51 protein-coding genes (1 of these 51 cut by a window edge) are annotated in these 56395 nt (G+C 69.6%); 27 read left to right on the top strand and 24 right to left on the bottom strand.

Annotated elements, in window-relative coordinates; genetic code table 11:
* Together rnd and H0B54_RS12490 are read left to right on the top strand one after the other, a co-directional pair.
* Positions 1–787: the 3' portion of a ribonuclease D gene (gene rnd / locus H0B54_RS12495; RefSeq protein WP_188260580.1), read on the top strand. 380 nt of this gene lie to the left of the window's left edge; only the last 787 of its 1167 coding nucleotides appear in the window; the start codon falls outside the window, past its left edge; it ends in the stop codon at positions 785–787.
* Between the two features lie 264 nt (positions 788–1051).
* Positions 1052–2341, top strand: a complete 1290-nt coding sequence (locus tag H0B54_RS12490) for a hypothetical protein (protein ID WP_094303310.1) — start codon at positions 1052–1054, stop codon at positions 2339–2341.
* Between the two features lie 169 nt (positions 2342–2510).
* Here the strand turns inward: H0B54_RS12490 and H0B54_RS12485 are convergent, their stop codons facing one another.
* Positions 2511–4052, bottom strand: a complete 1542-nt coding sequence (locus H0B54_RS12485) for a Ppx/GppA family phosphatase (RefSeq protein WP_188260579.1) — start codon at positions 4050–4052, stop codon at positions 2511–2513.
* Between the two features lie 19 nt (positions 4053–4071).
* Entirely contained in the window at positions 4072–6219 is a 2148-nt protein-coding gene (locus H0B54_RS12480) for an RNA degradosome polyphosphate kinase (protein WP_094303308.1), read from the bottom strand.
* Between the two features lie 217 nt (positions 6220–6436).
* On the opposite strand from H0B54_RS12480, the gene H0B54_RS12475 reads away from it, so the two are divergent.
* Both H0B54_RS12475 and H0B54_RS12470 read left to right on the top strand, forming a co-directional pair.
* Positions 6437–6955, top strand: a complete 519-nt coding sequence (locus tag H0B54_RS12475) for a SixA phosphatase family protein (RefSeq protein ID WP_188260578.1) — start codon at positions 6437–6439, stop codon at positions 6953–6955.
* A gap of 69 nt (positions 6956–7024) precedes the next feature.
* The gene (locus H0B54_RS12470) at positions 7025–8635 is read left to right on the top strand and encodes a CYTH and CHAD domain-containing protein (RefSeq protein WP_343068931.1); all 1611 of its coding nucleotides are present in this window, start codon (positions 7025–7027) and stop codon (positions 8633–8635) included.
* A 90-nt stretch (positions 8636–8725) separates the two neighbouring features.
* On the opposite strand, the gene H0B54_RS12465 is transcribed toward H0B54_RS12470, so the two are convergent.
* From H0B54_RS12465 to H0B54_RS12445, 5 genes are all read right to left on the bottom strand, one after another.
* A complete protein-coding gene (locus H0B54_RS12465) occupies positions 8726–9505 on the bottom strand; it encodes an SDR family oxidoreductase (protein ID WP_188260577.1) in 780 nt (259 codons plus the stop codon).
* Positions 9444–10208 carry an HdaA/DnaA family protein gene (locus tag H0B54_RS12460; protein ID WP_246472506.1) on the bottom strand — a complete coding sequence of 255 codons (765 nt, stop codon included), beginning with the start codon at positions 10206–10208 and terminating at the stop codon, positions 9444–9446. The genes H0B54_RS12465 and H0B54_RS12460 overlap by 62 nt, the downstream gene beginning before the upstream one ends.
* 41 nt (positions 10209–10249) lie before the next feature.
* Complete coding sequence (locus H0B54_RS12455; RefSeq protein ID WP_188260576.1) at positions 10250–11311, bottom strand: AI-2E family transporter; 1062 nt, start codon at positions 11309–11311, stop codon at positions 10250–10252.
* Positions 11308–11868, bottom strand: a complete 561-nt coding sequence (locus H0B54_RS12450; RefSeq protein ID WP_188260575.1) for a CDP-alcohol phosphatidyltransferase family protein — start codon at positions 11866–11868, stop codon at positions 11308–11310. Before H0B54_RS12450 ends, H0B54_RS12455 begins: the two co-directional genes overlap by 4 nt.
* Positions 11869–11971: 103 nt before the next feature.
* Complete coding sequence (locus H0B54_RS12445) at positions 11972–13441, bottom strand: DUF2066 domain-containing protein (RefSeq protein WP_188260574.1); 1470 nt, start codon at positions 13439–13441, stop codon at positions 11972–11974.
* A 156-nt stretch (positions 13442–13597) separates the two neighbouring features.
* On the opposite strand from H0B54_RS12445, the gene purM reads away from it, so the two are divergent.
* From purM to H0B54_RS12430, 3 genes are all read left to right on the top strand, one after another.
* Complete coding sequence (gene purM / locus H0B54_RS12440; RefSeq protein ID WP_425490029.1) at positions 13598–14632, top strand: phosphoribosylformylglycinamidine cyclo-ligase; 1035 nt, start codon at positions 13598–13600, stop codon at positions 14630–14632.
* A complete protein-coding gene (gene purN, locus H0B54_RS12435) occupies positions 14620–15288 on the top strand; it encodes a phosphoribosylglycinamide formyltransferase (protein ID WP_188260573.1) in 669 nt (222 codons plus the stop codon). Before purM ends, purN begins: the two co-directional genes overlap by 13 nt.
* Positions 15289–15388: 100 nt before the next feature.
* Positions 15389–15538 (top strand): aa3-type cytochrome c oxidase subunit IV, encoded by a 150-nt coding sequence (locus tag H0B54_RS12430; protein ID WP_094303299.1) that lies wholly within the window; start codon positions 15389–15391, stop codon positions 15536–15538.
* A 42-nt stretch (positions 15539–15580) separates the two neighbouring features.
* Here the strand turns inward: H0B54_RS12430 and H0B54_RS12425 are convergent, their stop codons facing one another.
* The gene (locus tag H0B54_RS12425; RefSeq protein WP_014197472.1) at positions 15581–16060 is read right to left on the bottom strand and encodes a hypothetical protein; all 480 of its coding nucleotides are present in this window, start codon (positions 16058–16060) and stop codon (positions 15581–15583) included.
* Between the two features lie 172 nt (positions 16061–16232).
* The gene (gene ndk / locus H0B54_RS12420) at positions 16233–16655 is read right to left on the bottom strand and encodes a nucleoside-diphosphate kinase (RefSeq protein ID WP_014197473.1); all 423 of its coding nucleotides are present in this window, start codon (positions 16653–16655) and stop codon (positions 16233–16235) included.
* A 215-nt stretch (positions 16656–16870) separates the two neighbouring features.
* Between ndk and H0B54_RS12415 the strand changes: the two genes are divergently transcribed.
* The 3 genes from H0B54_RS12415 to H0B54_RS12405 all read left to right on the top strand — a co-directional run bounded on the left by H0B54_RS12415 (position 16871) and on the right by H0B54_RS12405 (position 20222).
* Positions 16871–18766 carry an ABC-F family ATP-binding cassette domain-containing protein gene (locus H0B54_RS12415; RefSeq protein WP_094303297.1) on the top strand — a complete coding sequence of 632 codons (1896 nt, stop codon included), beginning with the start codon at positions 16871–16873 and terminating at the stop codon, positions 18764–18766.
* Positions 18763–19464, top strand: coding sequence for an exopolysaccharide biosynthesis protein (locus H0B54_RS12410; RefSeq protein ID WP_188260572.1), 702 nt, complete (start codon positions 18763–18765; stop codon positions 19462–19464). The genes H0B54_RS12415 and H0B54_RS12410 overlap by 4 nt, the downstream gene beginning before the upstream one ends.
* 245 nt (positions 19465–19709) lie before the next feature.
* A complete protein-coding gene (locus tag H0B54_RS12405) occupies positions 19710–20222 on the top strand; it encodes a class I SAM-dependent methyltransferase (protein ID WP_236778273.1) in 513 nt (170 codons plus the stop codon).
* Positions 20223–20245: 23 nt separating this feature from the next.
* Here the strand turns inward: H0B54_RS12405 and H0B54_RS12400 are convergent, their stop codons facing one another.
* Positions 20246–21007 carry an SDR family NAD(P)-dependent oxidoreductase gene (locus H0B54_RS12400; protein ID WP_188260571.1) on the bottom strand — a complete coding sequence of 254 codons (762 nt, stop codon included), beginning with the start codon at positions 21005–21007 and terminating at the stop codon, positions 20246–20248.
* 123 nt (positions 21008–21130) lie between these two features.
* Between H0B54_RS12400 and H0B54_RS12395 the strand changes: the two genes are divergently transcribed.
* Together H0B54_RS12395 and gmk are read left to right on the top strand one after the other, a co-directional pair.
* Complete coding sequence (locus tag H0B54_RS12395) at positions 21131–21997, top strand: YicC/YloC family endoribonuclease (protein ID WP_188260570.1); 867 nt, start codon at positions 21131–21133, stop codon at positions 21995–21997.
* Positions 21998–22007: 10 nt separating this feature from the next.
* Positions 22008–22655, top strand: a complete 648-nt coding sequence (gene gmk / locus H0B54_RS12390; protein ID WP_188260569.1) for a guanylate kinase — start codon at positions 22008–22010, stop codon at positions 22653–22655.
* A 95-nt stretch (positions 22656–22750) separates the two neighbouring features.
* Here the strand turns inward: gmk and rsmA are convergent, their stop codons facing one another.
* The 5 genes from rsmA to H0B54_RS12365 all read right to left on the bottom strand — a co-directional run bounded on the left by rsmA (position 22751) and on the right by H0B54_RS12365 (position 26678).
* Entirely contained in the window at positions 22751–23617 is an 867-nt protein-coding gene (gene rsmA, locus H0B54_RS12385; protein WP_246472505.1) for a 16S rRNA (adenine(1518)-N(6)/adenine(1519)-N(6))-dimethyltransferase RsmA, read from the bottom strand.
* 52 nt (positions 23618–23669) lie between these two features.
* Positions 23670–24236, bottom strand: coding sequence for a hypothetical protein (locus H0B54_RS12380; RefSeq protein ID WP_188260568.1), 567 nt, complete (start codon positions 24234–24236; stop codon positions 23670–23672).
* Between the two features lie 118 nt (positions 24237–24354).
* Positions 24355–25206, bottom strand: coding sequence for an alpha/beta fold hydrolase (locus tag H0B54_RS12375; RefSeq protein ID WP_188260567.1), 852 nt, complete (start codon positions 25204–25206; stop codon positions 24355–24357).
* Between the two features lie 28 nt (positions 25207–25234).
* Positions 25235–26044, bottom strand: coding sequence for a transglycosylase SLT domain-containing protein (locus H0B54_RS12370; RefSeq protein ID WP_188260566.1), 810 nt, complete (start codon positions 26042–26044; stop codon positions 25235–25237).
* Positions 26045–26120: 76 nt separating this feature from the next.
* Positions 26121–26678, bottom strand: coding sequence for a hypothetical protein (locus tag H0B54_RS12365; protein ID WP_188260565.1), 558 nt, complete (start codon positions 26676–26678; stop codon positions 26121–26123).
* A gap of 168 nt (positions 26679–26846) precedes the next feature.
* Between H0B54_RS12365 and H0B54_RS12360 the strand changes: the two genes are divergently transcribed.
* Together H0B54_RS12360 and H0B54_RS30210 are read left to right on the top strand one after the other, a co-directional pair.
* Entirely contained in the window at positions 26847–29165 is a 2319-nt protein-coding gene (locus H0B54_RS12360) for an MHYT domain-containing protein (RefSeq protein ID WP_188260564.1), read from the top strand.
* Positions 29166–29311: 146 nt separating this feature from the next.
* Entirely contained in the window at positions 29312–29434 is a 123-nt protein-coding gene (locus tag H0B54_RS30210) for a hypothetical protein (RefSeq protein ID WP_281390035.1), read from the top strand.
* 20 nt (positions 29435–29454) lie between these two features.
* Here the strand turns inward: H0B54_RS30210 and pdxA are convergent, their stop codons facing one another.
* The 3 genes from pdxA to lptG all read right to left on the bottom strand — a co-directional run bounded on the left by pdxA (position 29455) and on the right by lptG (position 33174).
* Positions 29455–30495 (bottom strand): 4-hydroxythreonine-4-phosphate dehydrogenase PdxA, encoded by a 1041-nt coding sequence (pdxA, locus tag H0B54_RS12355; protein WP_188260563.1) that lies wholly within the window; start codon positions 30493–30495, stop codon positions 29455–29457.
* On the bottom strand, positions 30495–31940 hold the full coding sequence (locus H0B54_RS12350; protein ID WP_188260562.1) for a peptidylprolyl isomerase: 1446 nt from the start codon (positions 31938–31940) through the stop codon (positions 30495–30497). Before H0B54_RS12350 ends, pdxA begins: the two co-directional genes overlap by 1 nt.
* A gap of 139 nt (positions 31941–32079) precedes the next feature.
* Positions 32080–33174 carry an LPS export ABC transporter permease LptG gene (gene lptG, locus H0B54_RS12345; protein ID WP_094303284.1) on the bottom strand — a complete coding sequence of 365 codons (1095 nt, stop codon included), beginning with the start codon at positions 33172–33174 and terminating at the stop codon, positions 32080–32082.
* A gap of 225 nt (positions 33175–33399) precedes the next feature.
* On the opposite strand from lptG, the gene H0B54_RS12340 reads away from it, so the two are divergent.
* From H0B54_RS12340 to H0B54_RS12330, 3 genes are all read left to right on the top strand, one after another.
* A complete protein-coding gene (locus tag H0B54_RS12340) occupies positions 33400–34902 on the top strand; it encodes a leucyl aminopeptidase (protein ID WP_188260561.1) in 1503 nt (500 codons plus the stop codon).
* Between the two features lie 141 nt (positions 34903–35043).
* Positions 35044–35493, top strand: coding sequence for a DNA polymerase III subunit chi (locus H0B54_RS12335; RefSeq protein ID WP_188260560.1), 450 nt, complete (start codon positions 35044–35046; stop codon positions 35491–35493).
* Positions 35494–35697: 204 nt separating this feature from the next.
* Positions 35698–36945, top strand: a complete 1248-nt coding sequence (locus tag H0B54_RS12330) for an ATP-binding response regulator (RefSeq protein ID WP_188260559.1) — start codon at positions 35698–35700, stop codon at positions 36943–36945.
* Positions 36946–37290: 345 nt separating this feature from the next.
* Here the strand turns inward: H0B54_RS12330 and spbR are convergent, their stop codons facing one another.
* The 4 genes from spbR to H0B54_RS12310 all read right to left on the bottom strand — a co-directional run bounded on the left by spbR (position 37291) and on the right by H0B54_RS12310 (position 42082).
* Positions 37291–38406, bottom strand: coding sequence for a SpbR family protein (spbR, locus tag H0B54_RS12325; RefSeq protein WP_188260558.1), 1116 nt, complete (start codon positions 38404–38406; stop codon positions 37291–37293).
* A gap of 149 nt (positions 38407–38555) precedes the next feature.
* Complete coding sequence (locus H0B54_RS12320) at positions 38556–38819, bottom strand: neuropeptide-like protein 29 (protein WP_188260557.1); 264 nt, start codon at positions 38817–38819, stop codon at positions 38556–38558.
* Between the two features lie 103 nt (positions 38820–38922).
* Positions 38923–41061, bottom strand: coding sequence for an excinuclease ABC subunit UvrB (uvrB, locus tag H0B54_RS12315; protein ID WP_188260556.1), 2139 nt, complete (start codon positions 41059–41061; stop codon positions 38923–38925).
* 148 nt (positions 41062–41209) lie between these two features.
* Positions 41210–42082, bottom strand: a complete 873-nt coding sequence (locus H0B54_RS12310) for a branched-chain amino acid aminotransferase (protein WP_094303276.1) — start codon at positions 42080–42082, stop codon at positions 41210–41212.
* A 140-nt stretch (positions 42083–42222) separates the two neighbouring features.
* Here H0B54_RS12310 and H0B54_RS12305 point away from each other — a divergent pair, with 140 nt between their 5' ends.
* Positions 42223–42735, top strand: coding sequence for a MarR family winged helix-turn-helix transcriptional regulator (locus tag H0B54_RS12305; RefSeq protein ID WP_094303275.1), 513 nt, complete (start codon positions 42223–42225; stop codon positions 42733–42735).
* Between the two features lie 40 nt (positions 42736–42775).
* Here the strand turns inward: H0B54_RS12305 and H0B54_RS12300 are convergent, their stop codons facing one another.
* Both H0B54_RS12300 and H0B54_RS12295 read right to left on the bottom strand, forming a co-directional pair.
* A complete protein-coding gene (locus H0B54_RS12300) occupies positions 42776–43030 on the bottom strand; it encodes a hypothetical protein (protein ID WP_188260555.1) in 255 nt (84 codons plus the stop codon).
* Between the two features lie 153 nt (positions 43031–43183).
* Positions 43184–43390, bottom strand: coding sequence for a cold-shock protein (locus H0B54_RS12295; protein WP_014197503.1), 207 nt, complete (start codon positions 43388–43390; stop codon positions 43184–43186).
* 323 nt (positions 43391–43713) lie between these two features.
* Here H0B54_RS12295 and H0B54_RS12290 point away from each other — a divergent pair, with 323 nt between their 5' ends.
* From H0B54_RS12290 to treZ, 9 genes are all read left to right on the top strand, one after another.
* Complete coding sequence (locus H0B54_RS12290) at positions 43714–45858, top strand: ATP-binding protein (protein WP_188260554.1); 2145 nt, start codon at positions 43714–43716, stop codon at positions 45856–45858.
* 75 nt (positions 45859–45933) lie between these two features.
* Positions 45934–46632 carry a response regulator gene (locus tag H0B54_RS12285; protein ID WP_035676932.1) on the top strand — a complete coding sequence of 233 codons (699 nt, stop codon included), beginning with the start codon at positions 45934–45936 and terminating at the stop codon, positions 46630–46632.
* A gap of 24 nt (positions 46633–46656) precedes the next feature.
* Complete coding sequence (locus H0B54_RS12280) at positions 46657–48018, top strand: ATP-binding protein (RefSeq protein WP_188260553.1); 1362 nt, start codon at positions 46657–46659, stop codon at positions 48016–48018.
* A gap of 19 nt (positions 48019–48037) precedes the next feature.
* Positions 48038–48370 (top strand): HNH endonuclease, encoded by a 333-nt coding sequence (locus tag H0B54_RS12275; protein ID WP_094303272.1) that lies wholly within the window; start codon positions 48038–48040, stop codon positions 48368–48370.
* An 89-nt stretch (positions 48371–48459) separates the two neighbouring features.
* On the top strand, positions 48460–49638 hold the full coding sequence (locus H0B54_RS12270; RefSeq protein ID WP_188260552.1) for an NAD(P)/FAD-dependent oxidoreductase: 1179 nt from the start codon (positions 48460–48462) through the stop codon (positions 49636–49638).
* Positions 49639–49703: 65 nt separating this feature from the next.
* On the top strand, positions 49704–49859 hold the full coding sequence (locus H0B54_RS12265; protein WP_167555917.1) for a hypothetical protein: 156 nt from the start codon (positions 49704–49706) through the stop codon (positions 49857–49859).
* A gap of 103 nt (positions 49860–49962) precedes the next feature.
* Positions 49963–50214, top strand: coding sequence for a hypothetical protein (locus H0B54_RS12260; RefSeq protein WP_094303270.1), 252 nt, complete (start codon positions 49963–49965; stop codon positions 50212–50214).
* 106 nt (positions 50215–50320) lie between these two features.
* Complete coding sequence (locus H0B54_RS12255) at positions 50321–50635, top strand: hypothetical protein (RefSeq protein ID WP_094303269.1); 315 nt, start codon at positions 50321–50323, stop codon at positions 50633–50635.
* An 80-nt stretch (positions 50636–50715) separates the two neighbouring features.
* A partial coding sequence (gene treZ, locus H0B54_RS12250; RefSeq protein WP_246472504.1) for a malto-oligosyltrehalose trehalohydrolase occupies positions 50716–56395 on the top strand: 5680 nt, incomplete at its 3' end.

Below are 56395 nucleotides of genomic sequence, written 5' to 3'. Positions count from 1 at the left end.
GCGCATCGACAAGTCCAGCCGCTTCACCGACTGGTCGCAGCGTCCGCTGACCGAGCGGCAGCTGACCTACGCCCTGTCCGACGTGATCCACCTGCGCCCGGCCTACGAGAAGCTGAAGCGCCGCCTCGTCCGCTCCGGCCGCGCCCACTGGCTGGAAGAGGAGATGGCCGTCCTGACCGATCCCGCCACCTATCAGGTGGACCCGGACAGCTCCTGGCTGCGGCTGAAGGTGCGGACCAACAAGCCGCGCTTCATGGCCGTGCTGAAGGAGCTGGCGGCATGGCGGGAGCGCGAGGCGCAACGCCGCGATCTGCCGCGCTCCCGCGTGCTCCGCGACGAGGCGCTGCTGGAGATCGCCGCCCACGCCCCGACCAGCGTGGACGACCTCGCCCGCACGCGCGGCATGGGCCGCGGCTTCGCGGAAGGCCGCCAGGGCGCCGAGGTGCTGGCCTGTGTCCAGAAGGGGCTTGACCTGCCGGAGTCCGAACTGCCGCGCGTCGAGCCGCGCGAGGAGCCCCCGCCGGGCCTGCAACCAGTCGTTGAGCTGTTGCGCGTGCTTCTGAAAATGAAGTGCGAAGAGAACAATGTGGCGTCCAAGCTGATCGCCTCCGCCGCCGATCTGGAGGCCATCGCCGCGGACGACGAGGCCCAGGTGCCGGCGATGCAGGGCTGGCGCCGGGAATTGTTCGGCGATGACGCGCTTGCGCTGAAGCATGGCCGCATCGGTCTGGCGGTGCTCGACCGCCGTGTCCGCATCGTTCCGGCGGGCAATGGAGAGGGGTCGTAAACGGCCCCTTCCAGAATCGTTCCAGAATGGCGCAAGAGTCGGCTTGGGCCGTTACAGGTTCGGTCAGCTTCGCGACGTTTAGCCAAAATTATGAAACAATTCATCGCAATTAACAGCGCTTTAAGGCATTGTTAAAAAAGGTCAGGGCTAATAAGTCACGGGCTCCGTATCCATGCCGTGTATCGGCTCGGTGTGGTTCGCGGATGGAATTCTCGCCTATAAGGTGCGCACACGCCCTATGCGCCCACCCGGGGGATTTCGCGTATGAGCAGGTTCGGCGGCAAACCACCCATAGGACGCGACCGCGTCCGCCTCTCCACGACGGAGAAGCAGGCTGCCGTCGCCGCCGCGAAGGACCAGAAGCCTGAATTTGACAACGACAAGCTGCTGAATCTGCTCCGCTCCGCGAAGTCCGAATTGCAGGGCATGCGCCTGATCCACATGCACCTGTCGTTGCTGCGGGACAAGGACCCGTCCAGCCAGATGATCGTCCGCACGATCATCCAGGAACTGGCGAGCAAGGCCTCCTATCTGCAATCCTTCAACATTTCCAACGGCGACGTCATCATCCTCTACAAGGGGCTGAAGCTGACCGGCGTCACCGACGTCTGTCAGAAGGTGGAGCAGATCTTCCTGGCGAAGACGACCCTGACCGGGGCGAACCCCTACAAGGAATTCTCGCTCTACTCGATCATGGAACTGGCGTTGAACTTCATCAACGTCATCCGTTTCATCGAGGAACTGCAGGCGAACGAGACCGGCGACCACTCCAACGAGACGAAGCCGCCGATCACGCTGGAGGAGATGGCGAAGCTCGAACGCTCCATGCAGATGTTCGACCTGTCGCCCTTCCTGTTCAATCAGGCCATTGCCAACATCGGCCGCAACGCCGAAGAGGACATGGCCTATTTCGAACTCTACATCTCCATCAAGCTGCTTCAGGAACGGCTCTGCCCGGATTACGACATCACGGCCAACAAGTGGCTGTTCAACTATTTCACGGCCAACCTCGACCAGTCGGTGCTGCGGGCGCTGAACCACGGGCTCAGCTTCATGCGGGGCCGGCGCATCGGCATCAACATCAACCTGTCCACCGTCATTTCCACCGGCTTCGTGAAGTTCGACGAGCGGCTTCCCCTCGATTTCCGCGGGCAGGTGGTGCTTGAAATCTCCAAGGGCGACCTGATCGAGAATCTGTCGCTGTTCAACGAGGTGGTGGAGTTCGCCCAGGACCGCCGCTACCAGATCGCGGTGGACGGGCTGAACCCCTTCTGGGTGACGAACTTCGACCTGGAATACCTGAACGCCGACTACGCGAAGATCTTCTGGTCCAACGACATGCTGGAGATGGACCCGACCTTCGAGAAGTACTTCATCGAACGCATCCAGGAGCAGGACCGCTGCAAGTTCATCCTGGCGCGCTGCGACAGCGTGTCGAGTCTGGTCTACGCCCACAAGGTCGGCATCACGATGGTGCAGGGCCGCGCCGTGGACAACATCCTGCGCAAGGGCGTGAGCGTCCGCGAAGCCATCGCCCACGCCAAGGTGGCGTGAGGGTTCTTCCAGTTTAGTCCCCTCTCCCGCCCCGGGAGAGGGTGCCTGCGAAGCAGGCGGGTGAGGGTCGTGCGAGAATCAAGGCATTGGTCCTTGAGGGCACCCTCACCCTTCCACCGCTTCGCGGCGGGTCCCTCCCTCTCCCGGGACGGGAGAGGGCTAAAAACCACTACTCCGCCGCTTGCGGCCGGGCCGGCGGCACGATCTCGCCCTTGCGGTTCAGCGCCTTCGCCAGCGCGTCCAGGCGCCGCTGCACCGTCTCTCCGGCGGGCACGCTGAAATCGTCCGGCAGGGTCAGCACCAGCCGCTCCCCCGACACCTTCAGGGACGTGCGCTGCAGCAGCGCGGTGGCCCCGCCGGTCAGCGTGTGGGCCAGCCGCAGGGCCAACCCCAGCACCAGCGCCTTGCGCGCCTGGGCGTCGCTCAGCAGCGCCCGCGGCCCCGAGGTGACCGCATTGGGGATGCCAAGCCCGTCGATGGAACCGGCGTAGCGGGCGTAGACGGCCAACGCCAGGAAGGCCCGCTCGTCATGGTCGATGCCTGGGAAGGGGTAGCGCAGGATGCGCAGGCAGGCGTGCTCCGCCCGGTAATCGGGATGCTCGGCCCAACCCACGTCGCTGAGCAGGCAGGAAGCCTGCCGCAGCCGCAACGCCGCATCGTCCTCCCCGGCGAAAAGATTGCCAGTCCAAGACACCAGCAGGGCCGGATCGCCGATGCGGACGAAGCGCTGCGCCCAATCCTCCGCCGCAGCCAGCAGCGGGTCCTGCCGCTGCGTCTCCGGATCGAGCAGGGCGTGGAGATGCCCTTCACGCAGACCGAAGGCCGAGAACACCACGTTGGACGGCTGGACCATCCGCAACAACCGCTCGAACACCAGCGCCGCGTAGGGCAGCGTGTCGACCCGGCGGCGGGAGCCGGACATCTTCTCCAGCGAGGACCGGCTCTGCTTGGCGATCAGCCCGGCGAAGTCCCGCGCCTCGGCGAAGGGCACCGTGTAGTGGTGGATGATGTGCAGCGGGTGCTTCACATGCTCCATGTGCAGCTTGGCCAGGGCCCGCCAGCCGCCGCCCACCGGGTAGAAGGGCTTGCCGCGGAGTTGCGCCAGCCAGTCCAGCTTTTCCAGATGCTGGTCGATGGCCCGGACCAGCCCGTTCGGCTTGGCGGGGTTCAGTTCCATCAGGCGCAACGGCCCCAGCGGCATCGTCAGATGCTCGCCGATCACGCCGCGCTCCAGACGCACCAGTTCCAGGCTTCCACCGCCGAGGTCGCCGACCAGGCCGTCCGCGGCGGGGGTGCCGGACAGCACGCCCATGGCGGACAGCCGCGCCTCCTCCTCGCCGCTGATGACGCCGACGTCGAGGCCGGTGCGGTCCTTCACCCGCTGGACAAAGGCCGGTCCGTCCGTGGCGTCGCGCACCGCCGCCGTGGCGATGACGTCCAGCCGCCCGACGCGCATGCCCGCGGCCAGCAGGGCGAAGCGTTCCAGGGCCTCCAGGCCCTGGATCACGCCGTCCGGGTTCAGGCAACCGGTCTTCTCAACCCCGCGGCCGAGCCCGCACAGGACCTTTTCGTTGAAGACCGGCAGGGGCGACCGCTTCAGAGCGTCATAGACGACGAGCCGGATCGAGTTGGACCCGATGTCGATGACGGCGATCCGCTCGCCCTTGTCGACGACCTTGGTGGCGACCGTGTGTTCCTGCGCCGGCGTCATAAGCAACCGATGTCCTCAATCAAATGACCGTACGCAGCTTCAACCGCGGCGGCGTCTTTTTGCTGCTGAGCGCGCTGCCGCGACCCGACAGGCTGGGGTTCGTCATGAAATAGTTATGGGCGCTGAACGCGTCCGGACCAGCCTCCACCCGATGATAAACGCCGTCGGGGCCGAGTTTCCAGGTGTTCGCCTCGTCCTTCAGGTTGGCGACCATGATCTGGTCCAGCACCTGCTCGTGCACCGTCGGGTTCTCGATGGGCACCAGCGTCTCGATGCGGCGGTCCAGGTTGCGCGTCATCCAGTCGGCGGAGGAAATGAAGACCTTGGCCTGCGGGCTGGGCAGCGCGTGGCCGTTGGCGAAGCAGATGACGCGCCCGTGCTCCAGGAAGCGCCCGACGATGCTGCGCACCCGGATGTTCTCCGACAGGCCCTTGACGCCGGGGCGCAGGCAGCAGATGCCGCGGATCACCATGTCGATCTGCACGCCCTTCTGCGACGCCTTGTAGAGCCGGTCGATGATCTCCGAATCGACCAGGGAGTTCAGCTTCACCCAGATGTGGGCAGGCTTGCCGGCGGCAGCGTTGGCAACCTCCGCGTCGATCAGCTGGCCCAGCTTCTGGCGCAGCGTGATCGGGGCGATGGCGATCTTCTCCAACAGCTTCGGCGTGGCGTAGCCGGTCATGTAGTTGAACATCACCGCCGCGTCGTGGCAAAGCGCCGGGTCGCAGGTGAAGAAAGACAGGTCGGTGTAGACCTTCGCCGTGATCGGGTGGTAGTTGCCCGTCCCGAAATGGACGTAGCTGCGCAGCGCCTTGTTCTCGCGCCGCACCACCAGCGATACCTTGGCGTGCGTCTTCAGATCGACGAAGCCGTAGACGACCTGGGCGCCCGCGCGTTCCAGGTCGCGCGCCCAGCGGATGTTGGCCTCCTCGTCGAAGCGGGCCTTCAGCTCGACCAGAGCGGTCACCGACTTGCCGGCCTCCGCCGCCTCGATCAGCGCGGCGACGATCGGGCTGTCCTTGCTGGTGCGGTAGAGCGTCTGCTTGATGGCGACCACCTGCGGGTCGCGCGCCGCCTGCCGGATGAACTGCACCACCACGTCGAAGCTCTCGTACGGGTGGTGAACGACGATGTCCTTGTCGCGGATGGCCGCGAAGCAGTCGCCGCCGAAGTCGCGGATGCGCTCCGGGAAGCGGGCGTTGAAGGGGCGGAAGACCAGATCGGGCCGCTCGTCGACGATCAACTGGCGGGTGTCCGACAGGCCGATCAGCCCGTCGAGGATGAACACGTCGTCGTTCGAGACGCGCAGCTCGTGGCGCAGGAACTCACGCAGGTCGGCGGCCATGCCGGCGTCGGTGGCCAGCCGGATGACGCTGCCGCGGCGGCGGCGCTTCAGCGCGCTTTCGAAGGTGCGGACCAGATCCTCCGCCTCCTCCTCGATTTCCATCTCGCTGTCGCGCAGCACGCGGAAGACGCCGTGCGCCTTGACCTGGAACGGCGGGAACAGCCGGTCGATGAACAGCATCACCAGCTTTTCCAGCTGGATGAAGCGGATCTCCGACCCCGGCAGGCGGATGAAGCGGTCGAGCTGCGCCGGCAGCGGGACCAGCGCGTCGAGGTGCCGCCCCTTCACCGGTTCGTGCAGCTGCAGCGCCAGCGAGAAGCCCAGGTTGGGCAGGAAGGGGAACGGGTGCGCCGGGTCCACGGCGATGGGGGTCAGGATGGGGAAGATGTCGTCGAGGAACTTGGCCTCCAGCCAGTCCTTCTCCCCCTCGGTCAGGTCCTCGGCGTCGACCACCATGATGCCGGCCTCGCGCAGATCCTGCTTCAGGCTGCGCCACATGGTCTGCTGCGCGTTCATCAGCTCGACGATGCGCTGGTTCACCGCGGTGAGCTGCTGGGCCGGGGTCAGGTTCTCGGCGCTGGGGGTCTTCACCCCCGCGGCCACCTGCCCCTTCAGGCCGGCGACGCGGACCATGTAGAATTCGTCGAGGTTGCTGGAGGAGATCGACAGGAACCTCAACCGCTCGAGCAGCGGGTGGTTCGGGTTGGACGCCTCATCCAGGACGCGCTGGTTGAAGGCCAGCCACGACAGTTCGCGGTTGATGAAGCGCTCCGGCGCGTCCGCTTCGATGCAGGTCGCTTCCAGGTCCTGAAGTTCGGTCACAGCAGCCTCGGGCTTTTGCGTGATGGGTGGTGCCGCTACAGTCCGATCGGGCCGGACCGCCCCGCCGCGGTCGACGGGCCAAGCAACCTACCCCAACTACGTTACGGTTTTGGGTCAGACAGCATAATACTGCCGTCACGATAATACCGCTGCGAAAACAGTCGCACCCCCGGCGCATCACGCCGAACCGCGATTAGAACAGGAAGGGACACCCTCCATGAAAACCCTGTATCTCATGCGCCACGGCAAGTCCGCGTGGGACGATCCCTCCCTGGACGACCACGACCGCCCCTTGGCGCCGCGGGGCAAGAAGGCGGCTCGGCTGGTCGGCCACGAACTGAAGGACCGCGGCGCGCGCATCGGGCTGGTGCTGTGCTCCACCGCCCGGCGCGCGGCGGACACCGCCGACCGCCTGCTGGAGGTGATGGACGCGCCGGACATCCCGGTGGAGCGCGAGCGCGGTCTCTACCTGTGCGGCGCCGGCGTCCTTCTCGAACGGCTGCGCGACGCCCCCGAATCCGTGTCGTCGCTGATGCTGGTCGCCCACAACCCGGACCTCCACGACCTCGCCCGCGACCTGACCGGAAGCGGCGAGGAGCGGCACCGGGACACGCTGGCGGAGAAATTTCCGACCGGTGCCTGCGCCGTCATTCTGTTCGAAGCGGCCCGCTGGGCCGACCTGGACAGCGGGGCGGGACGACTGGCCGATTTCATCCTGCCGCGGAAACTCTCTTAACGCCCTTTTCCGTATGGGGTATTTCAACCCCGAACAGAGCAGGCCCGGAACCGAGCAGGAGTCGCCCCCGTGTCTTCCGCGCCCCAGAACAACGCGCCCCAGCACGCCACGCCCTCCGGTGCATCCGCCGCGGTGTCCGCCGTGCGCGAGGTGGAGATGAAGCTCCACCTCGACCCGCGCGATCTTTCCCGCGTTGCGGACCTGCCCGCCCTGAAGGCCGCGGCGGAGGGCGCCCCGGCCGTCCGCGATCTGCGCACCGTCTATTACGACACGCCGGACCGGCGTCTGTTCACCGGGGGCATCGCCTTGCGGGTGCGGCAGGACGGCGACCGCTTCGTGCAGACGCTGAAGACCATCAACGCCGCCACACCCGGCGATTCGGCCGCGGTGGCCATCCGCAAGAAATGGGACTGGGCCATCCCCACGGCCGCCCCCGACATGACGCCCTTCGACGCGGAGGGTGTCGCCGCTCTGGTGCCGGAGGACGCGCGCGCGGCGCTGGTTTCGCTGTTCACGACGGAATTCCGGCGCACCACCCTGCTCGTCCGTCCGGACGCCCTGACCTCCATCGAGGTGGCGGTGGACGAGGGCCAGATCACCGCCGGCAACGCCTGCGCCCGAATCAGCGAAGTGGAGCTTGAGCTGAAGTCGGGCCGCGTCGGGCGGTTGTTCGATCTCGCGCTGCTGCTCCAGCGCAGCGTTCCGGTTCGCATCGGAACGGAAAGCAAGGCGGAGATCGGCGAACGTCTCGTCACCGGGCGCCTGCCCGCCCCCGTTCTGCCGGAGCCGCTGGGCCTCACCCCGGTCACCACCGTGGCCGAAGCCTACCGTCACATCGTGCGGCACGGCTTGCGCCTGCTGCTGGCCAACGAAGCCTGCGCGCTGGCCGGTGGCGACGTGGAGGGGCTGCACCAGATGCGGGTCGCGCTGCGCCGCCTGCGCACCGCCATCCGGCTGTTCCGTCCCCTCGCCGGGGTGCCGGACGCCTGCCGCGCCGGGAACGACATCCGCTGGTTCTCCCGCCAACTCGGCCCGGCGCGCGATTGGGACGTGCTGCTGTCCCATGGGATCGCGCCCTTCGCGGCGACGGGAAAGGCCTCCGCCGCCGGGCTCGCCACGCTGACCGCCGCGGTGCGCGAGGCCCGGCGGGCGCCTGCGCTGGCGGCGGTGGAGGCGATCCAGTCGCCGCGCTGCACCGGGCTGATCCTGGCGCTTGGGGCGTGGCTGGAGGACGGGGCGTGGCAGTCCGGCGCCGCGCCGGAGGTCCGCGCCCAGCTGGACCGCCCGATGGCCGAGCTGTCGGGTCCTTGGCTGGCCGCCCAGCACGCCAAGGCGCTGAAGGCGGGCCGCGACCTGGAGGGCGCCGACGCCGCGGCCCGCGACCGGCTGCGCCGCCGCCTGCGCAAGCTGCGGCACACGGCGGAGTTCTTCCGCGGCCTCTACGCCGAAACCGCAACGGTGCCCTTCATCGCCGCGCTCGACGCCCTGCTGGGCGCTCTGGACGCCGATCATGACGCCGCGGTGGCCGGTGTCCTCCTGCGCGACCTGTCGGCGGATCGGCCGGACCATCGCTCCGCCGCCGACGCGACCGCCCGCTGGCTCGCCAAACAGGCCGACAGGCGCCGCAAGGCGCTGCCCGGGCTGTGGAAGGTCTTCCGCGACGGGCCGGTGTTCTGGTGAGGGCATGACGTTGCCCCCACCCTAAACCCTCCCCCGCTATCGCAGGGGAGGGGGGCAGTTCCCTAAGGCGGGCGTCTCAAAAAAAGTGTCCTACAGCGTCCCCGCATAAGCGCCGCCGTCCAGCAGGACGTTCTGCCCGGTCATGAAACCGGCATGGGCCGAGCAAAGGAAGGCACAGGCTGCGCCGAACTCCGCCGGATCGCCGAACCGGCCCGACGGGTTGTCGGCACGGCGGAGGGCCATCTCCTCGTCCAGGCTGCGGTTGTTGGCCCTGGCCCCGCCTTCCATGGTGGTGCGCAGGCGGTCGGTCTCGAAGGGGCCGGGCAGCAGGTTGTTGATCGTCACGTTGTGGCGCACGGTCTGGCGCGACAACCCGGCGACGAAGCCGGTCAGCCCCGCCCGCGCCCCGTTGGACAGGCCGAGGATCGGGATCGGCGCCTTGACCGCCGCCGAGGTGACGTTGACGATCCGCCCGAAGCGGCGGCCGATCATGCCGTCCACCGTCGCCTTGATGAGGAAGATCGGGGCCAGCATGTTGGCCTCGACGGCGCGGACCCAGTCGTCGCGCTCCCAATCGCGGAAGTCGCCCGGCGGCGGGCCGCCCGCGTTGTTGACGAGGATGTCCGGCTCCGGACAGGCGGCCAGCGCGGCGGCGCGCCCCTCCTCCGTCGCAATGTCGCCGACGGCGGTGGTCACGGTGGCGCCGGTCTCCCTGCGGATTTCCTCCGCGGCGGCCTCCAGCAGGTCGCGGCCGCGCGCGGTGATGGTGACCTCCACCCCTTCGCGCGCCAGCGCCAGGGCGCAGGCCTTACCCAGTCCCTTGCTGGCTGCGCACACGATGGCGCGGCGTCCGGCGATTCCCAGATCCATCCTCGTCTCCTCCCTTCCCGGCCTCCAGACCGGCCAGCACCTCGCGGGCCAGCGGCACGGTCAGGGGACGGTGCGCGGCCAGCGAGGCGCGGTCAAGCGCCGCGACCACCCGCCCCGCCGCCTCCAGCGACCGTTCCATCCGGGTCAGCAGGTAGGTGATGAGGTCCATGCCCGGCCGCAACTGACGGTCGGCGAACAGCTTGACCAGCACGGCGGCGAGCAGCGCGTCGTCCGGCGCCTCCACACCGACGGCGGGCGCCGCCTTGATGCGGGAGCGCAGGTCGGCCAGCTTCATACGCCAGCGTGATGGCGGACGGCGCGACAGCAGGAGCAGATGCCCACCCGAGTCGCGGGCGAGGTTGTAGAGGTGGAACAGCGCCTCCTCCCGCGCCGGCGCCCCGGCCACCCGGTCCGCGTCCTCGACCACCACGGCGTTGGCGCGGGCCAGCAGGGCGTGCGGGTCGATCCGGTCCAGCGCCTCGCCCATGGCGATGGGGGCGTGGCTGCGCGCCCGCCAGACATGGCCCAGATGGGTCTTGCCGCAACCGTCCGGCCCGTACAGCGTCAGGGCCGGCGCCGGCCAGGACGGCCAGCGGTCGAGCCACGCCACCGCCTCGGCGTTGCTGGGCGCCACGAGGAAATCCTCGCAGCCCATGGCGGCGCGGTGTCCGAGGTCGAGCGGGATCTGGGCCGCCAGTGTCATGGGTCTGTTGTCATGGGTCGGTTGTCATGAGGCGGGAATCATCAGGAGGGGGTACCGCGGTAGTAGGGGCTCTCAAGATAGCGCCCCAACGCGAAGCGTGTCAGCACCCCGATCACCGCCGCCACCGGAACCGCCAGCAGGACACCGACGAAGCCGAACAGCGAACCGCCGGCCAGCAGGGCGAAGATCACCCAGACCGCGTGCAGCCCGACCTTCTCGCCCACCAGCTTCGGCGTCAGGACGTTGCCCTCCACCGCCTGTCCGAACAGGAAGATCGCGACGACGATGGCGACTCGCCACGGGTCGTCGAACTGCAGCAGGGCCAGCCCGGTGCTCGACACGAATCCGAACAGCGAGCCGACATAGGGGATGAAGGACAGGAGCCCCGCCATCAGCCCGATCACCAGCCCGAAATCCAGCCCCGCCAGCGACAGCGCCACCGCGTAGAACACCCCCAGCACGAGGCAGACCAGCGCCTGCCCGCGGACGAATCCGGCCAGCGTCTCGTCCACCTCGCGCGCCTGCTCGCGGATCGTCGCGGCGTGGTGCAGGGGCAGCCAGCTGTTCACCTTGGCGACCAGGATGTCCCAGTCGCGCATCAGGTAGAAGGCCACGATGGGCGTGATGAACATCACCGACAGCACGTCGAACAGCGCCAGCCCGCCGGACAGGATGTGCTTCAACACCCGCCCGATCCAGCCGACGACGTCGCCGGCGTAGTTGCCGGCGGCACCGCGCAGCCGCTCCACGTCCTCCGGCGACAGCCGGTGGATCAGCCGGTCCAGCATCGGCAGCAGCCGGTCCCGCGCCGCGTTGGCGTAGTTGGGAAGCACCTCGATCAGGTGGGACACCTGCGACTGCACCAGCGGCAGCAGCAGCAGACCCATCAGGACCAGCACCAGAACGAAGGACAGCAGCACCAGCGTCGTCGCGAGCCAACGCGGCAGGCGCCAGCGCTCGACCCGATCGACCACCGGATCCAGCAGATAGGCGACCGCCAGCCCCATCACGAAGGGCAGCAGCATGCCGGACAGCAGCCACAGGGCCAGGACGAACAGGCCAAGGCCGATCAGCCAGAAGCGGATCTGCTTGCCCGCCGTCACGGCACCCCTCCATGCCGGCTGAACAGAAGGCCGCCGCGGTAGACGTAGGCCAGCCCCGACAGCACTGTGGTCGCGGCGCAGACCCAGATCAGCAGGGGCACCAGCTCCTGTCCGAACAGCTGGAAGTCCGGCAGACCCAGCCCCGCCGGGGCCAGCACCGCCGCCGCCAGGGCAAGCTGCACCGCCGTGTTGATCTTGCTGACATAGAGCGGCTGCATCGCCAGCGACTCCTTCAGCGTGTAGAGCAGCATCACCCCGCCGACGATCATCAGGTCGCGGAACACCACCAGGATGACCAGCCACAGCGGCAGGACGCCGATATGGCCCAGCGAGACGTAGACGCTGACCAGCAGCGCCTTGTCGGCGATCGGGTCGAGATAGGCGCCCAGCACCGTGCGGGCGCGGAACATGCGGGCCACGGCGCCGTCGACGGCGTCGGACACCCCCGCCCCGACGAACAGCCAGAAGGCGACCCCCAGCTCCCCGGCCAGGATGAAATAGACGGCGACCGGCACCACCAGGATGCGGCCGAAGGTGATGATGTTCGGGATGCTCACCGCGGTGCCTTCTGCCGTTGTCCCTTGCGCCGGCGCCCCGTCAAGGGCCGGTCCCGGCCCGTCTGTAACGCCGTCACGCCCTCTGCCGTCACGCCCTCTGCCGTCACGGACGCGCCGTGCCGGTGGCCGGTAGCGTGCCCAGAATGCGCGGCGGAGCCCCCGGTGCGGCCTGCGGCGCGCCGACCGGGGCGGGCGTCACGCTGGGATAGGCCGACGGCGCGCCAGTGGCCGGAGAACCGGTGGCCGGAGAAAAGGTGGATGGGGTGGTGGCCGGGACGGACGCCGGCGAAACGGCGGCGGGCTGCGCCGGGGACGCCCCGGCGCCCTTCGCCAGCACCTGGAGCTGCCATTCCGGCGTGGGCGCGACCGGCGGAAGCGGCTGGCCCGGCACGGGAGCCGGCATTGGCGCGGCGACCGCCCCGGTGCGGGCGAGGCCGAGGTCGCGGCGGGCCAGCGCCTGGCGCAGCCGCTCCACGTCGCCGCGGTGGGTGAGTGCGACCAGCGCCTCGTAGCGGCTGATCGACAGCACGTCGGTGCGGGTCACGGCGTTGACCATGCTTAGCCGCTTGCGCGTCTCCACCCAGTCGTTGAGGCTGCCCAGCGGCACGCGCACCAGCGTCGACTGCTCCGGCCCGCTCGCCACGGTGTTGTCGCGGCGGTAGGACTCGTCGATGGCGGCGGATACGAAGGTGGTCGCGCGGGTCAGGAAATCGCCGGCCCGGTCGGACATGTCGGCCTTCACGTTGACCGTCTGCTGGTCCCGCGCGCCGTCGGGGGTGTAGTGGGTCACCTCGACCGCCAGCGGACGGCCGAGATCGAGCCCGCCCGCCGGAACGTCGGTCTTGGCGACGACCACGCCGCCGGCGTTGTAGCGCTGGGCGATGCGGGCCAGAGCTTCCTGATCGCCGGACAGCGCCTCGTTCACGCCGATGGCGGAAATGTCGGCCAATTCGCCGTCCGGAACGACCAGCGGCACCAGCGAGGCGCCGGCCGGACGGCCCTCCCAGGCCTCGCGCCAGTCGGTGCGGTCCTCCCAGAGGACGGGGCGTCCGTCCACGACGGTGACGGGCAGAATCACGTAGGGCCGGGCCGGCGGCTCGACATACTGCTGGCCGCCGCCGGCCAGAGTCTCGCGCACGGAATTGGGACGGAAACGCACGGTGATGCTGCCCACGTAGCGCGTGGCCGACACCTTCTCGTCGTCGATCTCGAAGCCCTGGACCAGCCGGGCAAGCTCGATGTCCGACACCCGCGGCACGCTGGTGGCGGTGGGGACGAGGCGCTTGTACAGCTCCGCCCAGGCCTTCACCTGCGCGTCGCGGATCGCCTGATCGCGGGCGGCGTTGGCGTTGGCGGCGCTGACGTCCACCTTCACGCCCGACACGGTGAAGGGGTCCGCCGCCGGCACCGCAGGCGCCGCTCCGGGGGTTGCCCCTGGAACGGCCGCGGGCGCCGCCACCGCGGGTGGAGCGGCGCCGGTCACCTGCGCTTCCACGGGGCCGGCCTGGACGGCCAGGGCCACGGTGATGGCGGCGAAGCCCGCAAACAGCGGCGCATGGCGGCGGTGGAGCATTGCAAAGCCTTCCGATTCGAGTATGTTCGGCCCGTTCCCTATTGACCCGGCCCAAAATGACCCGGTTCAGGTGGCCCAGGTATATAGCTCAGCCCAAGCGAGGATACCATCAGCACCCAGTCTAATAACACGTCCGACGCCTACAAGCAGGCCGGCGTGGACATTGATGCGGGCAACGCGCTCGTTGACGCGATCAAGCCGCTCGCCCGTTCCACCGCGCGCCCGGGCTCCGACGCCGGGCTGGGCGGGTTCGGCGCTCTGTTCGACCTGCGCGCGGCCGGGTATCACGACCCGCTGCTGGTCGCCACCACGGACGGCGTCGGCACCAAGCTGAAGGTCGCCATCCTGGCGAACCGGCACGACACGGTGGGCATCGACCTCGTGGCGATGTGCGTGAACGACCTCGTCGTTCAGGGCGCGGAGCCGCTGCTGTTCCTCGACTATTACGCCACGGGCAAGCTGGACGTCGCCGCGGGCCGCGCCATCGTCGCCGGCATCGCGGAAGGCTGCCGTCAGGCCGGCTGCGCGCTGGTCGGCGGCGAGACGGCGGAGATGCCGGGCATGTACGCCGAGGGCGACTACGACCTCGCCGGCTTCTCGGTCGGTGCCGTCGAGCGCAAGGACGCGCTGACCGGCGCCACCGTGCAGGACGGCGACGTGGTGCTCGGCCTCGCCTCCTCCGGCGTGCATTCCAACGGCTATTCGCTGGTCCGCAAGCTGGTGGAGAAGTCCGGCCTCGGCTACGACTCGCCCTGCCCCTGGGACGCCGGGAAGACGCTGGGCGAGGCCCTGCTGACCCCCACCCGCATCTATGTGAAGAGCACGCTGGCCGCTGTGCGCGCCGGGACGGTGCGGGCGATGGCCCACATCACCGGCGGCGGCCTGATCGAGAACATCCCGCGCGTCCTGCCGGACGGGCTGGGCGTCACGCTCGACGCGTCCAAGTGGCCGCTGCCGCCGGTCTTCAACTGGCTGATGAAGACGGGCGGGCTGACCCCGCTGGACATGGCGCGCACCTTCAACACCGGCCTCGGCATGGTCGTCGTCGTCCCGGCGGACAAGGCGCAGCAGGCGGCCGAGATCCTGGCCCAGGGCGGCGAGACGGTCTTCACCGTCGGCACCGTCCACGCGGTCAAGGACGGCGACGCCCGCGTCACCGTCACCGGCATGGACACGGCATGGTCGGCCTGACGGCATCCGGACTGAAGGTTGGAGTCCTGATTTCCGGGCGCGGCAGCAATTTGCAGGCGTTGATCGACGCCTGCGCCGCCCCGGACTTCCCGGCGGACATCGCGCTGGTGCTCTCCAACAAGGCCGACGCCTATGGGTTGGAGCGCGCAGCATCCGCCGGGGTTCCCGTCGCGGTGGTCAGCCACCGCGATTTCCCCGGCGACAAGCGCGCGTTCGAAGAGGCCATGGACGCGCGCCTGCGCGACGCGGGCGTCGAGCTGGTCTGTCTGGCCGGCTTCATGCGGCTGCTGTCGCCCTGGTTCGTCGAGCGCTGGCACGACCGGATGATCAACATCCACCCGTCGCTCCTGCCCTCCTTCAAGGGGCTGGACACGCACCAGCGGGCGCTGGACGCCGGGGTGCGCTTCCACGGCTGCACCGTCCATTACGTGCGCACGGAGATGGACGAGGGGCCGATCATCGCCCAGGCCGCCGTCCCGGTCCTGCCCGGCGACGACGCCGACCGGCTGTCCGCCCGCGTGCTGGAGGCCGAACACCGGCTCTATCCTCAGGCGCTGCGCCTGATCGCCGAGGGCCGCGCCCGCGTCGAGGACGGTCGAGTGAGACTGTCCGGCCCCGCGGCGGACCTGCCGACGCTCATCAACCCGCCAGCGTAACGCTTACCAAGCGGGCCCCTCGGCCAAGCGGCACCCTTGCCGCAACCGTCCGCACTCCCCACATTCTCCGCCGGAACCATAACAGGGGAGGCAGAGGGCGATGGCGGCTACGGAACACGGCCACAATCCGGTCAGCGAGGATGTCGTTCGCCGCCACGAGGCGGGTTGGCACGCCTTCACCCGCTTCTTGACGCTGGCGACCGCGGGCGTGATCGCCGTGCTGGTCTTCATGGCGATCTTCCTGGCCTGACGGCTGTTTCCAGCCTCTGGCCAGTTCGCTGTGGCGGGGCGCTTACGCCCCGTCCGGCAGACGGCCGAGCAGCAGGTCGCGCATTTCGCCGACCAGCGCGTCCACCTGCTCCTCCCACGTCTCGGTGCCGCCCTGGATGGCGTGCATGACGTGGGTGGCGAGGTGGATCAGCGCGGCGCGCACGCAATCCTCCGCCGGGAAATCCAGCCCCACCGTGTCCTGAAGGAACTGGCCGAGCTGGTCGGCGGAATTCCAGGGATGGACGACCACCGTGTCGAAGCCGCTGGTCCCCAGGAACACCGCGTTCAGGGCCGTCGCCTGCGCGTTGATCGCGTCGATGGCCGCGTCCTGCTCGACGTTGCCGCGCAGCACCTCCTGGAAGGCCGCCAGGCACTGGTCGACGTAGCCGCGCACCAGCAGTTCCACCACGCCCGGATCGCTCAGGTCGTTCCTGCCCTTCACGAGGGGCGGCAGCGGTTCCAGCAGGGCCGCGACGATCGGCTTGACGTCCGGATTTTCCATGGCGGGGGTACTCCTAGCGGTAGAATCCCCGAATACTCGACTTCGCCACGCCTGTCCACGATGCCGTGACGCGACGCGGGCGACAAGTTGCGGGCGGAAAGCCCTGAATCGAAAAGGGCCGCCCCGGTCGGGACGGCCCTTCGCGCAAGGCTGCGAAGCGGACGAGCCGCGATCAGCCCACCAGCTCGATGCCGGCGAAGAAGAAGGCGATCTCCTGGGCGGCGGTCTCCGGAGCGTCCGAACCGTGCACCGAGTTGGCCTCGATCGACTCGGCGAACTCCTTGCGGATGGTGCCCTCGGCGGCGTTGGCCGGGTTGGTGGCGCCCATGATCTCGCGGTTGCGGGCGATGGCGTTCTCGCCTTCCAGAACCTGGAGCACGACCGGGCCGGAGATCATGAAGGAGACGAGGTCGTTGAAGAACGGACGCTCGCGATGCACGCCGTAGAACTGCTCGGCCTGGGCCTTGGACAGCTGAACGCGCTTCTGCGCGACGATGCGCAGGCCGCCGTCCTCGAACTTGGCGTTGATCTTGCCGGTCAGGTTGCGGCGGGTGGCATCGGGCTTGATGATCGAGAGGGTGCGTTCGACGGCCATGGCGGTGGGCTCCTGCTGGAAATGCGTTATGGGCGCCGCTGGTTTGGCCGGGGCGCCGGTTGCGCGGGGTTATATAGGCGCTTTTCGGCCACGGCAACCGGTTCGTGAGGCTGCCTCGCGAGGCTGCGCCGCCCGCCTCCGCGCGGCTGCCATGAAGGGTTGCCCCGCGGGTCCCGCTTCAAATCGCGGTTTCCCCGTGGTAAACCGGCGCCGATATGCTGCACATCAACGACCTGACGTTCCGCTACGGCGGACGTGTGCTGTTCGACCGCGCCACCGCGGTCGTGTCGAAGGGCCACCGCGTGGCGCTGGTCGGCCGCAACGGCACCGGAAAATCCACCCTCCTCAAGCTCATCGCCGGCCAGCTCCAGACGGACGCCGGAGCCATCGGCGTGCCCACCGGCACCAAGATCGGCATGGTGGCGCAGGAGGCCCCCAGCGGCGCCACCACCCTGATCGACGCCGTCCTGGCTGCCGACACGGAGCGCACCGCCCTGCTGGCCGAGGCCGAGACGGCCACCGACCCCATGCGCATCGGCGAGATCCACGCCCGGCTGGCCGACATCGAGGCGCATTCGGCGCCGTCGCGCGCCGCCCAGGTCCTCTCCGGCCTGGGGTTCGACGCCGACGCGCAGGCGCGGCCCTGCTCCGACTTCTCGGGCGGCTGGCGGATGCGCGTGGCGCTGGCCGGCGTGCTGTTCGCCCGGCCCGACCTGCTGCTGCTCGACGAGCCGACCAACCACCTCGATCTGGAGGCGACCATCTGGCTTGAGGGGTACCTCAAGAACTACCCCCACACGATCCTGCTGGTCAGCCACGACCGCGACCTCTTGAACTCGGTCCCCACGACGACCATCCATGTGGACCAGGGCAAGCTGGTGACCTACGCCGGCAACTACGACCAGTTCCTCAAGCAGCGCCGCGCCAACATGGAGCGGCTGCAGGCCATGGCGACCAAGCAGGAGGCCAAGCGCAAGCACATGATGGCCTTCGTCGAACGCTTCCGCTACAAGGCGACCAAGGCCCGGCAGGCGCAGAGCCGCCTGAAGGCCCTGGAGAAGCTGGAGACCATCACGCTGATGGAGGACGACGCCGAGGTCGTCTTCAACTTCCCCCAGCCGGACGAGATGGCCCCGCCGCTGATCGCGCTGGATGGGGTGACCATCGGCTACGGCGACCGCGCCATCCTGCGCCGCGTCAACCTGCGCATCGACATGGACGACCGCATCGCCCTGCTCGGCGCCAACGGCAACGGCAAATCGACGCTGGTGAAGCTGCTGGCCGGGCGGCTGGAGGCGATGGCCGGCGAGGTGAAGCGCCCGACCAAGCTGCGCGTCGGCTATTTCGCCCAGCATCAGCAGGACGAGTTGGACTTGTCGCTGACCCCCATCCAGCAGACCCAGCGCATCATGCCGCTGGCGCCGGAGGAGAAGGTGCGCGCCCATCTCGGCCGCTTCGGCTTCCAGCAGAGCAAGGCGGAAACCCGCATCTCGGACCTGTCCGGCGGCGAGAAGGCCCGGCTGCTGCTGGCGCTGATGAGCCGCGAGACGCCGCACATCCTGATGCTCGACGAGCCGACCAACCATCTCGACGTGGACAGCCGCGAGGCGCTGATCGAGGCGATCAACGGGTTCGAGGGCGCCGTCATCCTCATCAGCCACGACCCGCACCTGATCGAGCTGACCGCCGACCGGCTGCTGCTGGTGGCCGACGGCACGGTGCAGCCCTACGACGGCGACCTCGACGACTACCGCCGCTTCCTGTTGGACCGCGCGCGGGCCGAGCGCGCCGCCGCCAAGGGCGGTGAGGCGACGGACGCCGGGGCCAGCCGCAAGGACCAGCGCCGCGCCGCGGCGGAGGCCCGCGCCACGCTCGCCCCGCTGAAGAAGAAGGCCACCGACGCGGAGTCGCAGGTCAACAAGCTGACCGAGGAGAAGCGCAAGATCGAGGCGAAGCTGGCCGATCCCGCCCTCTACAGCGGTCCCAGCGACAAGCTGCAGAAGCTCCAGATCGATCTCGGCGTCGTGGACAAGAAGCTGTCCGCCGCCGAGGAGGCGTGGCTGGAGCATCTCGAAGCCTATGAGTCGGCGGCGGCGGAGGCCGGCGTATGAGCGTGCCGCGCAACGTGGCCTTCACAGGAGCGGCCTCGCTCCCCGCGACCGTCGCGCGCCGTGGGCGGCAGGAGCATGAGGAGGAGCGGACCTCCGACGTCCTGGCGGCCTTCCGCGCCAACCTGCCGGAGGGACGGGTGTCGCTGGGCGACCTGATCCAGGCGCTGGGCGACCGCTCGCTGGGCACCATCCTGCTGGCCCTGTCGCTGCCCACCATCGCGCCGGTGCCGCTGGGCGTGTCCTGCCTGTTCGACCTGCCGATCCTCCTTTTCTCCGCCCAGATGGCCTTCGGCAAGCGCGGCGCCGCGCTGCCCGGCTGGATTCTGCGCCGCTCGGTCAGCCGCTCCCTCGCCGCCCGCATGATCGACAAGGCGATGCCGCGGCTGACCGCCATCGAGCGGATGCTGAAGCCGCGCCACAGCCGCTTCGCCAGCATCGACGGGGAACGCTGGTTCGGCGTGCTGCTGCTGCTGCTGTCGCTGACCTGCGTGGTGCCGCTGCCGCTGACCGGCTGGCTGCCGGGCTTCGCCCTCGTCCTGCTGTCCCTGGGGCTGATCGAGCGCGACGGGGCCGCCGTCGCGGTCAGCCTCGCCCTCACCGTGGCCGCCCTGGTCTTCTTCGCGCTGGTCGCCAGCAGCCTCTCCTACGCCGGCCAGACCCTGCTGGCCGTCACGTCATATCCCGCGTTTATGGCATAGCTCCCGCCGCTTCGGCCGGTTGCGGGGGAAACCCGGATGCGACATAAGTGCGCTCTGGGATTGTTAGGTTCGGGACCCCCCGAGGCTCCAGCTTGTTTAGCCCCGGGGTAAAACGCTCAACAGCCAACGGCGAAAGGCCGATCATGACACCAACGGAAATCACCGTCGCGGAGAAGCAAAAAAGCGGCAAGACGCCGCCGGCCGCGTGGCTTTTCTTCCAGCGTTGGTTGGCAAATCCCCTTTCCATGGGTTCCGTTACACCATCCTCGGGCGCGCTCTGCCGGCTGATCGGCGAACAGGTGCTGTGCGGGCCGGATCAGGTCGTCGTGGAGTTCGGCGGCGGGACCGGCGCCATCACCAAGGCCCTGCTTCAGCGCGGCATTCCGGGCAACCGCATCTTCACCTTCGAGATCGACGACCATCTGTCGCGCTTCCTGCGCGGCCATTATCCGGACGTCAACGTCGTCCATGACGACTGCCGCAAGGCCGCCGACATCCTCGGTCCGGAGCTGGTCGGCAAGGTCGGCACGGTCGTGATCGGCATCCCCATGCTGAACCTGCCGATGCGCGCCCAGAAGGAGGTCGTCGAGGCCTGCTTCCGCATCCTGCCCGAAGGCGGGCGCTTCGTTCTCTACACCTACGGCCTCGTGTCGCCGCTGAACCAGCGCGCGCTGGGCGTCAAGGGCAAGCGGCTGGGCTTCACCCCGCTGAACGTCCCGCCGGCCTCCGTCTGGGGCTATTGGAAAGCCAAGCCCTAATCCCCCCGATCACCCCTTGCCCATCACCCTTTACGGGGTGCCTGCCGCAGCAGGACATCCGTCAGACCCACCGGCAGAGCCGCCAGCAGCCACACGGTGGCGGCCATCGGCCAGGGGAAGGCGATGCGCGCCCGGTTGCGGGCCAGCCCGCTCTTGATGACCTGGGCGGCGCGGTCCGTCTCCATCAGGAAGGGCATGGGAAAGCGGTTCACCGCGGTCATCCGGCTTTTCACGAAGCCCGGACAGATCACCGTCACGCCGATCCCCTGCCCCGCCAGATCGCCGCGCAGCGACTCGCCGTAGACCCGCACCGCCGCCTTGCTGGCGCAATAGGCGGGCGCGCCGGGCATGCCGCGGAAGCCGGCCAGCGAGGCCATCAGGGCGATCTGCCCGCGCCGCCGCGCCTGCATGCCGGGCAGCAGCGGGTGGATGCTGTTCAGCACGCCGTCGACATTCACCTGGAAGATGCGCCGCGCCTGTTCGGCGCTCTCCACGCCGCCCCCGGTGCCGGCGGAGATCCCTGCGTTGGCGATGACCAGATCGACCGGCGCGCGGGCGTCCAGCGCCGTCAGCCACCCCGCCATCGCCTCGCGGTCGGCCGCGTCGACGAGCGCGGTTTCCACCGCCGCCCCGGCGGCGCGGCAGCGCTCCGCCACCGCCTCAAGCCTTGCGGAGTCGCGCCCGCTCAGGGCCAGCGCGACTCCGGGGGCGGCGTAGGCGCGGGCCAACTCCTCCCCGATGCCGCTGGACGCCCCGGTGATGACGATCGAGCGCGGATCGCGCATGCCCTTTTCCCCCTGTCCCTGACGCTTGTTGCCTTGGCCGCCCGACGCTATAACGTGAGCCTCCCGATCCCACAAATACTCGTCGAGGCCGCTTTGCCCGCCCAACGCTCCGCCGTTTCCAGCATGACCGGTTTCGCACGCGTGGACGGGCATGCCGACGGCTACAGTTGGACTTTCGAGGTGAAGAGCGTCAACGGGCGCAACCTCGACATCCGCTGCCGCCAGCCCGCCGGCTTCGACACGCTGGAGGCCGCCGCCCGCGCCGAGATCCCCAAGCGGCTGGCACGCGGCAGCGTCAACCTGAACCTGACCGTCACCCGCAGCCAGTCGGTGTCGCAGCTCCGCATCAACCGCGAGCTTCTGGCCCAGGTGCTGGAGCTGGCGCGCGAGATCGAGGGCGCCGGGGCCGCCCCGCCGCGGCTCGATTCGCTGCTCGCCGTCCGCGGCATCATCGAGCCGGTGGAGGAGGACGAAGGCGACGCGCGGGACCGGGTGGAGGCCGCGCTGAAGGCCGACCTCGGCCGGCTGATCGGCGAGCTGGTCACCGCCCGCCTGTCGGAGGGGGCACGTCTGGTCACCGTCCTGAACGGCCATCTTGACGAGATCGAGCGGCTGATCACCGCCGCCGCCGCCTGCGCCAGCACCCAGCCCGAGGCTTTGCGCGAACGGCTGCGCAGCCAGGTCGCCGCCCTGCTCGACGCCGCCCCGGCCCTGCCGGAGGAGCGGCTCGCCCAGGAGGCCGCCATCCTGATCGCCAAGGCCGACGTGCGCGAGGAGATGGACCGCCTGCGCGCCCACATCCAGGCCGCCCGCGACATGCTGGCGGAGGGGGGCGCCATCGGCCGCCGCTTCGACTTCCTGTGCCAGGAGTTCAACCGCGAAGCCAACACCCTGTGCTCCAAGTCCGCGGACGTGGAGCTGACCCGCATCGGCCTGTCGCTGAAAGCCTCCATCGAGCAGCTTCGCGAGCAGGTCCAGAACATCGAGTGACGCCCGACCCATGCCCGAGACCATGAACACGAAGATCGCCCGGCGCGGCCTGATGCTCGTGCTGTCCTCCCCCTCCGGGGCGGGCAAGACCACCATTTCGCGCCGCCTGCTGGACCGCGACCCCGGCATCACCCTGTCGGTGTCCGTCACCACCCGGCCGATGCGCCCCGGCGAGCAGCCGGGCGTCCATTACTATTTCGTCGACATGCCGGAGTTCGAGCGCATGGCCGGCCAGGGCGAGTTGCTGGAGCACGCCCGCGTGTTCGGCAACTGCTACGGCACGCCGCGCCACGCGGTGGAGACGGCGCTGAGCGCCGGGCGCGACGTGCTGTTCGACATCGACTGGCAGGGCATGCAGCAGTTGGCGGCCAACGCCCGCGCCGATCTGGTCAGCATCTTCGTCCTGCCGCCCTCGGGCACCGAACTGGAGCGCCGCCTGCACTCCCGCGGCCAGGATTCGGCGGAGGTGATCGCCCAGCGCATGGCCAAGGCGTCGGACGAGATCAGCCATTGGGGCGAGTATGATTACGTGATCGTCAACAACGACGTGGACGAGAGCGTCACCGCGGTCCAGGCCATCCTGCGCGCCGAGCGGCTGCGCCGGACGCGGCAGGTCGGGATGCCGGCGTTTGTGGAGAGCGTGCAGGCGGCGCTGTAAGCGTCGGCGTATTGCCCCCACCCTTCCCACGGCTTCGCCGCGGGCCCCTTCCCTCCCCCGCTATCGCAGGGGAGGGTCAGGGTGGGGGCAAGGACCTACCTCCCCCGATACGCCCGCGCCAGCGCCGCGAACCCCGCCACATCCACCTCCTCCGCCCGCGCGGTCGGCTCGATGCCAGCGGCGGCCAGCAGCGCTTCCGCATTGCCCAGGCTCTTCAAACTCTGCCGCAGCATCTTGCGGCGCTGGCCGAAGGCGGCGGCGGTCACCTGCTCCAGCGCCTTCCATTCCGCCGGCTCCGGGTTGGCGCGCGGTGTCAGGTGGACGATGGTGGACTCCACCTTGGGTGGAGGGGTGAAGGCCTTGGCCGGCAGGTTGAACAGCACCCGCGCGTCCGACCGCCATTGCGTGATGACCGACAGGCGGCCATAGGCCTTGCTGCCCGGCTTGGCGACCAGACGGTCCGCGACCTCCTTCTGGAACATCAGCGTCAGGCTGACGAACTCCTCGATCCGCCCCAGCCAGCCGATCAGCAGCGGAGTCGCCACGTTGTAGGGCAGGTTCGCCACGATGGCCCGCGGGGCCGGAGCGATCGCGATGGGATCGACGTCCAGCGCGTCGGCCTCGACGATGGACAGCCGCCCATCCGCCGCCTCGATCACGTCCTGAAGCGCCTCGATGAAGCGGTGGTCGCGCTCGATGGCGATCACCTGCGCCGCCTTGGTCGCCAGAAGGGCGCGGGTCAGCCCGCCCGGACCGGGACCGATCTCCACGACCGTCACGCCGGTCATGTCGCCCGCCGAGCGCGCGATGCGCCCCGTCAGGTTGAGGTCGAGCAGGAAGTTCTGCCCCAGCGCCTTGCGGGCGTCCAGCCCGAAGCGGGCGATCACCTCGCGCAGCGGCGGCAGGGCCTGCGGGTCGAAAGCGGTGGGCATCGGTGCGGAATCGGGCGTGGCGTCGGTCATGGCCGCACTTATAGGACGGCGCAGGCCCGCCGTCATCTGCCGCGCGACGTCCTCACCCTTCGCTCTTGAGGGCGATGTTCTCCGGCGTGGCGTCGAGACGGCCCGTGCAGGTGATGCGGCGCCCGTCGTCGAAGGCCTGGGACGGCTTCGGCCCGATGGTCACCTGCAGGACCACCTTGTCGGCCAACTGGTCGCCCAGATCCTGGGGCCGGTCACCGCCCTGGGCATCGTGGCTGAACACGCTCTCCAGGTACCAGACTGCACCGCCGGCCCCCTGCGGCCCGCCGCGGACCAGCGCGCCGGCCAGCCGGGTGTAGACGTCCTTGCACACCTCCTCGGTCCGGTTGCGCGGCAGGTCGACGAAGTTGGCGTAGGCGACGATCCGCCGGTCCTGGAAGCGGTAGAAGACGCCGCTGCGCGACACCTCCGTCCGCAAATCGCGGGACAGCCCGTCCACCGTATCGTACAGGTCGCCGCGCAGCCGGGTCATGCCCCAGTCGAGCAGGGTCACCGGCTCCCGCGACAGCCAGTCCAGCGCATCGCGGGCCTGAACCGGCCCCGACATCAAGGGCAGAAACATGAAGGACGGCAACAGGACGAGCGCGGCGAAACCCCTCATGACATCGGGCCTCCGGACCATCGTTGCGGCGCAACCGTAGCAGCGATGCTAAGCCAGGAGCGCGGCCATATCCAGCCGGATTCCGGGCCGCATGCCACGCCCATGCCGGGGTACCCCGTCAGTCCTCCAGCAGGAAGTCGCGCACGGTGGCGATCTGGTCTCCGGTCATCAGCGCCGGGGCGTGGCCGGTGTGGGCGAACTCCACCAGACGGGCCCTGGGGCCGCGGCGGGTCATCTCCTCCGCCGTGGCCGCCGGAAGGATGTCCGAGGTGGCGCCGCGCAGCACCAGCACCGGGCAGCGGATGCGGTCCCAGACGGCCCACAGGTCCACATCCTCCATCGGCTGCGCCTTGAAGGCCTCGGCGATGGCCGGGTCGTAGGCAAGGCCGTAGCAGCCGTCCGGACGCAGGCGGGCGCTGTGCTCCGCCATGTGGCGCCACGCCTCGTCGGGCAACTGCCCGAAGCCCATCAAGACGAAGCGCAGGTAGGATTCGACCGCCGCCAGATCCTCGAACACCGGGTCCTTGCCGACGTAATCGGCGATGCGCTGCAAACCCGCCTTCGGGATGAAGGGGCCGATGTCGTTGACGACCAGACGGCGGATCGGGCTGTCCGGCTGGGCGGCCAGCAGCATGCCGATCAGCCCGCCCATGGAGGTGCCGACCCAATCCACCGACTCCACCCCCAGCCGGGCGATCAGCGCCGCCATGTCGGCGCAGTACTGCGGGTAGCCGTAGAGCGTCGGGTTGCCCAGCCGGCCGCTCTTGCCGCGCCCCACCACATCCGGGCAGGCGACGCGGTAGCGGTCGGCCAGATCGAGCGCCAGCGCGTCGAAGTCGCGGCCGTTTCGGGTCAGGCCATGCACGCAGACCGCGGTGCGGGCCGCATCCTCGCGTCCCCATTGGGTGTATGCGACGCGGTGAAACCCCGCCGCGCTGAGGCCGAGAAAGCTGCGTTCGGACATCGGCACGGGTGGCCCCTCCCCTCTTGGTTCGTTCTCAGCCCTTGCCGGGCTTTGCCAGCTCCGCCGCCTGTCGGACGACCAGGGGCGACGGATCCGCCGCCGCGGCGTCGAAAGGATGCCGCGGAGCGTCGTACAAACGGCGGATGGCGCGCACGTAGTTCCGCGTCTCCTCGTAGGGCGGAACGCCCCGATAGCGGTCCACCGCCCGCTCCCCCGCGTTGTAGCCGGCAAGGGCCAGCGTAACGTCCCCCTGGAAATAGGCCAAGAGCCAGCGCAGGTAACGCACGCCGCCGCGGATGTTCTGGGCGGGGTCGAAGACGTCGGACACGCCGAACCGCTCCGCCGTGTCGGGGATGAGCTGCATCAGCCCGGCCGCCTCCTTCGGCGACACCGCGTCGGAGCGGAAGGCGCTCTCCACCCGGATCACCGCCATGACCAACGCCGGGTCCAGCCCGTACTGGGGCGCGGTCTTGTGGACCAGCGCGACGATCTCCGGCGGCGGGGGCAGCGCCTCGCGCAGCGGGGCCGCGCCGGGGCGGCACCAGGGACGGACATGGCCCATCCGGCCCGGCACATAGGCGACCAGCCGCCGCGCCTCCTTGTGGCCGCGCGACGCCGCGGCGCGCAGCCACGCCGTGCCGACCCGCTGGTCGCGCTTCACCCCGACGCCGAACAGGAAGCGCCGCGCCATGCGGTAGGACGCCTCCGGATCGCCCTTCTCCGCCGCCTCGCAGTCGGCCATGCGCGACTCGCGCGAGGAGACGGAGCCGGACTTGCCCGCGGCGAGGGCGGCGGGGGCCGCCAAGGCGACGAAAAGGGCGAAGGTCAGGGGAAGGAAACGCACGGGTTGGCCTTGGGGCGGTCTGCAAAACCGCATTGATATGAGGCTTCCCGTAAGATGCGGCAAGCGCAGGACAGCGTTACCCTTTTTTCAACACGGTGCGCAAATGGCTCCGCAACGACCGCGCCCAGCCGCGGATCAGCGCCAGCGCCGGTCGAATCGCCGTGCGCATCCGTCCCACCGCCCGCTTGGCGGCCTGCCAGGGCGGCAGGGCGGTCAGCCAGGCCAGCCAGCGCACCACCCGGACGTAGCACCAAGCGAAGGCCGGGATGGTCAGCAGCTTGTCCTTGCCGATGTGGAACAGCCGCTCCACCAGCGTCACCTTGACCAGTTCCACGGTCCCCAGCAGCAGAGCGCCCTGGACCGGGTGCCCGGTTCCCATCAGGTACAGGCCGACGGGCTTCAGCGGTTCCAGAACCACGAGCGGGATCACGAACAGCGCCAGCGTCGGATAGCGGCCGAGCCGGCGGACGCGCGCGGCCAGCCGTTCGGCGAAACGCTGCCGCCCGATCCAGGCGGCCAGCGGCCGCAACGCCTCCAGCGCCACCGCGTCGATCAGGAAGTAGAGCAGCGCCGCGGCGCTCAGCAGGGGCCGCAGCACGAGGCGGCGCAGCAGCGCCCCCAGCCTCCGAGTCAAGCTCCGACCCAAAGTCCGAGAGGAGGAATCTCCGTTCGAAGTAGCCATTAGGTCTTTCGTCAGGCGTACAGGGGCGTTTCGCCGGCTTGGGTTCGCTGCGGATTTCCACTATCTAACGTTTCTGCCATTGCGCGTCCGTCCCTTCGTCTACTATCGGTGCGCCCCATCGTGCTCGGCCATTACGATCCATATCTCGTTGCGTTGTCCGTTGTCGTCGCCTCTTTCGGCGGCTATGTGGCGCTGGACCTCGCCTCCCACGCCCGGGAAGCCGGGCGGGGACGGAACGGCTGGCTGGGGGCAGCGGCGCTCGCCCTGGGGGCGGGGATCTGGTCGATGCACTTCATCGGCATGATGGCCATGCGCATGCCCGTGCCGGTGTCCTACGACATCCTGCTGACCGCGTTGTCCTTTCTCCTGGCGGTCGGTGTCTCCGGAACCGGGCTGTTCGCCGTGGCGCATGGCGGGGGCCGCTGGACGACGTTGGCGGCGGCGGGGCTGCTGACCGGTTTCGGAATCGTCGCCATGCATTATGTCGGCATGGCCGGCATGCGGCTGCCGGTTCCGCTGATCTACGACACGCCTCTGGTCGTCGCGTCGGTGGTCATCGCCGTCGTCGCCTCCACCGCCGCGCTCTGGCTCGCCTTCCGCACGGCCAGCCCCATGCAGCGCCTGTCCGGCGCGCTGGTGCTCGGCGCCGCGGTGGTCAGCATGCATTACGTCGGCATGGCCGCCGCCAGCGCCACCGGGAACGTCATTGGGAACGCCATTGGGCACACCATTGGGCACGCCGCCGATCAGGACGCCGTCCTGGCCGGGGACGATCTCGCCCTCGTGCTGTCCACGCCGTCTCTCGCCGTGGGGACCGGGATAGGGACGCTGCTGATCCTCTCGCTGGGGCTGCTCTCCGTCCTGATCGACCGTCGCCGCTCGGCGGAGCGGGCGGCGGGGCAGGAGGCGCGCTACCGCGCCGTCGTCGACACCGCCGTGGACCCCATCGTGGTGATCGACGAGACCGGCACCATCCAGTCCTTCAACCGGGCGGCCGAGACGACCTTCGGCTACGGCGCGGACGAGGCCGTCGGCGCGAACGTCCGCATCCTGATGGCGGAGCCGCACCGCTCCGCCCATGACGGCTACATGGCCCATTTCCGCGAGACGGGCGAGCGGCGGATCATCGGCATCGGGCGCGAGGTCGAGGGTCGGCGCAAGGACGGCTCCCTCTTCCCGTTGGAGCTGTCGGTGGCCGAATGGCACGACGGGCAGCAGCGTCTGTTCACCGGCATCATGCGCGACATCACCGCCCGCAAGGCGGCGGAGGATGCCCTGCACCGCGCCAAGGCGGAGGCGGAGCGCGCCCGCGAGGAGGCGCTGGCCGCCCGTGACAACGCCGAGCGCGCGGACATGGCGAAGACCAAGTTCCTCGCCGCGGCCAGCCACGACCTGCGCCAGCCCGTGCAGTCGCTGTTCTTCTTCGCCCACGCCCTGTCCGACCGGCTCGACGGCCACTCCGCCTCGCCCCTGCTGGCGAGCATGAGCGAGTCGCTGAACGGCCTGCGCACGCTGCTGGACAGCCTGCTGGACGTATCGCGGCTGGACGCCGGTGTGGTCACCCCCGCGGTGACGGAATTCGCGCTGGGCCCGCTGCTGCAGCGGCTGGCCGAAGAATACCGGGGCCGCGCGGAGGAGGTGGGGATCGCGTTGCGCCTCGTCCCCACCGCTGCCTGGACACGCAGCGATCCGGCGCTGGTCGAACGCATCCTGCGCAACCTGGTGGAGAACGCCATCCGCTACACCGAGAGCGGACGGGTGCTGATCGGCTGCCGCCGCACCGGAAACGGCCTGCGGATCGAGGTTCTCGACACCGGCATCGGCATTCCCGAGGACAAGCACGACGAAGTGTTCGTGGAGTTCGCCCAGCTCGCCAACCCCGAACGCGACCGGCGCAAGGGGCTGGGGCTGGGCCTCGCCATCGTCCGGCGGTTGGCCGGTCTGCTCGGTCATGGGGTGACCCTGCGCTCCCGGCCGGGACGGGGCAGCGCCTTCGGCCTGACCGTGCCGTCGGTCGCGCCGCGCCAGGTGATGAAGACCTGCCGCCCCGCCGCCCAGCCTGCCGCCAACGGCGGCAAGGGTCTGGTCGTGGTGGTGGAGGACGACGCCATCATCCTGCTCTCCATGCGGACCATGCTGGAGGAATGGGGGTACGAGGTGGTTGCCGCCGTCTCTGCCGACGAAGCGGTGGGTACGCTCACCAGCCTCGGCCAGCGCCCCGACATGATCGTCGCCGATTACCGCCTGCGCGAAGGGCGGACCGGGCTTCAGGCCATCCGCGACATCTACGGGGTGTGTGGGGTGCGGGTGCCCGCGCTGGTGCTGACCGGCGACACCGACCCTGCCCGCATCGCGGAGGTCCAGCAGAGTGGCCACCGCCTTCTGCACAAGCCGGTGGCGCCCGAGGTGCTGCGCAACGCGCTGACCTCCGCGGCCTAGGCGCCCCGCCCCGCTCCGCTCCCGGCCGAATCCCGAGTGTGGTTGAAAGCGCGCTCCGCCCCGCTTATGGTCTTGGAAAAAGGCGCGTTTGCGCCGAATCCACGACCGGTCCCCAAATAAGAATCTGGTTCCAGGAGCGCCCCCACATGAAAGCCATGCTGCTCGGCTTCGCCGCCGCCATCGTCATCGCCATCGGCGCGTCGGTCGCGCTGACCTCCATCGACCACAGCTCGGCCAGCCGCTTCTCCAGCAGCTCGGTCCGTCTCTGAGGGTTTGAGAGCGGGGAGGCCTACGCGCGGCGACGGGCGGCCATGGCCTCCGCCGTCTTCAGGGCGGCGATCAGGCTCGACGCCCCGGCCTTGCCCGTGCCGGCGATGTCCAGCGCCGTCCCATGGTCCGGCGAGGTGCGGACGAAGGGCAGCCCCAGCGTGATGTTGACCCCCGTGTCGAAGTCGATGGTTTTCAGCGGGATCAGCGCCTGATCGTGATACATGCACAGCGCCGCGTCGTAGCCGCGCCGCGCCGCCGCATGGAACAGCGTGTCGGCGGGCTTCGGCCCCACCGCGTCGATGCCCTCCGCCCGCAGGGCGGCGACCGCCGGGGCGATGATGTCGATCTCCTCCCGCCCCATGGCGCCGCCTTCCCCCGCGTGGGGGTTCAGCGCGGCGACGGCCAGACGGGGCCGCGCGATGCCGAAGTCGCGGGCCAGCGCCGCCGCGGTGACCCGCCCGGCGTGCAGGATCGCCTCCCGCGTCACAAGCGGCACGGCGTCGCGGACGGAGACATGGATGGTCACCGGCACGACACGCAGATCCTGCGCGGCCAGCATCATCACCGGCTCGTCCGTCAGTCCGGCCAGATGGGCGAGATATTCCGTGTGTCCGGGATGGCGGAAGCCGGCGGCGTAGAGCGCCGATTTCTGGATCGGGTTGGTGACGACCGCCGACGCCTCCCCCCGGCGGACCAGATCGACCGCGCGGTCGATGCTGGCGATCACCGCCGCCCCGTTGGCCGGATCGGGCTGGCCCGGCGTGACCGGCGCCGCCAGCGGCTGGGGCAGCACCGGCAGCGCCGCGCCGAACAGCGCAGCGCCTTCGGCGGCACTGCCCACCGCCTTCACCGGAACCGGCAGGCCGAGCCGGGCGGCGAGCGCCTCCAGGCGGGCGGGATCGTCCAGAAGGACGAAGGGCGGCACCGCGCCGTCCGCGCGGGCCGCCCCCCCAGTCTTCGCCCAGGCCATCGACCAGGCCTTCAGAGCGATCTCCCCGCCGATCCCCGCCGGCTCGCCCATGGTCAGGGCGAGCGGCGGCCGGACGCCGGATTCGGTCATCAGTTGCGGATCTCCACGAAGGCGGTGCGGCGCAGGTCGCGCAGGTAGCGGCGGGCCAGCAGGTCGGCGCGCTCGTTGATCAGGTCGCGCTCGATCTCCTCGCGCGGCGGCATCTTGATGTCCTTTGGGTCGATCGGCGGCGGGGCCGGGACGGCCACCGGTTGCGGTTCGGCTTCCGGCGGCGGCTCGATCATCGGCACGTCGCGCTTGCAGACGATCAGGATGACGGCGCCGCCCGGGCTCATCAGCACCGGGCTGGGCTGGCCGAGCGGAATGCCGACGGCGAGCTGCTGGAGACCCGGCGCGAGGTCCTTGACCCGCAGCGTGCCCATGTCGCCCGACTCCGGAATGCCCATGGCCCGCGCCTTCTCGTCGAAGTCGGCGCAGCTCTTGATCGACTTGCGCAGCTTCTCCGCCTGGGCCTGGACCGCCTTCAGCTCCTCCTTCGAGGGGGCCGGGATGACGATCTGCTTCATGTTGACCTTGGCCTTGGCCAGATCGGGCTTCGGCTGGGGCCGCGGGCGCGGCGGCGGGGCCGGCGGCGGGGCGGTGGAGGCGGTGCTGCCGAAGGGCCGCTGGTCGCGCACCAGCAGGACGTGATAGCCGGTCGCCGTGCGGACCGGCGACGAGAGCTGGCCGGCGCGCATGGTGGACAGCGTCTTGTCCAGCTCCGCGTTCAGCTCACCCGTGCGCACCCAGCCCATGTCGCCGCCCGAAGCGGCGCCGGCGGACTGCGAGAACTGGCGGGCCAGGGCGGCGAAGTTGCCGCCGCGGCGCACCTCCTCGACCAGACGTTCGGCGTTGCGGCGCACCTCCTCGTCCTGGTCGGGGCTGTCCACCGCCAGGAAGATCTCGGCCACCAGATATTCCGGCTTGCCGATGTTGGCCTTGATGCGCTGCATGACGGCGTCGATCTCCTCGTCGCCGATCACCACCTCCTGCCGGATGCGGCGCTGCATCACCCGCTGCCACGACAGCAGCGCCCGCACCTGCTCGCGCAGGGTGGAGAGCGGGACGTTCTGGGTCTTCAGCAACGTTTCGAGCTGCGGGCGGCCCATGCGGTTCTGTTCGGCGATGCGCCCGATCGCCTCGTCGATCTCCTTCGACGGGACGGAGACACCGAGCCGCTTGGCCTCCTGCAGCTGGAGCCGCTCGTCGATCAGTTGGCGGAGCACCTGCGGGGTCAGGCGCTGGCGCGTCTCCGCGCTGTCCTGGGCGCCGGCGTTCAGCAGAGCGAGGCGGATTCGCGCGTGCACGTCGGACAGCGAGATGACCTCGTCGTTCACGACGGCGGCGATGCGTTCCGCGGGGCCTTGCGTTCCCGCCGCCGGGCTGTTTGGAGCGTTGGGAGCCCGCGTCTGGGCCGCGGCGGGCGCACCGGCGGCAAGAAGGGCGCAGGCGGTCGCCACGGCGAAGGCAGACCGGACGGCTCGCAAACTCTGCATGGTGCTCCAGACTCCAGAGGTGGTTGCCGTTTAATACGGCCCCCCTGGGCGCGTGTAAACGGAATCGTGGGCCGCATCCTGGAACGGAATTGTGTCCAAAGACCGGGCGGCGGGTGTCAGCCGTACTCCAGATCCGGAGTCAGCCGTCCTCCAGATGCAGCAGCACCGCGGTGCCTAGCAGCACGCTGACGCAGGCCGGGCTCCAGGCCGCCATGGCCAGCGGGATGGTTTCGGAGATGCCGAAGGTGCGGACCACGTCGGTCATCACGAACAGCACGAATCCGGTCAGGACGCCGCCGGACACCATCGTCATGGTGCCGCCGCGCCGCGGCAGCCGCAGCGAGAAGGCGGCAGCGAACAGCACCATCGCCACATAGAGCAGGGGCTGCGACAGCAGCGACTGGTAGTGCAGCCGGTGCCGGACCGCGGGGAAGCCGGTTGCCTCCAGCGTGCGGATGAACTGCGGCAGCTCCCAGAAGGAGATCGTCTCCGGCGCGGCGAAGCTCTCCTCGATGGTGGTCCGGTTCAGCTCCGTCGGGATGACGTAGGTCGGAACCGTCTCCGATTCCTTCTTGCCGAGGTTGATCGTGGCGTCCTGCAACTCCCACTTCCGGTCGCGCAGCACGGCGCGCGGCGCGTCCACCCGGCCGATGTAGGTCATGTTGGTGTCGAAGCGCAGAACGATCACCTGCGACATCTCGAAGGACAGCGGGTTCACCCCGTCGGCGTGGATGAAGTACTGCTCGCCCGCCTCCTGCTGGCGCAGCCAGAGGCCGCTGCGAGAAACGTCGAAGCTGCTCGACTTCAGCTTCAGATAGCGGTCCTGGAGCTGATTGTACTTGGCGATGAAGACGGCGCCGACCGGATTGATCATCGTCACCTTCACCGCGCCGATCATCAGCGCGGCGATCAGCACCGGGGTCAGGAACTGCCACGCCGACACGCCGACCGCCCGGGCCACCACCAGCTCCGCGCTGCGCGTCAGGCGCCAGAAGGTGAACATGCCGCTGAACAGGATCACGAAGGGAAAGATCTGCTGACCGATCTCCGGCAGCTTCAGCAGGGCCATGCGCAGGACCAGCCAGAAGGTGATGTCCGGCTTGGTTCCGGCGCGGCGCAGCAACTCCACGACGTCGAGCAGGAGGATGATCGACAAAAGGATGCCGAGCAGCAGCAGAAACCAGGTGACGAACTGGCGCCCGATGTAGCGCGACAGCGTGGCGGATGAATACATGGCTCCGGCCTCCCCGGCCGATCGACGGGCGGTACGCGGCGCGCCGGGGGCTTCCACCACGGCGTGCCGGGGCTATGTACTGCGGACGGGCGCGGGAAACAACCGGTCCGCGCCTTGACAGGGCGCACGGGAAGGTCTTTATCCCAGGGTGGTTGCGGATCGATCCCACCCGCCCCGGCGCCCGCGCGCCGGCCGTCCCAGCCGAGAGGAGCCCGAGAGGAGCCGATGAAGTTCGCCTTTGCGAAGCCCGCGCTGCCCAAGTCCGGCACCGTCGCCGTCACCGTCGCCACCGATCGCGCGCTCGGCGCCGCGGGGCGGGATCTCGACCAGAAGACGGGCGGCACGCTGTCCCGCGCCATGAAGGCCAGCCGTTTCACCGGCAAGAAGGAGGAGACGCTGGCGATCCTCGCTCCGGCCGGGGTCGAGTTCGACCGCATCCTCCTGGTCGGCATCGGCAAGGGGGAGGATCTGTCCGACGACGCCCTCCAGGCCGTCGGCGGCGCCATCGTCGCCGCCCTGGACAAGTCGGGCGAGACGGAGGTCTCCGTCCTGCTCGACCTGCCGGACGGCGGCACCGTGGCCCCCGACGCCGCGGCGGCGGAACTCGCCTTCGGCGCGCAGCTCCGCTCCTACCGCTTCGACAAGTACCGGACGACCGAGAAGAAGGAGGCCAAGCCCTCCCTCAAGAAGATCATCCTCCTGACCGCGGAGCCGGACGCCGCCAAGCGCGCCTACGCCCGTCTGGAGCCGCTGGCCGAGTCCGTCGCCTACACCCGCGACCTGGTGTCGGAGCCGGCCAACGTCCTGAACCCGGAAAGCCTCGCCGACCGCTGCCGGGACCTGGCCGACGTCGGCCTGCAGATCGAGGTGCTGGACCTCAAGAAGCTGAAGAAGCTCGGCATGGGCGCGCTGATCGGTGTCGCCCAGGGCAGCGCCTTCGAACCGCGCGTCGTCGTGATGCGCTGGGACGGCGCCCCCGACGCCGAGGACCGCCGCCCGCTCGCCTTCATCGGCAAGGGCGTCACCTTCGACACCGGCGGCATCTCCATCAAGCCCGCCGCCGGGATGGAGGACATGAAGTGGGACATGGGCGGCGCCGCGGTGGTCATCGGCACCATGCGCGCGCTTGCCGCCCGCAAGGCGAAGGTGAACGCCGTCGGCATCGTCGGCCTGGTCGAGAACATGCCGTCCGGCACCGCGCAGCGGCCCGGCGACGTGGTGACCTCGCTGTCCGGCCAGACCATCGAGGTGATCAACACCGACGCCGAAGGCCGCCTCGTGCTGGCCGACTGCCTGACCTACGCGCAGGAGACCTTCAAGCCGCGGCTGCTGGTGGACCTCGCCACCCTGACCGGTGCGGTCATCATCGCGCTGGGCCATGAGCACGCCGGCCTGTTCGCCAACGACGACTGGCTGGCCGAGAACCTGCTGGCCGCCGGCCGGTCGGTGGGCGAGCCGCTGTGGCGCCTGCCGATGGGCGACGCCTACGACAAGGACATCAACTCCGACATCGCCGACATGAAGAACGTCGGGTCGGGCCGCGGAGCCGGCAGCATCGTCGGCGCGCAGTTCCTCAAGCGCTTCGTCGAGGACCTGCCCTGGGCGCACATCGACATCGCCGGCGTCGCTTGGTCCAAGAAGGATACCGCCACCGTGCCGAAGGGCGGCACCGCCTTCGGCGTCCGCCTGCTCGACCGCTTCGTGGCGAGCTATCACGAAGGCAAGTAAGCTCTAGCCCTCTCCCCTCCGGGGAGAGGGTGGCCCGTAGGGCCGGTGAGGGGGTGCGCGTGGCGATACGTCCGGCACAAGCGCAACCCCCTCACCCTGCCCCTCTCCCCAGAGGGGAGAGGGAAATTTCTACGAGGGGCCATGACCGAGGTCCGTTTTTATCATCTCCAGCGGCGCACGCTCGAACAGGCGTTGCCAAAGATCCTGGAAAAGGTTCTGGAGCGCGGCTGGCGCGCCGTCGTCCTGGCCGGCTCGCCGGAGCGGGTGGACGCGCTCAATCAGCATTTGTGGACCTACGACCCCTCCTCCTTCCTGCCGCACGGTGCCGCCCGCGACGGCTTCGCCGCCGAGCAGCCGGTCTGGCTGACCGCCGAGGAGGAGAACCCCAACGGGGCCACCGTCCTGATTCTGGTGGACGGGGTGACCAGCGAAGCGATGGGCTCCTTCGACCTCGTCTGCGACCTGTTCGACGGCAACGACGGCGATGCGGTGTTGGCGGCGCGCGAGCGCTGGAAAATCTGCAAGTCCGCTGGGCACGCCCTCACCTACTGGCAGCAAAACGACCGCGGCGGATGGGAAAAACACGCCTGAAACCAACGACTGCTGTAGGCTTTAAAGAATTCTTCCAGTGATACCGCTAACGCGGTGACATATTGCATTCATTTGTCACCACCGGCCTTGACGGGCCTCCTGTGCGCAAGGTTAATCTAAAACCCCTAAAATCCCGCGGGGCGGCGGCGCACAGGTGGAGGGCAGCATGCAAAGGCGCGTCGGACGGGCAGCGGCGGCACCGCCATGACCCGCAGCGCTCTTGACCCGACGCTCGCGCGGGACGTCAAGGACGCCGCCATCCTGATCGTCGACGACAACGCGTCGAACGTCGATCTGGTGCGCGACATCCTGACCCATGAGGGCTACACCGCCGTTCGCGGGGAAACCGACCCCCGCCGGGTTCCCGCCCTCTGCGAGGCGCAGCGCTTCGACCTGCTGCTGATCGACATCCGCATGCCGCACATGAGCGGTTTCGATCTGATGGAGCGCGTCAACGTTCTGTACGGCGACGACATCGTGCCCATCCTGGTGCTGACCGCCCACACCGACCAGGAGACGCGCCGGCGCTCGCTGGAACTGGGGGCCAACGACTTCCTCACCAAGCCCTTCATCGCCTGGGAGCTGCTGCACCGCGTGCGCAGCGTGCTGGAAATCCGCAAGCTCTACCAGCGCGCGGCCGAGCAGAACCGCAGCCTGGAACGCCGCGTGTCGGAGCGCACCGCGGAACTCAGCACCGCCCTTGAGGCGGCACGGCAGGCCGACCGGGCCAAGCTCGACTTCCTCTCGGTGACCAGCCACGAACTGCGGACCCCTTTGAACGCCATCATCGGCTTCGCCGAGGTGCTGTCCAGCGAGGCACACGGGCCGCTCGGCCACGACGACTACATGGACTATGTCCGGCTGATCGAGGAGAGCGGCAAGGCTCTGCTCGGCATGGTCAACAACATCCTGGACTTCACGCGGGGGTCCGGCGGCATCGACCTTGCCGAGTCGACCATCGATCTGCCCGGTCTGCTGATCCACTGCATCGATCTGCTCGGTCCCAAGGCGCAGGCCAAGTCGCAAACCATCGCGCTTCAGCCGGGACCGCCCGTCACGCTGCGCGCCGACCACCGCCGCTTGGCGGAGATGATCGTCCATCTGCTGGACAACGCGGTGAAGTTCGGCCATCGGGGCGGGCGGGTCTCGCTGCGGATCGCCCTCCAGGGTGGGATGGTGGCCATCGCCGTCGCCGACGACGGCCCCGGCATCCCGCCGGACATCGTCGATCACGTCTTCCGCCCGTTCATCCAGGGCGAACGCTCGCTCGTGCGCCGGCATGAGGGGATCGGGCTCGGCCTGCCCATCGTCCGCCGTTTCGCCGAACTGCACGGCGGCAGCGTGGAGTTGGACAGCGCACCAAGGCACGGCACGACCGTGACCATCCTGCTGCCCGCCGCCCGCCTGACGGCCGCGCCCATCACGGGCCTGAAGGAAGCGCGAGCCTTCTAGAAGCACCACCCGATGCCGGACGGATCGAGCGCCCGGCTTCGGAGGGGTCATTCGGCGAGGCCGGGTTCCTTCAACGCTCCCACTTCGGCTTCAGCGGGGTTGGCCGGTGCCGCGCGTCAGGTCGGCGATCACCCAGCGGCGTCAGGGCGGTAAGATTCCGGCGCCGCCCCTGTCCGGAAGCTGGACACCGATCAGCCAGGCGCTGTCGTCCGAGAGCGCGCGGCCGCTCATGGTGACCATGGCGGCGCGATCAGATCACCCCATGGCCATGTCAAAAAAATTGCCACAGCCACGTCATGCCACAACCGAAGACTGCGTGATCGGCGCCTTTCGAAGTCTTCGGCGCTATTCCGTTTCCACGCGCATGAAGTCACCCAGCTTGTCGAGCAGGTAATCCAAATCCTCCGCCGCCAAATCCTCGTACTGGGTCAGGATTCGCTCGATCACGCGGCGGCGGTGGCGTTCGATGTCGTGCGCCTCGCCGTCGTAGGGAGTTTCCTTCAGCACATCCAAGGCGATCCGGCAGGCGGGCAGCAAGGCCGGCGGCTGCTTCGCCTTGTCGTAGATGGATTTCAGACCCAGCCGTCCCGCGTCGTGGATCAGCAGGCGGGCGTTGGTGAGCGGCACATTGGCCAGATGGGACAGGGCCGTCTCGAAGAAGGCGGCGTCGCCCATGCACAGCGCCCGCACCAGCAGCGACGGGGTCAGGCGCCCGCTGCGCGACAGCTGCGCGACCAGCCGCTCCAGCGCGCCCTCGTCGCTTTCCCCGGAGAAGAGGGAAACGGTGGCGCGTTCGCGGCTTTGCAGGATCAGGTCGGCGGCGACCTTGGCCGGAAGGTCGTGGTTGGTCACCAGATGCTGCTGGAGCTTTTCCGAAACCACGGCGACCAGCCGTTCGGCGATGGTGATCGGCAGACGGGCGCGCTGGACCAACGGTTCCTGCACGGCTTCGCTGTCGGCGAAACGCTCGATGACCCGGCCGAGCGTCTGCTCGCCGAGGTCCGCGCTCTCGTTGGCGACCAGAGCCGCCACCGCCCCTTCCGACGCGGTGTCGATCAGAGCGTCGGCGACGCTGGCCGACAAGGCCGGGCGCTGCGCGATGGCGGTGTGCTTGGCGTCGGTGCCGGTTCGCACCAGTTCGACGAGGTCGGCGTCGGTCAGCACCGTGGAGACGCTGAGCACCGGGATCGCCACGGCCTCCACATCGCGGGCCAGCATCAGCGCGACGTCGCGCGGCAGCGCCGGGTTGGCCTTCAGGTTCTCGGCCAGCGACTGGCGCACGCGCACCACGGCGTCGCGCGCCATGAAGCGGATGATGTCCTCGGCAAGCCGGCGTTCGCTGTCCGTCAAGCTGGCCGCGGAGAATTGCTTGGCAACCTTGACCGCCAGTTCGGAGCGGCTGTTCGGCGACGGGTCCGACAACAGTCTGGATACGTCGTCCTTGGTGAGTTGGTCGCTCATGGGTCCCTGACCCTTTCCTGCCCTGCTTCGCCCGCGCGCCTCGGATTCGTGCATCAGCGGGAGCGAATGTATTCAGGTCATGATCGGACCAAAGCATTGAGCCTTTGTTAACGACGATTGCCGGCGGACGGGCCGGCCCCGGCCGCTCCTCACCAGCCGCCATGCCGGTGATGATGACGGGGGCCGCCATGGTGACCACCGCGATGCCCCCCATAATAGCCGCCGTAATAGGGGCGGCCATACACGACGGGCGGCGGCCCATAGTGGCGGTACTGCGGGCGCTCGTAATAGCCGTAGCCATAGGACCGGTGTCCGTAGCCATAGACGGGACCGGGAGTCCCGGCGGCGACGTAGCAGCCGGACAGCAGAAGGGCGGCGAAGGTCAGAAGAGACAGCGAGCGGAGCGTCGTCATTGGCGTTCCTGTGCCAGGGATCACGGCCCGGCGGGCGGGCCGTACTGGCAGGATGAACGCCTGGACCGGGGATATTATTCCCGAAGCGGCTCCGCCCTTCCCGTCAGCGCCGTCCCCGGCGGCCCTGCTTCTTCGGAGCGCCTTCGGGAATGCCGCGCCCCTGGCGGGCGGAACTGATGCCGATGCTGCCCGGCTGCTCCAGCCCGAGGTCCATCGCCTCCAGCCGGCGGAGTTCGTCGCGCAGGCGGGCGGCCTCCTCGAACTCCAGGTCGGCGGCGGCGGCCTTCATGCGCTTCTCGATGTCGGCCATGACCGACTTCAGATTGTGGCCGACCAGTTCCGTCGCGTTGAGGCCGGTCTTGACGGTGACGTGGTCGCCGCGCTCGTAGACGCTCTCCAGGATGTCGCCGATGGCCTTCTTCACGGATTCCGGCGTGATGCCATGCTCCAGATTGTAGGCCCGCTGCCGCTCGCGGCGGCGCGCCGTCTCGTCGATGGCGTACTGCATGGAAGCGGTGATCTTGTCGGCGTAGAGGATCGCCCGCCCCTCGACGTTGCGCGCGGCGCGGCCGATGGTCTGGATCAGCGAGGTCTTGGAGCGCAGATAGCCCTCCTTGTCGGCGTCCAGGATGGCGACCAGCGAGCATTCGGGAATGTCCAGCCCCTCGCGCAGCAGGTTGATGCCGACCAGCACGTCGTAGGCGCCGAGCCGCAGATCGCGGATGATCTCGATGCGCTCCAGCGTCTCCACGTCGGAGTGGATGTAGCGCACGCGCAGGCCCGCCTCGTGCATGTACTCGGTCAGCGCCTCGGCCATTTTCTTGGTCAGCGTGGTGACCAGCACGCGGTTGCCCTTCGCCACCACCTCCTTGCACTCGTGGATGAGGTCGTCCACCTGGGTCTCGGTGGGACGGATGATCACCTCCGGGTCGATCAGACCGGTCGGGCGAACCACCTGCTCGGCGAAGACGCCGCCGGTGCGCTCCATCTCCCACGGGCCGGGGGTGGCCGAGACGAAGACCGTCTGCGGGCGCATGCCCTCCCACTCCTCGAACTTCAGCGGGCGGTTGTCCATGGCGCTGGGCAGGCGGAAGCCGTATTCGGACAGCGTTTCCTTGCGCATCCGGTCGCCGCGGTACATGCCGCCGATCTGCGGCACCATGACGTGGCTTTCGTCCACGATCAGCAGAGCGTCGCCGGGCAGATACTCGAACAGCGTCGGCGGCGGCTCGCCCGCCGCGCGGCCGGTCAGGTAGCGGGAGTAGTTCTCGATGCCGGCGCAGGCGCCGGTGGCCGCCATCATCTCGATGTCGAAGGTCGTGCGCTGCTCCAGCCGCTGCGCCTCCAGCAGCTTGCCCTGGGCGTTGAACTCCTCCAGCCGGAGCTTCAACTCGCGCTTGATCTGCTCGATGGCCTGATTGAGCGTCGGCTTGGGCGTCACGTAGTGGCTGTTGGGATAGATGCGCACGGCCTCCAGCGAGGCGATCTTCTCGCCGGTCAGCGGATCGATCTCATGGATGCCCTCGATCTCGTCGCCGAACAGCGAGATGCGCCACGCGCGGTCCTCCATGTGGGCGGGGAACAGCTCCACCGTGTCGCCGCGCACCCGGAACAGGCCGCGCCCGAAGGCCGCGTCGTTTCGCTTGTACTGAAGCTCGGTCAGCTTGCGCAGCAGGTCGGGCTGGGCGACCACCTCGCCCTTGCGCAGGTCGACGGTCATCTCCGAATAGGTCTCGACCGAGCCGATACCGTAGATGCAGGAGACCGACGCCACGATGATGACGTCGTCCCGCTCCAGCAGCGCTCGCGTCGCCGAGTGGCGCATCCGGTCGATCTGCTCGTTGATCGAGGATTCCTTCTCGATGAAGGTGTCGGTGCGCGGGACGTAGGCTTCCGGCTGATAGTAGTCGTAGTAGGAGACGAAGTACTCCACCGCGTTGTTCGGAAAGAAGGACTTCATCTCGCCATAAAGCTGCGCCGCCAGCGTCTTGTTCGGGGCGAGCACCAGGGTGGGGCGCTGGACGTGCTGGATGACGTGCGCCATGGTGAAGGTCTTGCCGGACCCCGTGACGCCGAGCAGCACCTGATCCTTCTCGCCGGCGCGCAGCCCCTCGGTCAGTTCCCCGATGGCGCGCGGCTGGTCGCCGGAGGGCTTGAATTCCGACACCAGTTCGAACTTCTTGCCCGCCTCCAGCTTGGGCAGGGACTTCTGCGGGAGGGCGGTCAGGACGGGATGGGACATGCGGGTGCGCTCGCGCCAGGGGTACGGAACGGGAACCGAGTATATGGCCCACCCCACCCCCGCTGTCGAGCGTGGGCTTGTCCGGAGGCTGCTCCCTCCCCGGCCCCCATTGGTTGAGAAAATGGCCGGGGAGGGGAAGAAGAGCGCCTTACCCGCGCACCAGCGCGTCGTAGTCCTTCACCAGCGTCTCGCAGACGCGGCCCGGCGTGAAGCGGTGATCGCCGATCTGGCCGACCGGGGTCACCTCCGCCGCGGTGCCGGTCAGGAAGACCTCCTGGGTGTTTGCCAGCTCCTCGGGCTGGATGTGGCGCTCGATCACCTCGATGCCGCGGGCCTTGGCGAGGTCGATCACCGTGCGGCGGGTGATGCCGTCCAGGAAGCAGTCGGGCTTCGGCGTGTGGATCTTGCCGTCCATCACCAGGAACAGGTTCGCCCCGGTCGCCTCCGCCAGGTAACCGCGGTAGTCGAGCATCAGCGCGTCCTGGTAGCCCTTGGCCTCCGCCTCGTGCTTCGACAAGGTGCAGATCATGTAGAGACCCGCCGCCTTCGACGCGGTGGGGGCGGTGTCCGGGGCCGGGCGGCGCCACGGCGCCCAGGTCAGCTTGATGCCGGCCATCTTCGCCTCGGGGCTGAAATAGCTCGGCCACTGCCAGACGGCAATGGCGACGTGGATGCGGCTGGCCTGCGCCGCCACGCCCATCATCTCGCTGCCACGCCACGCCACCGGGCGGACATAGGCGTCGGTGAAGCCCATCGCCTTCACCGTCTCGTTGGTCGCGGCGTCGATCTCCGCCACCGAATAGGGAAGCTCGAAACCGAGAATGCGGGCCGAGGCGGCCAGACGCTCGCTGTGCTCGGTCAGCTTGAACACCTTGCCGTTGTAGACGCGCTCGCCTTCGAACACGCAGCTTGCGTAATGCAGGCCGTGCGACAGGACGTGCAGGTTCGCTTCGCGCCACGGCACCAGCGCGCCGTCGTACCAGATCACGCCGTCGCGGTCGTCGAAGGGAAGGATGGACATGGCGGCTCCCACCTTGGTCTTTGGCCCGTTGCTCGGGACTTGGAATGGAATTGTCGAAAGCCGCGCTTGTCTCGCGGCCTTTGTTCGTTTATGTCTGGCTTATTGACCCATTTGTAACGAATCGCACCGATCACGTCAACATGGCTGACATAAAAGCGGGCGTGAACCAGCTTTTCCTGCGCGAAGAGGAACTTCGCACGGGCATGGAGCTGCTGTTCTACGCCTATCGGGAATTCACCGCGGAGCCGGACGAGATCCTGGCGCAGATCGGCTTCGGCCGGGCGCACCACCGCGTCATCTATTTCGTCGGGCGTTACCCGAAGATCACCGTGTCGGAGCTTCTGGCGATCCTGAAGATCACCAAGCAGAGCCTGTCGCGCGTGCTGGGGGAGTTGGTCCGGCAGGAGTTCATCCAGCAGCAGACGGGCGTGCGGGACCGGCGGCAGCGTCTGCTGGAACTGACCGAAAAAGGCGTGGAGCTGGAACGCCAGCTGTCCGAAACGCAGCGGCAGCGGATCGCCCGCGCCTACCGCATGGCCGGGGCGGAGGCCGTGGAGGGCTTCCGCAAGGTGATGCTGGGGATGATGGACGAGGAGGACCGGGTGAAGTTCGCACCCCCGGCGCCGGCCCGGCTCGCCGCCGTGAAGCGGTAGGAACCGGGCCGGGAACCAGTCGGGTCAATCCCCCGTCAACTCACTCCTTGGCCGGGGTCGGGGCCGGTTCCGCGGCAGCGGGAGCCGCATCCGCTGGCGGCGTGCCGGCGGCGCCCTCCGCCCCTTCCTTGCCCGCGGCGTTCGCGGCGCCGCGGCGGCGGAAGGAGGTGCGCTTGTACACCACGCTGTCCGAAGACCCCGGCGGGCACTGAACGATTTTACCCCCCTTCGCAAGAAACTCGCGGGTCATGGAGTCGAGATCATTCCGATCCGCGCTGCGGTTATCGGATGCCATGCATGCCTCCTGTGATCGTCATCGTGCCCCATGGCACCACCCGGACAGTCCCGGCGGTCCATGGAGCATGCGTTTCTTTTGTGAAGCGGCTGTTACAGGATTGGGGGCAACCGGCCCCTGACGAAGCGGCTCCGAAAAAATCGGAGCGGAAAATCACGCCTCCTTCAGGTTGGCCGCGGCGCTCTTGCCCTTCTTGGGGTCGCGCTGGAGTTCGTAGGACAGCTTCTGGCCTTCATGAATGTTGATGCCCGACCGCTCAACGGCGGAGATGTGGACGAACACGTCGGCCGTCCCGTCATCCGGCTGGATGAAGCCGTAGCCCTTGGTGGTGTTGAACCATTTCACGGTTCCAGTAGCCATCTGGTAGTTCCTTGAACGAGGTTGCCCACGGCGCTCATGCCACGGGTTCACATCAAATCACCGAGGGGAAGGACCAGACGCAGCGATCTGCAAGCGGACCGTAGACCCAAAGAAATTCGACTCTTTTCATGTGGGGATCGAAAGGCCGTGATGCAACCCGAACCCTTCGGCCAAAGCCCCGCGCACTTGTTTCGACTCACGACTCTTGCCTCGTTCGCCGGTGTCGGCCCTGCCCTTCGGCGGAGTTGTCCCCGGCTTGTTGCTTAGCCCATAGTTTTGGCAACCTGATTCTTTTGTTTAGCTTTCCTGAAGGAGCCGGCGGCATGCAGCGTGCCCATCTCGTGGCCGCGTTCCTGACCTTTGCCGCCTTGTGCGTCGGCGTGTCCGCCCTGTCGGTGTCGCGCGACCGCCACTTGACGCTGGAACAGGCCCGCCGCGAGTTCGCCGCAACCGCCCACCTTCTCGACGAACACGCCAGCCGTGCCATCGAAGCGGGGGACGCCCAGCTGCGCATGCTGCTGGACGCGCTGGAGCGGTGGGACCGCCGCGACCCCGCCGAAGGGCAGCGCATCCAGGCCGCGATGCGCGCCCGCGCGGAACGCCTGCCGCAGATCGGCGGCGTCTGGGCGCTCGATGCGCAGGGCCGGCTGCTCCTGGACAGCGCGGAACATCCGCCGCCGCCCCGCGACCTGTCGGGGCGCGACTACGCCCAGGCCCATCCGGGCGTCACGCAGGGTCCGCCGCCGGGTCTCCATGTTGGGTCCCACCTCCCGGCGGGCCCCGGCGTGAGCCAGGGGCGCTTCACCATCAGCCGCGCCCTGCGCGACGAGGAGGGAGCCCTGCAGGCCATCGCGGTGGCGGGCATCCAGAACACCTATTTCTCGCAGATGTACGGGGAGGCCGGCTGGGGCGAGGGGGCGCGGCTGGCCTTGTTCACCAGCGGCAAGGAGAAGCTGGCGGAATGGCCGCCGGAGAGCGCCGTCGCCCCTCCCACCTCCGCCTGGCCTCAGCCCTGGGACCCGCCGGACGGTCCGGCGATCATTGAGGGCACGCAGATCACCGCCGCGCGGATGCTGAGCGGGGTCCCGATCGTGGTGGTGGCGAGCCGTCCGCTGACCGAGGTGCTGGCTCCCTGGCGGGAACGCGCCCTGTGGACCACGGCGATCAGCGGCGGCATCCTGGCCGGCGCCTCGGTGCTGTTCGTTTTCGCCCTTGCCGGCGCCCGGCGGGAGGATGCGGTTCGGGCGGAGCTTCTGCGTGCCAACCAAAGCCTGGACGAGCGCGTCCGCCAGCGCACGGCGGAACTGGAGAAGGCCCTGCGCAGCGCGGAGATGGCCAGCCTCGCCAAGATGAAGGTGCTGGCGACCGTCAGCCACGATCTGCGCCAACCTCTGCAAGGTCTGGCCGCCTTCCACGAGCTGCTGTTGATGGAGGCGCCGAACCCGACGCTCCGGCAGTTGGGCGCCATGGCCTCGGCGTCGCTCCAGGCCGGACAGCGGCTGCTCGACGACCTGCTGACCCTGTCGCGGCTGGAGGCCGGCGTGGTGCCGGTGGAGGTCGGCGTCTTCCCGCTCGCCCCGCTTCTGGACCAGCTCGCCGCCGAACTGCGGGCGGAAGCCGAGGGCAAGGGCCTGCGGCTGACCGTGGTGCCCACCGCCGCCTGGGTGCGCAGCGATCCGGCGCGGCTTCAGCCGATCCTGCGCAACCTGCTGTCCAACGCCGTCAAGTACACGGCGCGCGGCGGGGTCGTCGTCGGGGCGCGGCCCCGCGGCGGCGGCTTGCGGGTGGAGATCTGGGACAGCGGCCAGGGCATCGCCGCCGCCGAGCTGGGCACGATCTGGGAGGAGTTCTACCAGATCGGCAATACCGCCCGCGACGGGTCGCGCGGCGCCGGCCTCGGCCTGTCCATCGTCGAGCGCACCGCCCGCTTGCTCGGCCACCCGTTGGACGTCCGGTCACGGGTCGGCCGTGGGTCCGTCTTCGCGGTCACCCTGCCCCGTGTCCCCGCCCCCGCCGTGCCGGCGCCAGCGGCGCCGCCGCCGGCCGCGTCGACGTCGGAGCCCGCATCCCCCAGGCGCCTGTCCGGACGGCGGGTGCTGGTGGTCGAGGACGACCCGCTGCAGCGCAGTTCCCTGACCCTGCTGCTGGAGCAGGCCGGGGCCGGTGTGATAGCGGCGGACAGCTTCGATTCCGCCCTCGCCGCCGCCCAGGCCACGCTTCAGGCCCCCTCGGCGATCCTCAGCGATTACCGGCTGCCCGGTGGCACCGACGGGCTGAGCGGGATCCAGACCCTTCGCGGGGTGCTGGGACGGGATATCCCGGCCATCCTGCTGACCGGGGAACTGTCCGCCGACCTCGTCCGCGCAGCCAAGGACGCGGGTTGCCTCGTGCTGACCAAACCCGCCGCGCCCAACCGCATCCTGTCCACCCTGGCGAAGCTGACCGCGGGCGCCGATGCCGCCGCCTGATGTCGGGCCTGATGCCCTGCCCGTCCGGCGCCGCTTCCCTTGGTGCGCGGCGCCCGGTTGCGCTACAGTCGCGCCATGACCGAAGAAGACCAGCCCCACATCCTGGTCGTCGATGACGACACCCGCCTGCGCGAGCTGCTGCGCAAGTATCTCGCCGGCAACGGCTTCCTGGTGGCGACCGCGAAGGACGCCGCGGAAGCGCGGGCCAAGCTGGCCGGGCTCGCCTTCGACCTGCTGGTGCTCGACATCATGATGCCGGGCGAGACCGGGCTGGAGCTGACCGAATCGCTGCGGCGGGAACGCGACCTGCCCATCCTGCTGCTCACCGCGCGGGGCGAGCCCGACGACCGCATCGCCGGGCTGGAGGCCGGGGCCGACGACTACCTCGCCAAACCCTTCAACCCGCGCGAGCTGCTGCTGCGCATCAACTCGATCCTGCGCCGCCAGGCCAGCCGCCCGGCGGACCCGGTGCCGCCGCAGCCGGTGAAGCTCGGCCCGATGATCTACCTGCCCGACCGCGACGAGCTGCGGGCGGGCGAGGAGGTGGTCCGGCTGACCACGGCGGAGGCCGGGCTGCTGCGCGTGCTCGCCGCCTCCCCCGGCACCATCTTCTCGCGCGAGGAGTTGACGGAGCGCAGCAAGGTCGCCGGCAACGCCCGCACCATCGACGTGCAGGTGACCCGCCTGCGCCGCAAGATCGAACCCGACCCGCGGGAGCCGCGCTACCTCCACACGGTGCGCGGCGAGGGCTATGTGTTGAGGCCGGACCCGTAACGGGGCCGCCAGAGGATCAGGACCATGACCACCGACACCGCCGCCGGACCGATGCCGATGCCGCGCCGCGAGCAGACGGGGCTGCTGAAGCGGTTCCTGCCCCGGACGCTGTTCGGCCGCTCGCTGCTGATCATCGTCACGCCGGTCATCCTCGCCCAGGCGGTGGCCACCTGGATCTTCTACGACCGGCACTGGGACACCATGACGAACCGGCTGGCCTTCGCGGTGGCCGGCGACATCGCCATGGTCATCGGCATGCTGGAGCACGACCCGACCCCGGAGGGGCGCAACTGGACGCTGGCCGCCACCGCGCGCAGCACCGACCTGATCGTGACGCTGGAGCCCGGCAGCACCCTGCCCGACCACCCGCCGAAGCTGCGCGGCATGCTGGAGAACACGCTCAGCAAGGCGCTGCACGAGCGGGTGCGGCGGCCCTTCGCCATCAACACCCGCATCACCCGCGAATGGTACGAGATCCGCGTGCAGATGCCGGACGGCGTGCTGTCGGTGATGTCGCCGGAACGCCGCCTGTTCAGCCCGACCAGCTACATCTTCATCCTGTGGATGGTCGGCTCGGCGCTGGTCCTGTTCACCGTCGCCATCATCTTCATGCGCAACCAGATCCGCCCCATCAAGCGGCTGGCCGCCGCCGCGGACGCGCTCGGCAAGGGCCGCGACGTGCGCAACTTCAAGCCGGAGGGGGCGACCGAGGTGCGGCAGGCCGCCGTCGCCTTCCTGCGCATGCGCGAGCGCATCCACCGCCAGATCACCCAGCGGACGGAGATGCTGGCCGGCGTCAGCCACGACCTGCGCACGCCGCTGACCCGCATGAAGCTGGCGCTGGACATGCTGGGCGACGGGCCGGAGGTCGAGGAGTTGCTGACCGACGTCACCGAGATGGAGATGATGATCGAGGGCTATCTGGCCTTCGCTCGCGGCGAGGGGACGGAGGCCGTTCAGCCGACCGACCTGACCCGCATCCTCAACGAGGTGGTCTCCGGAGTCCGCCGCGAGGGGGCGGAGGTGGCCCTGGTCGCGCCGGACGGGCTGACCCTGCCGCTGCGCCCCAACGCGACGCGGCGCTGCCTCGCTAACCTGCTGTCCAACGCGCGGCGCCACGGCGACCGCATCTGGGTGCGGGCGGAGCGGGAGGACGGCTTCATCGACATCCTGGTGGACGACGACGGGCCGGGCATCCCGCAGGCGTCCCGCGACGACGTGTTCAAGCCCTTCTTCCGGCTGGACAGCTCCCGCAACCAGGCGACCGGCGGGGCCGGGCTGGGGCTGACCATCGCCCGCGACGTCGTCCGCAGCCACGGCGGCGACATCACGCTCAGCGACAGCCCCTACGGCGGCCTGCGCGTGCTGATCCGCCTGCCGGTGTGAATTTCTGAAGGATGCCGTCATGCCCGTCAGTCCCGACGAGTACCGCCTCATGGACGTTTTGCAAGGCGGCCGCTGCTTCTATTGCGGGGAGCCGGTGGGAACCAAGGCGACCTTCGACCATCTGATCCCGTTGGCCTATGGCGGCCTCGACGCGGCGCCGAACGTCGTTCTGGCGCACCGCCGCTGCAACCAGCGCAAGGCCGACCGCCTGCCGACGCCGGAGGAGATCGACCGCTTCGTCACCGAGCGCCGCCGCAGCCAATTGGGCGTCTGGCCGCCGCTGCTGGCCCTGCGCGACGCCGAGCCGGGCGACGAGTGGATGACCGTCGCCCGCGCCATCGCCGGGCTGTGAGCGCCGGCCCTCCTGAGCCCTCTTGACGGCGGCCCCGCCTTCTGGCCCGATCACCGGAACGATAAACAAGGTTAATTCGGGAGCGTTCGATGGCGGATCGGTACGACGTCGTGATCGTCGGCGGTGGTGTGATGGGCTGCGCGGTCGCCTATTTCCTGGCGAACGACCCCGGCTTCGGCGGCACCGTGGCGGTGGTGGAGCGGGACCCGACCTACCAGCGCGCCTCCTCCGCCCTGTCGGCCAGTTCGATCCGGCAGCAATTCTCGACCCCGGCGAACATCGCCCTGTCGCAGTTCGGCCTGTCCTTCATCCGCAACGCGACGCAGCATCTGTCCGTGGACGGCGATCCGGTGGATCTGGGCCTGCGCGAACCGGGCTATCTCTATCTGGCGACCGGGGCCGGGGCGGACATCCTGCGCCGGAACAACGCCATCCAGCTCTCCTGCGGAGCCGACGTCGCCCTGCTGTCGCCGGAGGACCTGACCGCCCGCTTCCCCTGGCTGTCGGTGGAGGGGATCGCGCTCGGCTCGCTCGGCCTGTCCGGGGAGGGCTGGTTCGACGGCTACAGCCTGATGCAGGCCTTCCGCCGCAAGGCCAAGGCGCTGGGCGTCGCCATGATCGCCGGCGATGTCGCGGGCATCGACACCGCCGACGGCAAGGTCACCGCGGTGCGTCTGGCCGACGGGCAGCGGCTGTCCTGCGGGGTGGCGGTCAACGCCGCCGGGCCGCAGGCCCGCCGCGTCGCCACCATGGCCGGGGTGGAGCTGCCGGTGTCGGCGCGCAAGCGTTGCGTCTTCGTGTTCGACTGCCGCGAGGAGCTTTCCGGCTGCCCGCTGGTCATCGACCCGTCCGGCGTGTGGTTCCGGCCGGAGGGCAAGCAGTTCATCTGCGGCGCCCCGCCGCCCGCCGACCGCGATCCGGACACCGACGACCTGACGGTGGAGCACGACCTGTTCGAGGAGATGATGTGGCCGGCGCTGGCAGAGCGCGTCCCCGCCTTCGAGGCGATCAAGGTCACCAACGCCTGGGCCGGCTTCTACGAGTACAACGAGATCGACCAGAACGCCGTCATCGGGCCGCATCCGGAGCTTCGCAACTTCCTGTTCTGCAACGGCTTCAGCGGCCATGGGCTGCAACAGGCGCCGGGTGCCGGGCGCGGGCTGGCGGAGCTGATCGCGACCGGCGCCTACCGCAGCCTGAACCTGTCGGCCTTCGCCTACGACCGTCTGGTGGAGAACCGCCCCCTGCTGGAGACCAACGTGATCTGAGGGAACGGGCGCGAGCCTAGCCGGTTGATGGGGTGACCTTTCCGAACGGAGCATGAGGCCCCGCGATGAAGCAGCCCCACACCGAAGAGACCGTCAAGCACACCGACGACCAGCAGAACACCGGCAACCACAAGAAGCCGGACGCTCCCGACGCCAAGGGCGCCGACCGCTTCGGCGGCACCCGCAAGGGCGCGGAGAATGTGGAGCCGAGCAAGGACTGACGCTGGGGACTGATCCCGGCCCGAAGGGCTTGCACCGACGGGGGCGGACGTGCCACACCCCCTGGCGCGTCCATCTCCATTCAGCAGGTCGGGAGCCTCTCCCATGGCTCACGCCATGTTCAAACGCTACAAGGTCCTGTTCACCCGCCCCCTGCCCGGCCTGCGTCCGGGCCGGCCCGAGCGCGACGCCATGGTGGAGCGGGTCAAGCGCTTCGCCAGCCAGAACGGCATGGCCGGCGACCTGCACGCAATCGCGCCCAACGCCGGCTTCGGCATCCTGGAAATCCAGTGCACGGACAAGCTGGCCCGCCGTCTGAGCGACCTGTCCGAGGTCGAATCCGTTCTGGAAGCCTAGAGGCCCTCTACCTCCCGTTCAGTTGACGGGGCATCGGCTTGCGGCGGCGGCACAACGGGCCATCTTCAGTGTTTTAAAGCACAGATGCCGTCAGGAGCGTGCCTTCATGAATCCCCGGTTGCTCGCCGAGGTGCTGGAACCCGTGCTGAACGCCGCGGAGAAGGACGACGCGGCGATGCTCGACGCCGTGAATCTGTCGGCGGAGGCGCTGGCCGCGCTCGGCGCGGTCATCCTCGACCGCGACGGGCGCCCGGCCGACGGCGTGTCCGACGAACGCGCGGTGGTCGCCGCGCTCAACACCCACGCCCACACGCTGATGCAGTGCGGGCGGCTCGACGACGTGGTCGAGGCGCTGCAACTGGCCGAACGGGTCGGCCGGCTGGGCCGCCTGCCCCACCATCCGCGCATGTCCGACGGCTAGCCACCTACGGTTAGGCGGGAGGAACACCGCACCGCCCCGGTTGTTGTGCGAGCCGTGCCGCCCAACAGGGGAGACGTGTCTTGCCGACAGCGCCCAAATCGAATGTCTTTTCCAGCCCCATCGAGGGCGAGGCCCTGTCCCTGCTTCAGGACAAACTGCTTCCCGGCTTCCTGACCGGACGGCGCTGGTACGCCGGCAAGGACGCCGGCACGCCCACCGTGCGCATCGTCGATGCGCTGCCGCTTCCGCTGGCCTCCGGTTCCGCCCAGCTCTGCCTGCTGCGGGTGGAGGCACCGGGGCGGGACCCGCAGCTCTACCAGCTTCCCTTGGTGCTCAACCGCGACGGCAAGGCCGACACCGCCGATCCCTTCACCATCGCCGGCCCGGATGCGCTCCCCTGGCCGGGCAGCCTGCGTGACGGCTACGGGGATGAGGAGGTGGTTCGCGCCCTGCTCGACGGCATCCGCAAGGGCGGCGAGAACGGCGGCCTGCGCTATGGCCGCAGCCGCGCCTTCGACGCCGCGAAGGGCGCGCTGGACGGCGGCGCCGCGCTGCGCTGGACGGGGGCGGAGCAATCCAACACCTCCGTCCGCGTCGGCGACGCGGCGATCCTGAAGGGGTTGCGCAAGCTGGAATCCGGCACCCATCCGGAATTGGAGGTCGGGCGCTTCCTGACCGAGGTCGCCAACTTCCGCAACACCCCCGCGCTGCTCGGCTGGGTGGAGCGCACGGGCGACGGCGAGGCCGCCACCCTGTGCATCCTGCAGGAGCTGGTACCCGACGCCCGCGACGCCTGGAGCCACGTCACCGCCTGCCTGGCGGAGCGCGTCGAGCGCTTCGACGACACGGCGGACGATGTCGCCCTGATGACTTTCATGCGCCGGCTGGGCCGCCGCACGGCGGAGATGCACCGGGCGCTCGCCACCCCCGGCGGTGGCGACGCCTTCACGCCCGAACCGGTGACTCCGGCCATGCTGAAGGGCTGGGCGGATGGGGTGCGCACCCTCGCCCGCCGCGTCCTGGGCCAGTTGCGCGAGGCCGCCCCCCGGCTGAACGCCGACATCGCGCCCTACGCCGCCTCGCTGGCCGACAGCGAGGCGACGGTGATGCGCCAGATCGAGACGCTGACGCCGCCGCGCGGCACCTTCCACGCCATGCGCCTGCACGGCGATTATCACCTGGGGCAGGTGCTGGCCGGCAAGGACGACCTGTTCATCGTCGATTTCGAGGGCGAGCCGATGCGCCCGCTGGCCGAACGGCGGGCCAAGCACTGCATCCTGCGCGACGTGGCGGGGATGCTGCGCTCCATCACCTACGCCGCCGCCGGGGCGCGGGCCGCCCTGCCCGCCGACCTCGACGAGACGGCGCGCGGCGCACGCACCGCCTGGCTGAACTGGTGGGAGGGGGAGGCGGCCTCCGCCTTCGTCGCCGGCTACCGCGAGGCCATCGGGGATTGCCCGGGCTGGCCCACCGACGCGGCCACCGCCACGCAGCTTTTGAAACTCTTCCTGCTGGAGAAGGCGCTCTACGAGATCGGCTACGAGCTGGCGAACCGGCCCGACTGGCTGGCCATCCCGCTGGCCGGGGCCATCGGCATCCTGGGCGCCGACGCCGGGCCGGAGGTGGCCGACCGCGCGTCCGGCCCGGTCGGGCTGGCCGCCCCCGGCGCCACCCGCCTCGGCGAGGCGCGGGCCCACGCCATGCCCTTCGGCGCGCAGGTGCAGCCCGACGGCTCCGTCCGCTTCACCCTGTGGGCGCCGGGGACCGAGCAGGTCTCGCTGTGGCTGGAGGACACCCAGGCCCTGCTGCCCATGGTGCGGCGGGCCGACGGCTGGTTCGACTGGACCACCGCCCAGGCCCAGGCGGGCACCCGCTACCAGTTCGAGCTTCCCGACGGGCTGCGCGTGCCCGACCCGGCCTCCCGCCACCAGCCGGAGGACGTGCACGGGCCGAGCGAGGTGATCGACCCCACCGTCTTCCGCTGGTCCGACACCGCCTGGACCGGGCGCCCCTGGCACGAGACGGTGCTGTACGAACTGCATGTCGGCACCTTCACCGAGGAAGGAACCTTCCGCGCCGCCATCGACAAGCTCGACCACCTCGTGGAGCTGGGCGTCACCGCCATCGAGCTGCTGCCGGTCGCCGATTTTCCCGGCGCCCGCAACTGGGGCTATGACGGGGTGCTGCCCTACGCCCCGGACGCCGCCTATGGCCGCCCGGAGGACCTGAAGGCGCTGGTGGACGCCGCCCACGCCAAGGGGCTGATGGTCTTCCTCGACGTCGTCTACAACCATTTCGGGCCGGACGGGAATTATCTCCACGCCTACGCCAAGGCCTTCTTCACCGACCGGCACAAGACGCCCTGGGGCGACGCCATCAACGTGGACGGGCCGCGCAACGCCACCGTGCGCGACTATTTCATCCACAACGCGCTCTACTGGATCGAGGAATTCCACATGGACGGGCTGCGTTTCGACGCGGTCCACGCCATCCTCGACGACAGCGACAAGCTGTTCCTTCAGGAGCTGGCGGAGCGCGTGCAGGACGCCGTGCGCTGCCGCCGCCACGTCCATCTCGTTCTGGAGAACGACGAGAACGAGGCCCACCTGCTGGAACGCCACCCGGAGGGCGACCCGCGCTGGCACACCGCGCAGTGGAACGACGACCTGCACCACTGCCTGCACGTCTGGGCGTCCGGCGAGTCCGGCGGCTATTACGCCGATTATGCGGGCGACGCGGTGAAGCTGGCCCGCGCCATGGCCGAGGGCTTCGCCTTCCAGGGACACGCTTCCTCCTACCGCGGCGGCGAGGCCCGCGGCGAGCCATCGGCGCATCTGCCGCCGACCGCCTTCGTCACCTTCATCCAGAACCACGACCAGGTCGGCAACCGCGCCTTCGGAGAGCGGATCACCCGCTTCTCCCGGCCCGAGGCGGTGCGGGCGGCGACCTCGCTCTATCTGCTGGGGCCGGGCATCCCGATGCTGTTCATGGGCGAGGAATGGGCGTCCGACCGCCCCTTCCCCTTCTTCTGCGACTTCGCCGACGAGCTGGCCGAAGCGGTCCGCAACGGCCGGCGGGAGGAGTTCGCCAAGTTCCCCGAATTCCAGGACCCGGCGGTGCGCGACCGCATCCCCGACCCGACCGCGCCCGAGACCTTCCAGTCGGCCAAGCTCGATTGGGACGCCCGGAAGACGGGCGAGCATGGTGCGTGGCTGGACTGGTACCGCCGCATCCTGGCGGTGCGCCACAAGGAGATCACGCCGCGGCTGGAGAACGCGCCCGGCGGTGCGGCCGCCCACGAGGTGATCGACGGGCGGGGCATCCGCGTCTCATGGCAGCTGGGCGACGGCAGCCGCCTGCATCTGCTCGCCAACCTGTCCGACACGCCGGTGGAGGGCATGGGTGAAGCGGTGGGCCGCGTCCTGTGGACCGAAGGCGACGGCCTCGATGCCGGAACCATGGCGCCGCTGTCCGTCCTGTGGACCATCGAGGAGACGACGGCGCTCGACCGGCTCGGCGAGCGGATGGGGATCGAGACGCACTACACCGGCGCGTCGGGCGAGACCGTCCAGGCGTCGGAGGGCACCATCCGCGCCCTGCTCGCGGCCATGGAGGTGGACGCGGACGACCCGGCGAAGGCGCTCGAGGCGCTGGATCGGAGCGAGTTGGCCCGCCCCCTGCCGCCGGTGGCGGTGCTGCGCATCGACCGTCCTCCCTTCTCCGTCACCGTCACCCTGCCGGAAGGCAGCGGGACGCTGCGCTGGACCCTCAGCCTGGAGGACGGGGGCGACCGCAGCGGCGAGGCCGGCTTCGGCGACCTGCCGCTGGTCCGCAAGGCGGGTGCCGAGGGGCAGCGCTTCGAGGTGCGCCGCCTCGACCTCGGGGCGGCCCCGGCGCCCGGCTATCACCGGCTGCGGCTGGACGTCGAGGGCCTGCGGGCGGAGCATCCCGGCCTGGAGACCACGGTCATCGCCGCTCCCGCCACCTGCCACCTGCCCGCCCCGCTCCAGATGGGCGAGCGGATCTGGGGTCTGTCGGTGCAGCTCTACGCCCTGCGCTGCGCCGGGGATTGGGGAATCGGCGACTTCGGCGACCTCGTCAGCGTCGCGGAGATGGCGGCGGCGCGCGGGGCGGGCATCGTCGGGCTGAACCCGCTGCACGCCCTGTTCCTCGACCAGCCCGATCAGGCCAGCCCCTATTCCCCGGCCAGCCGCCTGTTCCTCAACCCGCTCTACATCGACGTGCTGGCGGTGCCCGAACTGATGGGCTGCGCCGAGGCCCGCGACCTGATCGCGGATGAGGGCTTCCTCGGCGCGGTGCAGGCGGCGGAGGCCGCCCCGCTGGTCGATTACGCCGCCGTGGCGGCGCTGAAGCTGCCGGTCCTGGAACGGCTGTTCGCCCATTTCCAGAGCGAGGGCAGCGAGGAGCGGCGTCGGGCACTCGCCGCCTTCCGGGCCGAGTTGGGCGAGGGGTTGGACCGCTTCTGCACCTTCCAGGCCCTGCGCGAGCGTTTCGCCAAGGACGGCACGCCCGACTGGCGCCAGTGGCCGGAGGAATTCCGGGACGCCACCTCCCCCGCCGTCCGCCGCTTCGCCGGGGAGCAGCGGGAGCGCATCGACTTCTTCGTCTGGCTGCAATGGCTGGCCGACAGCCAGCTGCAGGCGGCGGCCGAGCGGGCGCGGGAGCGTGGGATGGCCGTCGGCTTCTTCCGCGACCTCGCGGTCGGGGCGGACAGCGGCGGGGCGGAGACTTGGGCCGACCCGCATGTGGTGGTGGCGCAGGCCCATGTCGGCGCCCCGCCCGACCTGTTCAATCCGGCCGGCCAGGATTGGGGCCTGCCGCCCTTCCACCCCCACGCGCTGCGCGAGGGCGGCTACGCCCGCTTCATCGAGCTTCTGCGCGCCAACATGCGCCACGCCGGGGCGCTGCGCATCGACCACGCGATGGCGCTCCAGCACGTCTACTGGATACCGGAGGGTCATCCGCCCTCCGAAGGGGCCTACGTCGCCTACCCGATGGACGACCTCCTCGGAATCCTGGCCCTGGAGAGCCAGCGCAACCGTTGCCTCGTCGTCGGGGAGGATCTGGGCACCGTGCCCGAGGGATTCCGCGAGCGCATGGCGGAGGCGGGTGTCCTGAGTTACCGGGTGATGTTCTTCGAATGGACCGAGGACGGCGGGTTCCGCGGCCCCGACGACTACCCCTATACGGCGCTCGCCACGGTGGGCAGCCATGACCTCGCGACGCTGCGCGGCTGGTGGGAGGGGCACGATATCACGCTGAAGGAGGAGCGCGGACTCTACCCCGCGGAGGGTGAGGCGGAGCGTCAGCGCGAGCGCCGCAAGGCCGAGCGCACCCGCTTGCTGGTGGCCCTGGCCGACGCCTTCCTGCCGCTGCCCGCCAGCTTCGGCCCCGACAGCCCCTACAGCGAGGCGCTGGGCCACGCGGTGCACGCCTTCCTGGCCCGCACCGGCTCCGCCATCGCCATGGTCCAGATGGACGACCTGACCGCCGAGCTGGAACAGGTGAACCTGCCCGGCACGGTGGACCAGTACCCCAACTGGCGCCGCAAGCTGCGCCTCGCTCTGGAGGACATGGCCGACTGCCCGCAGGCCGGCGCCATCGCCGCCATCATGGCCGCCGCCCGGCCGGCCGCGGTGGCGGCCGCTCGCCCCCCTCCCGCCCCCGGGGGGGGGGGCGCCGGGGGGGCCGGGGGGGGGGACAGCCGGAGATCAGCCCCCTGCCCGGCGCCGGGACCCC

This window comes from Azospirillum tabaci (assembly GCF_014596085.1).
GTDB classification, from domain to species: Bacteria; Pseudomonadota; Alphaproteobacteria; order Azospirillales; family Azospirillaceae; genus Azospirillum; species Azospirillum tabaci.
Note: the sequence above shows the minus strand (reverse complement) of the source record. Positions and strands in the feature narration are given on the sequence as shown.

Excerpts from the sequence above, each read along its gene's own strand:
- H0B54_RS12490 (WP_094303310.1), top strand. The coding sequence starts at position 1,052 with ATGAGCAGGTTCGGCGGCAAACCACCCATAGGACGCGACCGCGTCCGC.
- H0B54_RS12485 (WP_188260579.1), bottom strand. The coding sequence starts at position 4,052 with ATGACGCCGGCGCAGGAACACACGGTCGCCACCAAGGTCGTCGACAAG.
- H0B54_RS12475 (WP_188260578.1), top strand. The coding sequence starts at position 6,437 with ATGAAAACCCTGTATCTCATGCGCCACGGCAAGTCCGCGTGGGACGAT.
- H0B54_RS12465 (WP_188260577.1), bottom strand. The coding sequence starts at position 9,505 with ATGGATCTGGGAATCGCCGGACGCCGCGCCATCGTGTGCGCAGCCAGC.
- H0B54_RS12460 (WP_246472506.1), bottom strand. The coding sequence starts at position 10,208 with ATGACACTGGCGGCCCAGATCCCGCTCGACCTCGGACACCGCGCCGCC.
- H0B54_RS12445 (WP_188260574.1), bottom strand. The coding sequence starts at position 13,441 with ATGCTCCACCGCCGCCATGCGCCGCTGTTTGCGGGCTTCGCCGCCATC.
- purN (WP_188260573.1), top strand. The coding sequence starts at position 14,620 with ATGGTCGGCCTGACGGCATCCGGACTGAAGGTTGGAGTCCTGATTTCC.
- H0B54_RS12430 (WP_094303299.1), top strand. The coding sequence starts at position 15,389 with ATGGCGGCTACGGAACACGGCCACAATCCGGTCAGCGAGGATGTCGTT.
- H0B54_RS12425 (WP_014197472.1), bottom strand. The coding sequence starts at position 16,060 with ATGGAAAATCCGGACGTCAAGCCGATCGTCGCGGCCCTGCTGGAACCG.
- ndk (WP_014197473.1), bottom strand. The coding sequence starts at position 16,655 with ATGGCCGTCGAACGCACCCTCTCGATCATCAAGCCCGATGCCACCCGC.
- H0B54_RS12415 (WP_094303297.1), top strand. The coding sequence starts at position 16,871 with ATGCTGCACATCAACGACCTGACGTTCCGCTACGGCGGACGTGTGCTG.
- H0B54_RS12410 (WP_188260572.1), top strand. The coding sequence starts at position 18,763 with ATGAGCGTGCCGCGCAACGTGGCCTTCACAGGAGCGGCCTCGCTCCCC.
- H0B54_RS12405 (WP_236778273.1), top strand. The coding sequence starts at position 19,710 with ATGGGTTCCGTTACACCATCCTCGGGCGCGCTCTGCCGGCTGATCGGC.
- H0B54_RS12400 (WP_188260571.1), bottom strand. The coding sequence starts at position 21,007 with ATGCGCGATCCGCGCTCGATCGTCATCACCGGGGCGTCCAGCGGCATC.
- H0B54_RS12395 (WP_188260570.1), top strand. The coding sequence starts at position 21,131 with ATGACCGGTTTCGCACGCGTGGACGGGCATGCCGACGGCTACAGTTGG.
- gmk (WP_188260569.1), top strand. The coding sequence starts at position 22,008 with ATGCCCGAGACCATGAACACGAAGATCGCCCGGCGCGGCCTGATGCTC.
- rsmA (WP_246472505.1), bottom strand. The coding sequence starts at position 23,617 with ATGACCGACGCCACGCCCGATTCCGCACCGATGCCCACCGCTTTCGAC.
- H0B54_RS12380 (WP_188260568.1), bottom strand. The coding sequence starts at position 24,236 with ATGAGGGGTTTCGCCGCGCTCGTCCTGTTGCCGTCCTTCATGTTTCTG.
- H0B54_RS30210 (WP_281390035.1), top strand. The coding sequence starts at position 29,312 with ATGAAAGCCATGCTGCTCGGCTTCGCCGCCGCCATCGTCATCGCCATC.
- pdxA (WP_188260563.1), bottom strand. The coding sequence starts at position 30,495 with ATGACCGAATCCGGCGTCCGGCCGCCGCTCGCCCTGACCATGGGCGAG.
- H0B54_RS12350 (WP_188260562.1), bottom strand. The coding sequence starts at position 31,940 with ATGCAGAGTTTGCGAGCCGTCCGGTCTGCCTTCGCCGTGGCGACCGCC.
- lptG (WP_094303284.1), bottom strand. The coding sequence starts at position 33,174 with ATGTATTCATCCGCCACGCTGTCGCGCTACATCGGGCGCCAGTTCGTC.
- H0B54_RS12340 (WP_188260561.1), top strand. The coding sequence starts at position 33,400 with ATGAAGTTCGCCTTTGCGAAGCCCGCGCTGCCCAAGTCCGGCACCGTC.
- H0B54_RS12335 (WP_188260560.1), top strand. The coding sequence starts at position 35,044 with ATGACCGAGGTCCGTTTTTATCATCTCCAGCGGCGCACGCTCGAACAG.
- H0B54_RS12330 (WP_188260559.1), top strand. The coding sequence starts at position 35,698 with ATGACCCGCAGCGCTCTTGACCCGACGCTCGCGCGGGACGTCAAGGAC.
- spbR (WP_188260558.1), bottom strand. The coding sequence starts at position 38,406 with ATGAGCGACCAACTCACCAAGGACGACGTATCCAGACTGTTGTCGGAC.
- H0B54_RS12320 (WP_188260557.1), bottom strand. The coding sequence starts at position 38,819 with ATGACGACGCTCCGCTCGCTGTCTCTTCTGACCTTCGCCGCCCTTCTG.
- uvrB (WP_188260556.1), bottom strand. The coding sequence starts at position 41,061 with ATGTCCCATCCCGTCCTGACCGCCCTCCCGCAGAAGTCCCTGCCCAAG.
- H0B54_RS12310 (WP_094303276.1), bottom strand. The coding sequence starts at position 42,082 with ATGTCCATCCTTCCCTTCGACGACCGCGACGGCGTGATCTGGTACGAC.
- H0B54_RS12305 (WP_094303275.1), top strand. The coding sequence starts at position 42,223 with ATGGCTGACATAAAAGCGGGCGTGAACCAGCTTTTCCTGCGCGAAGAG.
- H0B54_RS12300 (WP_188260555.1), bottom strand. The coding sequence starts at position 43,030 with ATGGCATCCGATAACCGCAGCGCGGATCGGAATGATCTCGACTCCATG.
- H0B54_RS12295 (WP_014197503.1), bottom strand. The coding sequence starts at position 43,390 with ATGGCTACTGGAACCGTGAAATGGTTCAACACCACCAAGGGCTACGGC.
- H0B54_RS12290 (WP_188260554.1), top strand. The coding sequence starts at position 43,714 with ATGCAGCGTGCCCATCTCGTGGCCGCGTTCCTGACCTTTGCCGCCTTG.
- H0B54_RS12285 (WP_035676932.1), top strand. The coding sequence starts at position 45,934 with ATGACCGAAGAAGACCAGCCCCACATCCTGGTCGTCGATGACGACACC.
- H0B54_RS12280 (WP_188260553.1), top strand. The coding sequence starts at position 46,657 with ATGACCACCGACACCGCCGCCGGACCGATGCCGATGCCGCGCCGCGAG.
- H0B54_RS12275 (WP_094303272.1), top strand. The coding sequence starts at position 48,038 with ATGCCCGTCAGTCCCGACGAGTACCGCCTCATGGACGTTTTGCAAGGC.
- H0B54_RS12270 (WP_188260552.1), top strand. The coding sequence starts at position 48,460 with ATGGCGGATCGGTACGACGTCGTGATCGTCGGCGGTGGTGTGATGGGC.
- H0B54_RS12265 (WP_167555917.1), top strand. The coding sequence starts at position 49,704 with ATGAAGCAGCCCCACACCGAAGAGACCGTCAAGCACACCGACGACCAG.
- H0B54_RS12260 (WP_094303270.1), top strand. The coding sequence starts at position 49,963 with ATGGCTCACGCCATGTTCAAACGCTACAAGGTCCTGTTCACCCGCCCC.
- H0B54_RS12255 (WP_094303269.1), top strand. The coding sequence starts at position 50,321 with ATGAATCCCCGGTTGCTCGCCGAGGTGCTGGAACCCGTGCTGAACGCC.